Origin of the sequence: Chryseobacterium gambrini (assembly GCF_900156825.1) — a bacterium.
Lineage (GTDB): Bacteria > Bacteroidota > Bacteroidia > Flavobacteriales > Weeksellaceae > Chryseobacterium > Chryseobacterium gambrini.
This window is the reverse complement of the sequence record NZ_FTOV01000008.1, coordinates 115,343-173,013: the sequence shown is the minus strand read 5'-3', so window position 1 is coordinate 173,013 and position 57,671 is coordinate 115,343. Positions and strand designations below refer to the sequence as shown.

Sequence of the window (57,671 nt, the reverse complement as noted above, 5' to 3'; positions counted from 1 at the left end):
ATTCCGAAGCGGCTTCTATCCCGAAAACGCCCTGTCCCATTTCAATGGAATTCAGATATCTTTCAAGAATGATGTCTTTATTCCAGACTTTTTCGATGATAAAAGTATACACTGCTTCCAGTCCTTTTCTGATCCAGCTTCTGCCCTGCCAAAGAAAAATATTTTTTGCAGTCTGCTGGGAAATTGTGCTTCCTCCTCTTAGTTTCTTGCCTTTTTCATTGTTTTTCATGGCTTTTTCGATGGCTGTATAATCGAAACCGTCATGATCGAAAAATTTCTGATCTTCAGAAGCAATTACAGCTTTTTTTACGTTACTTCCCATTTCATCATAGGAAATATAATCTCTCTGCAACCTTCCGTATTCGAAGAGTCCGCCAATCTGGGTAAGCGTGATGGGAGGATTGAAAAACCTGCCCCACACAATAAAAACTACGTTCAGAATAAGAAGAATAAATATAATCTGTTTAATTTTTTTCCACATAATTTTTAAAAAAGAAAGTCAAAAATAAGGAAATACTCCGAGTTATTGCAATTCTTTCATGTAAGTAAGCTGATAACCGGGTAAAAGTTCCGGATGAAAAATTTTAATATAATCTTTTAATACCAAATCTGCACGCACCACGCCGCTTTCAAAAAAATCATTTGCCTGTCCTTTTTCCTTTCCTGTAATCACATAGATTTTTCCTTTGTTGAATACCTCCAGTTTGCTGTAAAAAGGATTCATGCCCAACATTTCTTTTTTGGAGATATGATTTCCTGCATTAATCCAGTATTGTACTTTGCCTGATTTTGCAAATACTTCTTCAAAGCTCATGGTTACGGCTTTCTGATCTGTATTGTCTTTAAGAATATATTCTGCATTGGCATCGGAAATAAAATTTGCGGCAGAAGTTTTTCCTCCCGGAAGATACCAAACATCTCCATACATTTCGTTCGCCAAAACGGTTGGCTTTTCTTTTGCGGTAAGCGCCAGTTTTTTCAGATCACTGTAATTTTTTTTCACCTCATCAAATTTTGCATCTGCTTCTTTTTCTTTTCCGAAAAGTTTTCCGAAAAGCTTTATATAAGCTGTTTTTTCCAAAGGTTTCTGCTCCAGATATTCATCCAGAAAAATGACCTGAATTCCGTTGTTTTTCAGCAATTGGTAGGTATTGTCAAAACTTGCGATATGATTGGTAAAAATAGCGTCGGGTTTTAGTGAAATAATTTTTTCCACGTCATATTTCTGCTCGCTTCCCAAATTCTGAATTTTTCCCTGCTTAATTAAATTCTGAATTTTTTCTGAATAAATATATTCCGGATTTGAAACGCCGATAATGAGATTTTCTGCATTAAGACCGGAAATATATCCCGCCATACTTGCATTCAGCAGGATAATTCTTTTAAAAGGAAGCTGATTTTTCTTGAAATCATAGGTGAAATTTCCCGATTTGATGTGTATTCCTCCATTCTCTTCCTTGTACTGCACCAAATTTGAAACTGAAACAGCTTCCGAAGGTGAATTTTTTATCTCTCTTTTACAAGAGGTTAGCGCGAAAAACGCGATTAATAGTAAAATTCTTGATTTCATCTTTCAAAGAAAAGAAAAAAGTGCTATATTTGCAAACCTTTAAACGATAAGGAAACAAGGGCCTCGTGGCGCAACTGAATAGCGCATCTGATTACGGCTCAGAAGGTTACAGGTTTGAATCCTGTCGAGGTCACAAGACGGGGGTTTAAATTTTTCGAATTTAAATCCCCTTTTTTTTGCTTTGATAACTCCCTCCTAATCAGGAAGATATGATCAACAAAAGAGTTGATTTTGCTAGTTTGAAAATCGCTTCCATCAAAAATTATCTTTTCAGGGTATATCAAACTTACAATTGCGCGCTTGTCTATAGGGCTAGCATTTATATATCTCTCTGAAATATTTCCAACTATTTTTAGTGCTTTGCCAATTTTATCTTCTACGCCTTCTTTTCGTTCTGACTTTACCAACAGGCTAAGTTTATATTCAAGGTCATCCAGTTCTCCTTTATATCTATTTTTAATATCCCTAAAATCCTCTTCATCAATTTTGTCCGACAGGTACATATCCCGCGCCTTACTAATTCTATCATTTAATTCACTAATTCTGCTCTTAAGAGTACTACGTTCACCATCAAAATTCTCAGAAGTAGACTTTGTATTTTTTACGATGATCTTCTTTAAGATTTCTAAGACTCCGGTCGGAAAATCATATTTGGAAAGCTCTTCTTTAAAAAGTTTGTTAACTTTATCAGAATGGTGTCTAAATCCACAGGCTGTGGTACAATGATAATAGTAATAATGTTTTGTATGCCCCTTTGAACTACTCGCCGTCAGATTCTTGCCACAATTTGGACAAAGCAGAAGACCACGCAGAGGATATCTTTCTTCATTGATTATCCTTCCTCCTGGCAATCTGAGATCCTTTGTACCTTTCTTTTTCAGGACATGCTGAACTTTTAAAAACAACTCCTCCGAAATTAATGCCTCATGTTTACCCGGCACAATGTCCTCCTCTTCATTTTTATAAGCACGCACATATATTTTACCACAATAAGTAACATTCCTCAATGCAACCATAAAAGCATTACTAGAAATATTTTTACCCTCTCTCTTATTCATTTCCACTCTCACCTTTGCAGTTGGAAGATGGCCTTTTGCCACTTGTTCAAAAGCCCAGATTATATTCGAAGCTTCTGGTTGTTTTACGGCAACATACTTTCTACCATCCTCAGTACACTTGTTTACATAACCGTAAGGGGCTATTCCCATCAGCCGCCCCTCTTTAATTGCACGTCGCATTCCATTGGTCACATTTAGTGCTCTCCTATCATTCTCAACTTCAGGAGTTGACAGGTAAATAGCTAAGAGCACTTTATTTTCGGGTATACTTAGATCCAATGGCTGTTCAATAGCCTGAGGTAATATATTATTTTTTTTAAGGTGTCCGATCATTTGGTAGGCTTCGGAGGTATTCCTGCTAAATCTGTCCCATTTAGTAAACAAAATTAAGCGCTCCTCGCGATATCCGCGGCTTCTTTTGAAACTTTGTAGATAACTTTTCCACTCGGGGCGATCAAAACTTTTGGCAGAATGGTCTTCGAAAATTACTCTGTCGATCGTAATAGCTAGCCTATCACAATGAAGACGCAAACGCTCTTCCTGGTCCCTCTGCGAGTACCCCTTATCGGCCTGTTCGTCTGTAGATACTCGGATATATAAATCTGCGATCATAATTCAGTTATTTAATTTGGTAATGAAATTAGCAGTGCCAACAAGAGAATTAGCAACCATCTGATCCTTAAAAATTTACTAGAAAATCTAATTACACAAAATTACAAAAAACTTTTAATCGGGAGAGAATATTTCCTTGATGGTGATCCTTGCCAATAGATGCAAAAACTCCATAATTTTAATTGCTTCCTCTTCATCCACATCTATACCTGCCTCTTTTAGCATTATCATTGACTGTTCAATGGGCAACTCATCCAATTTCATAAGGTGCTCAAGTCCAATATCTTTCAAATTTGAACCATTCCCACTATAACTGCTTCCATTTCTTCTTTTTTTTGTAGCCATTCTCCATAATTATTTTCGGAATCGAAAAATTACCAACATTGCATGGCCAACATCTAAATCAGTGTAAAACTTACCTTAAATAACCTACACTTTCCTAATAAGCTCTGTATAATGCGAAAGCATCGAGTTGTATTAATTATCACCAAGAATTGCTAAATTTATATAGGCGAATAGTAATGTTATATAAAATGGGTAATTTGTTCGAGAACAGTAAGTTTGAAATCGAGATCAATGGCTTAAAAGTTGTTGTAATTGAACACACTTTAAAGGATCAGCAAATTTTTCGACTCGTTTTTGACGATAATAGAGCTCCCTTGGTAATAACTTCAGCCAAAACGTGGGCTGGTGAAGTCTGGACAAGTATTCCACAAGGAAGACAGAAAGAGGCGGAGCTATTCGGTAAAGAAATTAGTGAACATTTAAAAACTTAATCATATGTGTTATTACAATGGACAACGGGTATCTAGAGATGAATTCATTCGCTTAATGGATCTCGAAAAAGCAGTAATGAATTATGATTTTTTAGATCAAGAAATTCACGAAGGATTTAACTACGGAAATATTGCTGTTTTACGCCCAACGGAAGATAGATGCAATTTCGATATCGTCCAAATGGAATGGGGCTTTATCCCCTCTTATACAAAAAACAGAGAAGAGGTTAAGAAAATGCGTTTTGGCTATAAAGATGGGAACGGAAAATGGCACCAGGCTTACACAACATTAAATGCAAAAGGTGAAGAGCTGCTTATGAAGGATGAAAATACAGGTCGTGAAAAAATGTTTCGGAAAGCGGCGCTGGAAAGACGATGTTTAATACTGTCAAGTGAATTTTATGAGTGGAGACATATTTTCCGTCTAAACAAGAGAACTAATCAACCGCTCAAAACAGCGGATAAATATCCTTATCACATCGGTCTCAAAAATAAGAATTATTTTTTTATTGCTGCAATCTGGCAAAATTGGACTGATAAGGACACAGGAGAAACGGTGGATACCGTGGCTCTGGTAACAACAGAAGCAAATCCTCTAATGAGACAAATTCATAACTCTAAAAATCGTATGCCTACCATGTTGCCAGATGAGCTTGCATGGGAATGGATGATGCAAGATCTTAGTGAGGAACGAATCACGGAACTTGCAACTTATCAAATCAGCGCTTCCGAAATGGATGCTTATACGATCGAAAAAGATTTTAAGACCACCGGTACTCCAACCAAAGCCTTTGTGTATTCGGAAGTCCCTGAACTTACATATGAGGTTTAATGAAAGAATTCATACTTATTGCTAAAGGATCAATTTCCAAAACTATGAAATCGAGGATATACTCAATTCTTTTTAATATGGTGTTGCGCTGAGTATAATTAAATCGCTTATATGCCTACTTAATCCAAGAAGGAGCCGGACCATGTGGAAACTTCCATTCTATTCCGGTTTCTTTCGTTAAAGAAGCTAGTTTGGCCTGAAATGTATCATACATGTAGCCATCTAGCCATTCAAACAGTGGAGCCCATTTTTTTGGAGCGCCCAACCATACTCCTACTTCAAGCTTGGGATCTATGATAAAGCTTGAGTCTACGTAATGAATTTCTATATCTCTTTCAAAACTTGAAAGTTCTCCATGATGAGCATACTTAGCATGTCTAAAGTCAATAATTTCGTTATGGATATTAAGAAGATCTAACGGTATAATTTTCTCTTCAAGCTTAGTAGTTCCCGTTCCTTTACCAAAAATTCTTCCATACGATATAATTATGCTCGTTGCGAATGCGTCCATCTGCATGATATCTTTAAACATGTCATCAGACTTACGAAAGTTGGATAAACATGAATACCAAAATCTGATATTGGAAACAGCATACATGTTTAATAGCATTTTACGCATTTGCTCAATCTGTTTACTATATTTTTGTTGAATTTGGTTAATTTCTTGTTGCGACTTTTCCATTAGAATAGGTTACTTTTTAAACTGGTTATCATTTAATTGAGCATATAAAAAGAGACTTACTTTGACGAACTTAATAAACTGAATTACTGCTGTCCGACACATTTTATTATTTAAAGGAGCATCATAGTATTTGTACTTTTTGCGAGAGCCTCCTCTAATAATTTATTTAAAAACTGATCGACAACAAACTACTGTTCATTCAAATAAATTCAACGTTTATTTGTATACCTCGCGTCCCAGAATTTCTGAACTTCAAATTCGTTGCCGCTATATTTTACCATATATTTTCTGACCTTCTGATAATTTGGAACTGCTGCTAATGTTTTGTTTGAGTAGTTAGTATGTTGAAGAAACTCGGCAAACCAAATCATTTCTAATCCTTCCTTGGCCAGCCTATCCATCATCTTCTCTTTATCAATAACCAATAATTCCTGGTAGTTTCCTCTATTATCTTTTATCTCCTGTTGCGTACCAACTACTTTTCCCTCACGATCCCTAAACATGCCGTCGGCCAAATCAACAATACCAACTAACTTTCGTACTGCTTTAGCGGGAATTATTGACGATTGCTCGCCATCACTTGAATCATCTGTTGTTACTTTAGTAATAGTTTTAAGAACAACTTCCTGAGCTCCCTCCACATTTATAAAATAATCCTCACTTTCCATTTCTCCTATCCATTCCATCCACACAAGGTCCGTTGGATTACTGTATGTATGAGTTTCAGGATGTGCTACAAGACTGTCCAAATTTTCAACGAAATAAAGTTCGTCTTTGCAATCGCTTAATCCATCCATGCTGCCTTTTTTAACAAAAGTCGCACGCACAATCAACAGTCCCATATATAATTCCTGCGAGTCATGAACTTTTGTTTTATTATACAAAGCAAGCATCGGCTTTTCCCCTTTTAGAGAAAAGTCGTTTTCACTAAAATCTATCCAATCACAAAAATTTAACTCTGGCTCAGAATCAATAGATTCTTTAATAAAATCATTTATTTGCTCATCATCTGTCCTCTCTTTTACAAGAGGACTTTTAATAATCCACCTTGGAGGATTTCTCTGTGTTCCAGCTCTTGACCGAAAGTATTTTGATTCAGCCGGATTTGGAATGGGTGACAATAACGAATAATCACTGATCACAACATTTTCCGCTAAGTCTGCCGGAGATAGGTTATCGGAAAGGTAGCCCTGTAAATAATGGACAGCAAGCCAGGTATATTTTTCTTCATAAGTGTAAATCTTGCTCTTACTTCCATGTGTATCATCAGTAAATGAATTTCCTTCGTTCCTATTAAAACCTAGATTTTTAATATAAGCAATTGCAGCTGCCATACCCCAGACATGAGGATACAACTCTACATTTTCATTTTCTAAACTAAACCGATGCAAGAATTCAACAGCCTCATCGGTGTCTTCGTGGTCCAAGAATTTATTGTAAGCCTTCTTAATCACATACCAAGCCAGATCACTTACAATGGGATAAATCTGTTCACTGCCATCTTCCAGTGCATCGTTGTCCAGTGGGATCAAAACATCATTTGCAAGGTGTCTTGGCCTAGAAGTTTCAACTTCCCAGCTGTTGAGCAGACCTAAGCCATATGCCCTTTCTACAATTGCGCGCATACCTTGTCTCACAATTACATTTCTGTGCTCAACAACATGATTAAATACATTGTTGAGTGACCATCTGGCTAATCGTTCTATTGAAATGGGGTCTTTTAACTTCCCTGCTAGTGCTAACATAATGGATGACAAGTCCTCCTGAATCTGTGGATCATTTTCAGGAAACAGTTTGTCAAGTAATTTTTCAAATTCCTCAGGTTGTTTCAATGCCCACACAGTCAAAGAAGCACGTAATCGGCTGCGTAAATCCTGGTCTATATTTGAAAGCGCCCAACCAAAGACCAATGGTGTTTCATCATAAAAGGAATATGGAGAAAGGTCTAAATATTCGCCGGCAAAACCAATAAGTGCGTCCTTTACTGAATATGAGCGACCATCTTTTACTTTTAATATAAATTCTTCATGGTGATCTAATCCAGACCATTTTTTATCTCGTTCAAAGGTGGTACCCCGTTCTTTTAAAACATTATGAAGAAAGAGTGCACCGAATGGATTCTCATTAAAACGACTCGCAGGCAGAATTAAATTAGCAAGGACATTAAACTGATTTTCTCCAGGACTTAATAGCATTTCTTCGACCTCTGCCTTATATTTTTCCACCTGTTCGCCCTTAGCATTGACAAGTGCTGTTAAACGTAAGGAACTAATTTTTCCCTGTTCCACCCCATCAGTCAAAAATCCATCATCACCAATAAGTTTATTCTGTGAAATAAAAAGACGGTCGACCGTGGACTGTAAAATTAATTGGGCAGAAACTGTTTCTTCAGCCCCCAATTCCTGACCTATATTTTTAAATTCGGTTGGAATATTAGCTATTGTGCCATTTGAGATCTCGGTGGCAAGTCTTCCTGCAATAATCATTTCAATTACAGAATTACTAAGCATCCGGTAGACGGATCTTTTCTTTTTCATCCCAATTCCCTGATCGAATACCTCCGAACGGATTAACATTCCATTATTAACCAGAAAATCAATTAGAACCTCAAAGGAAGACAAATATTCACCCACATTAGGTTTCAAAACATTACTCAATTCAGTATGATCCAGCTCACTTTTTGTACAAAAGGCATCTGAGACTGCCTCAAGAGCATCCCTGACGGGAGTACGGCCCTGACTGAATTGTTGTTCACTAATTGATTTAAATGTCTCCTCTATGCGGTCGATTTTTTTTTCAAGGAGATCCATTGTTGCAGTAAGGATATCTTCCTCCTTTTCAATAGTCTGACCTTGATACTCTTCACAAAAGAGCCTCAAAGCAAATAATGAATCAATCCCACGTACTTTTGTGAATGAGTCAATCCGGATATTAAAATGCTCTTCACTAAAATATTCTTCGGCAACACTCCATACTGGTACGTCACCCTCTCTAGGCAGAAAAACAGTTGCAAAACCTTTTCCTTTTGGAATTTTCGTTTTCTGATAAAAGTAACTTCTAGCAGAAAAAACAAACTTAAGCCTTGGATAAGTACGCATAAAAACCTCTGCCTCTCGCATACGGGCATACCATATACCCTCCTTTCCGAAATCTTCTTCAAGTCCGTCAATACAGATCAAGATCTTTGTGTGTTCAAAGTCTGGGTCTGATGTATTTGTTGCCCGCTTATGTTCAGATTGTATTGCGAGTGCCTGAAATGCAGAAAATATCTGATCCTTCGTCCATCCCGGCAGGGAAAGAGATGAACTTAACAGACTTGTCCAGTCATTGGACTTTGCTCCTTTGGCTTGGATAATAATTGCTGGAAAACCTTTCTTAATATGAATGTCAACAGCATTTGTCAATCCGTGGGTTTTCCCAGTTCCCGGATCACCTAGGATAAGACGCATTGTTGCCGAGAAGACAGATTCTATGTCTTGCTCCTTAAAATCGGTATATTTCACAATTACGTCTATCAAATCAGAAACAACTCCATTTTGTCCGTTTAAAGGAACGATACGTTTTAGTTTGGTCAATATTCTATCTACATCATAATTCTTTTGACCTTCAACTTTATATAGATCATTCCCCACGCCAAGGGCATCAATCATTGCATTTAAATGCTCGATTTCCTTTTCAAGATGTAAAATAAAATTTGTTAATAGGTCTGGCTCTATTGATACACTTGCTTTATTTTTTATAAATGCTTGTATTCTTTTTATGATCTGGTTAAGTAAGTCCTTAAATTCAGCGAGATCAGCTGTAAAACCATTTCGAAATTCCTGTGAAAAAGATAATTCCTGGATACTCTTATGGATTAAACCCTGCGCATGTAGTTCTGGTATATAGCGCTCTTCCAGCCATCCTACCCTGCTTAATTCAAAAAGTTCTTTTAGATATTCTAGTGAAACGACTTCCTTTTCAAACCAGAACTTATACATTCCCTCGTTTCCAGATTGCGCAATCTCAAAATCCAGATCATGGTCAAACCACCATGTAATCTTTAATGTAGGATGCTCTTCTAGCATTTCCTGAGTAAATGCATCAACTAATTTATCCTCATGTTCTTTTGCAGGTTGCTTAGCTTCACCTTTTTTACCTCTTACAAATTTTAATGAAGAAAGATCCCGAGGGATACATATAATATATTCGGCTATTTCAGGACGAAGTGCCAAGGCTGTATTAATAGACTCTTCAATTTGCTTAAACTGAGTTTTAGTAAGTGTCGCTCTAAACCACTTCGCCTGTACTGCCAAAATACTTCCCCCTTTCAAAATTCCATAAGCCTCAATTCCTCCATCCCCTGCCGCACCATTTACAGCTCTAAATTTAACAAGTTCATCTCCATAAGTACGTTTTAGATAGCTTTCAAATAGTTGATTACAGAGCATTTCGAAGGCCACATCATAATTGTTGCCATACACCAGAAAGTTATTCCAATTCATTTTTTAGTTAATAGTTTCGATTTCGATCTTTGGACTTGGGTAGCACTAAGATGAACATAATTAATAGTTTTCTTTAAATATATAAAAAATCAAGAAATTTACTTGCCATTGTTCCCCCAATTTACAATCCTAAATGTTCCTGATAAATCAGCATTAATCATATCCATTATTTTTTTAATTAACAATCGTTAAGACGTAATTACTTTATTTTAAGTTTATTAAAGCTTTGGTTGCAATTTTCTATAATCCTTTATTTTTAAGCTTTGTATAAGTATTTACTGAATTCAATAAAGTATAAAATACCCATTCCAACTGTTCAGCATGTACAAGATCCTTAGTTGTTTCTTTGTTATGTCTGATATCAAAATTATTGACAATCTGAAAGAAATCGGATACATCTCGCGCAACAAGAAAGGTTGTTAGCTCCTTTCTTAGGGGCTCTAAAACATAACTTAGTGTTTCACAAGCAGAACGCATCTTATCCATTGACTGTGGTTCATCAAAAAACAATTTCCTTGCATGATTAATTTTCTGATCAGTATCAATATCACCAGTCGTAATTTCCTGATTGATTAGACCAAACATTGGCATTTTGGGAAGTTCTTTTTTAGCTAACTCTTTACCGATATTGGTAACCTTTACTCCTTGATAGAGATATCTTCTTTGAGATAAATTGTTAATTTTTCTCACAGTGATACTGTGATCTTGAGCCAGCTGATCAATGATCCTATGAAATTCTATCGGATCGGCATACGCAATCGCGAAGTCCCTACTTGAATAAAATTCAAATTCTACGTTCTCTCTTCCTCCATTCAGATACAGATATTTTAAAAAATGACTACATTTTTCTTCAAACTCTATAGGTGGATTTAATAATTTATAACCCGCTCTAATAAAATCGCTGGTTATTAGAACAGGTTGCTCTCCTTTCAATGATCTTTCCTTACAGATCCCAGCAAAAAGATAATTTTCATAATCGCCATGTAAAAGTTCTTCGTATGCAGGCAAAGTAATTTTCACATGTCCAACAACACCAGTTTTATATTCCACAAAAGGTCCGGTTGCTTGGTACAATTCCCCTTCTTGCAAGTCATATCCTGTGAGTGCACAACGGTTATAAGTCATAGTCATTTATTTATTTTATTTTTTAATATTCAATGTCACTTTTCCCAATTAACCTCAAAATTACTGAGCGTTAATTACTGCAAAGTAAAACAGCTGCTGCGCAATCTTTTTGCGTAATCTAAAATAAATCTTTATTATTTAGTTGGACATCAATTCATATTCCCATAAAAGTTATTATCCACATTATAGGTATGGTTAATTTTGTCTTTATTACACCTTCCGATAAATGTTCCGGCGGGCGATTTATACAATAGAACATGACCGCTACATCCTGTTCTTATGCATTCCGCTGATCTTTCGTTGATGGTAAAGTTCCAGACCGAGTTCCTACAGATAGTGATATGTGAATCTTCATTCAATAATAACTCATTGCCAACACGAAGCTTATCAGTAAGTAGTAAATACAAGATTTTGTGCGCATATTTGTATTTTTTCAGACTATTTTTATTATAATACATGTACGTAAACATCAAGCCTATTAGCGCTGTAAAGGAGAGACTCCGTTCCCATTCAGACGAAAAATAATAGAAACAGGCACCCAATAGAGAACAACTGACTGCCAATAAGATATAGAAATGTAATGAATCTAATAACGACCTTGAGAGAGTAAAAGGTCCTACAAATTTGCTGATCTTAAAGTAGACCGTATTACCTCTAAGATAAGGTAAAGGCTGACCAAGGATATATTCAATGTGCTCGGTAGGCATGTCCGTCATTTCTACTGCAATTTCTGAATGTCTTACTATACCTATCTCCATTCCGGCATTATCTCTTTTTAATTCATCAAGGACTAAACTATCCTTCGGTCTAATACCACGGTTGGTGATAAAGGTAAACATACTCACCGGATGCTCGTAAGACATACAGTTGGCAAAGTCCTCCCGTATTTTCTTGTGAACATCCTCTCTGGACGACATGGCAAAATATTCACCGGTACTTAAACAGTAGCCGTCCCTACCACCATCTCCTTCCCTTCCGTTGGGTGTAATCGGTATAAAATCCTTACCATGTTTGATGATCAGATATCTTTCACATGCGTCCTGAAAATTAAATCCTTCCTGCCCCGCAAGAAGATTACGAATGAAATCTTTTTCCATAATAATTCGATTTATTTATAAATGTTAAACTTGGTCTGTATCAATATCAGGTAAGCATTAGATACTTTTAAAACCCTCGCATCTATTGAAAGAAAAATTATACAATGACTCCCTTTCAGAACTTACAAAAATTCTTTAATAATTTACACAATTTTTCATTACATAGATAAAAACAAATTACATTTTCACTGTTAAACCTTTTCCAGGATATCAGCTTTCCTACTTTTCCTTTTGCCTTAACAGGAAAGCGTGGCCGTGCTATTCTCTATATCTTTTGCTGAGTAAAAGGAGGAAGCTACTATCACTCTCACAAAAGTTATGAAACGCCAAAATTAATATCGCAAAAAAGAAGCTGTATCATAAATAAAATCGAAGTTGACTGTACGATTTACATTTGGCCATCTGCTTAAGATTACTCTTTGAAAAAGAAAAAAGGCAATTTTCGATGTGAAAATTGCCCTTTTTAATAAACTAAATCATTTGCTCAAAACTCAATTTGGCAAAGGTTTGCCAAAATCGACTTGTGATACAGCCTATTAGACATATTATTAAAAGGTGCCAATATTAAGCTAGAAAAGATATGGAATTTGAAAGACTCTTTGTTAAATTCAATATTTCATAGTAACATCATAGCTCGAAATCAGTCCACAATATTGGGAGATTCTTCTTTATATCGAATCAAAATCTCATTATCTTTCAGGTTTATGTCAATGTTCCCATTCTTTTCAGTAATATATGAAACAGATTTTAAAATATTTGATCGCGAATTCTTGAGGTATCCATAAAAATTGTACTCGTATTTAGTATATCTTATCTGATAAATAGTCTTCATCAAGTTTATGATATCTTCACTTCCTTTAGTTTCAAGTATCAGGCGGATTGTCTCCTCATGCGCACTGAAATTTATACTTTTCTCCTCAATATTTTTTGACGATTCAAAATTCACGAAGAAGTCTTCCAACAATTTAAAGCTTTTTTCAATGTCCTGAACCTTCAATAAGTGCGATTCTTTCATTATCGCCAAGCTTTTTTCAACTTTGTCGAGGTTACTAATTTCAGCACTTTCTAAAATAGCTTTCATGATATAGTTGGGGTCAGAATTTAAACCGCTGATCATCATCAGTATTCTACTCCAGTTTTTTTCTGTAAACAATTCTTTATTTAAATTCTGTACACCTTCAACTAAGTAGCTTGAACAGAGATAATCCTGAATGGCCCGGAACTGAAATTTCCATCGATTATTGCTTTTGTGAATAATTCCCGTTGCGAACTCAATGTAATCCAGATAAAGATCTAAATCATCTATTGCTGGAAAATCATTTATCTTCTCATAAATCTGCTCAGTGCTTAGTGCATCTCTCTCGATTTGTGAATACTGGAGTGCTAACTTTCCAAGAAAATTTGTGATTTCAATAGCACTTACTTTTTTATCTTTTAGCTTTCGCTCAATATTTCGGTTTGAGTCCCAGTTATCTACAAGAGCTGACACCAGTTCCTTTATAAGCTGTCCTGAATTTATCGGTATAATCGACTTATGTGTAAATAGAAAATGTGCAATTGTTAATAGCAATGGATTCTTTAATACATCATTCACCCCTGGCGCACTATTGAGGACAGAAATAAACTCTTTCCACTTACCTCCTCTAGATAATTTCCGATACGTCAGATCTTTGATCTGATTTTCATTAAAAGGCTGGACATACCATTTCTTGAATTCTTTCAGTTGTTCCATCTTTCTGTCCGGTCTGGAAGTGATAATCAGCGACGTGAGAGGGTTCTTGTGCCTAAACTCATTTATGGTGGTTTCAAAACTGCTGAACTTGTCAAAATCAATTTCGTCGGCACCGTCTAACAATAAACACAGGTTACCGCCGAACTTCACAGTTTTATGATCCAAAAACTTTATATTGTACAGTGTATTGTTTATGCATGTGTCAATATATGTATTAAAATCACTTTTATAATTATTGAAGTCACGGAGCTGAATATAAATCGGAAATTTATTTAGGTTTTTATCATGATCGAAATTTTCTGATATATAATCCAACGCTATCTTTCTTAACATGGTAGTCTTTCCGGAACCTGGTGCACCAAAAATCAGATTACTGTTTTCAAAGCAATGAAAGTGATAATACATTTCATTCTCAGAATCTTTCGAGTAAATTCGTGGAGTTACAAAATCTGAAAGAATATCAATTTCCTGTTCTTTAAAAATCCCTTCAGATTTTAATACCTGTAATGATAAAACCTTCCTTAGTTCCTCAATATAAGAATCATCTACTTCGATTTCCTGCGCATCGTTTGGCAATCCTTTTTCATTGACTAGACAGAAGAAGAATTTTTCCTGTTCATTTTTTGGAGCAAATACGACCGTCTTAAATCTCCCTCTGTGCAGATTTACAATCGCCTCTTCCCTGTAACACTTTTCCTCAATTACCTTTGCATAATTATCAACATGATAAAATGATAAATCATCTTCCTCCAAGGTAAATTGCTGAAAAAACTCATCATTCACTTTTGTGATCGGCAAAAAATACATTTCCTTCATCAGTTTAAATTTAAATAAGATTCATAAGGCTTGATGAACTGCTCATATTCATACTTAAAACCTAAGCCAATCATACTTTGCACAAAATTTTCATACACCAAGGTTCTCTGCGCCAGAGGACTTTTACTTAATATTTGTCTTCGAACGTATTCTATTCTGGACGCATTATCCATCGTTGAGAAAAGCGGGCAAAAATTTGCACGAAGCTCTACAAGTGCCTGGTCGGTTGGAGTATATCCTCTAGCTGCAAATTTCACAAACCTTACCAAGATTTGAGCCGAACTATAATGTGCAGCGTGAATATTGAGGTCCCTAACTATACTGAGTTTTTTAGCTCTGGCATCACCGATACCACTACCGGAAGGATCAATTAACAGTTTATTTATGGGTTCATAATATATCGCATTGCACGCAAAGTCCCGTATCTTAAAATCATCTGCCAATTCCGAACCGAATAGAGAGGTACCATACCCAGCATTACTCAATGAAAAATTTTTAACATCAATAAAAGGATCGCCGGAAGCTGGAGTACCACCTATACGAATGTAGCCATGTTGCCTTGCATAGGAGAATTTATCGTTGAACATTGATCTGATAAGTGGTAATGCCCACTTAAGCGGCATTGTGGTAACCAGGTCAATATCATTCGATTTTTCGCCCTGTATAAAATCACGTACTGTCCCCCCAACTAAATAAGTTTCATATCCCCTATAATAAAATTCTTGTATGAGTTCCATATAGTTCGGTCCCGGTGGTATACGCTCTTCAAGTTTTTTGGTAATCATATCAGCTAAATCTGTATGTGCTGCTTCAACAATTCCTGATTCAGGCAGTCTTTCCCAGTTAGGTCCTATTCTGTTATTTGGATATTTCGCCCTAATGATTTCAAATGAATTGGTTGAGTCGGGAAAATCAAATTGGTTTATTATAACAGGCTTTTCATATATATCATAACCCAGTAATTTCCCTTCTATAATTTTGTTTTTGGAAAAATATACCACCTCCTCTCCGGGTTTTGGAAAAATAGAGGGTGGCAAACAGTTTGGATTGGCACTCATATGTTGCAATTAAAATTTTCTTTTATGGCTATTTGTGTAATTATTGAAAATTCAATAATTAATCTGCTCTAATTTATAAATTATTATTGTATAAAATACAGATATAAACTAAAACTTTATAATCCACAATCTGATTTACGACGATATCTCACACTTTACAAAAAACGCTCTAAGTGGGGAGCTCGGAGCGTTTTGCTTTATTATTAACCTATTTTATGAAAAGTTTGCTCGAACGAGCAAATAATTATTGATATCTAATTTAGACACTTTTCACTAAAATATCAAATTTAGTAATTAACATTACTGCAACAGTAGGAGTCTTCTCCTCTATTTGCAACATTATTCCGACTGTATGATCACATAATTTACAAGTTTGAATTCATCTTTTATGTCTGTGCGGATACGGCATATCGCCTCAGTGATCTCTTCTGTATTCAGGTCATCTTCAAAATCTATTATCAACATCAGGACAACTTCTCTCTTCGACTGATAAGTCGATAATATGTTTTTGTATTCACCACTGTAACGTCCTTTTCTGCGAGTTTCGCAATTTTTTTTCTCGTTTCGGGCGCGATACCTTCGACCATCAACATGCTTCTGGTTTCTCTTGCCAATGTAAAGGAAACAAAAACAAGCAGCAATCCTACGATTACTGATGCTAATCCATCCAACTCGGGAATCTTTAGTGAATGGCTCAGCCACATTATTACAGTTACAATTATTAACCTGAAATCTTTAATATCACAGATTATTCCCTAACTTTCAAGAAGAATAATTTTAAATAACGATGATCAGGATCTATATAGATTGGAATGTAATGAGCCAGATGAAAAACGGGCACCACAGTGATTTTTTTTCAATTATTTCAGATAACGAGAAATTTTTAAAGCCTTATTCATCTTCGCATCTTGGCGACATTTCTGCGAGTAGCCAAGATCAATCAAATATGGAGAATATCGAGTCTGATCTGGATTTTATCTCCAACCTTACCCAAAATTATTGTTTATTCCATATAGAGGGCAGAACCGTATTTCGAAATAATTCTCCTCGGGATTTATACATACAGGATAGCAATCTAAGTCAACTACTAGATGTGCTTCGTATCGAACCACTTTCAGACAATATTGATGAGGAAAGTAGAAATCTACAGGAACTATTGAATGAGCAAATTACGTTATTTAAAAACACTCCTATCGATAAAGTTTTTCAAAAATCCTTCGAAAACCCTGAAACAGCTCACCTAATGCGCAGCTTTCTCCCTGAACTTGAGGACAATTATACACAGGTTGGACTTTTAACAGCAATCTTTGGAATGATAGAAAGAATGAACAAAAATACAGCTTATAAAGATTTACGTGAAAATCTTCAAAGTGGGGCAGATATAAAAAGAGACCAAATATTTCACAGCGCTTCCCCCTATGAACTCATTGATAAAGCTTATAAAAAAAAAGGAATCTTAGCTAAACCAAAAAATCCTACCCATGAGTTTGCCTCACCCTGGTTCACAGAAATAAGTAATGAATACATAGCACTGGACATGCACGGGTATCAGGAAGACAAAATTTCTATAAACAGAGGCAGGAAACAAACTTTCAGAAATACTATGGAAGATGCTTTTCATACAGCTTATGCCTCTTCGTGTGATTTTTATATTACTCAGGATCAAAGAAACTGTAAAAAGGCAAATGCCGTCTATAAAAAACTTGATATTAACACTATCGCGATGTCGGCCGATGACTTTCTGATCCTTTACAAAAAATGTCTTCAGTTCAAAACAGTAGATTTCCTTAATCAATTGTTGCATTTACTAAAAAATTTAGCGCCATCCAACACTTCCGACCTTAAGAGTAGCCGTTATGACAGCACTTTCTTTTTCTTTGACTACTTTAATGTAATACGCATAATTACCGATAAAAGTACTAAAAGTCCATTCCTCCTCCTGACTAGACATCTACCCAATAACTCCCTACCTATTTTCGGCAAGGAAGCACATGTTCTTGTCAGTAAATTACAGCTGCTTTTGGGTAGCGACGTCGATAATTTGGGAAAATTCTCTAATCCAGAATTGGGGCAGATTGGAAAAGACTGTTGGCCCGGCAGACATTGGCAGTATGCTGATGTTAACATAAAACTACGCGCTATGGAAGGACATCTGCAATTGTATTTGTACCCACCGAATAATAAAAATTGGATTCGAAAGCTATTGCACGCGGTGAAACCCTTTTTTAACTTTAGGAAATAAACGTCTGGGCAAATAGCACCAGCTATCAATAAATTATAAAAAAAATTGTATTACAAATTCCTTTGATTAGCTAAAACTAATCAAAAACCAACATCAACTGAAAAATACCAAAGTAGAATGAAAACATCAATTGTCGGAAAGTACAATTTACTAGAAGGGAATAAATTATATCAAGCAAGAGCGAGAGTAGCTCTACCCTACCTAGTTAAACAAGCTGAGGCACGTCAGACAATTTATTATTCCGACCTTGCTAAAATTCTTGAAATGCCAAATCCACGAAATCTTAATTATGTATTGGGTGTGATTGGAAATGCAATGAAAGAACTGAGCTTAAGTATTGACATCAAAATTCCACCCATCCAATGTATCGCGATCGGCAAAAGAACTAACCTTCCAGGCGATGGAATTTCTTGGTTTATCGATATTGCTGATTACAGCACCCGTAGCCCAAGCCAGCAGAAAGAGTTTTTGGATGCTATGCTCGCAGAAATATATTTATTTCCATACTGGGGGGAAGTTTTGAATGTTCTGGGTTTGGATCCGGTACAAATAGACCTTCAAGAAGATTTAGATAAAGCAGGGAAAATACGATCAGGAGGTGAAAGCGAAAGCCATAGAAAATTTAAGGAGTTTGTTTCAAAAAACCCTTTAGTACTAGGTCTTAAGGATTCCCTACCAGATGGAATACTCGAACACGTACTACCTTCCGCTGATGTTATTGACATTCTATTTATTGATCAATCCCTTAAAATCGGCGTTGAAGTGAAATCTCATATTTCTCCTCCTGAAGATATTTTGCGGGGAATCTTCCAGTGTGTAAAATACAAACATTTAATTGAAGCAAAGCAAATTATTGACAACGAACTTCCCAACAGTCGCGTTATTTTGGCGCTGGAAGGAAGACTTCCCGAGAAATATGTAATAACCAAAAACCTTTTAGGCATAGAGGTGATTGAGAACATATTGATGTCATAGGAAAAGTTTATAGAAGAATAAAACAACTTCGATTAATTTATATTATTTCCATTTCATTCTTACAATCCATTAACAAAGAATTATATGAAAATCTTACTTAAAATGCTGCGGTTGTGCCTCAGTAGGAATGTATCCAAAAGATAGAGTTCCTGATCTGAAACAATACTATTTCTTTTATAACTTTCAATTTTCATTGATTTTATGCTATTGGAGATACCCCGATATGGAAACCTTCTAAGCTCAGTCATCCGGTCCAATACATATCCGGCATATTTCTTTTTTATAAAAACCGTATCCTTTTTATTATCAATTCCCTTAATATCTATCCCAACAAAATCAACGCGTGGGTTATTTTCATACCACTGCCCCAAAAACCCTTCCTCAATAAATTTAGGAATGTATCTTTCAAATCTTTTTTCCCGTTGAAATCTCGCACGGTCAAAAATGTATTCCTCAACGTTCACTTCCACCTCATCTAGTTCAAGGTATTTGGCAAGACATAAGCGATGCTGCCCACCCGTAGTGAAAAAGTGATCGCCATACTGCTCAACTGTCTTTTCCTCCTCATTAAAGTGGATATGGTTAATAATCTGGTCTAAATCGATCAAATCGTCAATGACCCAATCTAATCGTTTCAGGTCGCGTAATAAATCGTCCCAGTGATATGTCCAATCCTTTGGCTTAAAAGCTGGACAATTGTACGAGTACGCATATTCAATACCACATATCTTTGCTGGATTGATCTTCTTTTTTACAGTCCTCTTACGATAAAAAAACTCCTTATGGAGAATTTCATCCGGGCGATAAACAATATCGCTATGCCAATGCTGATTAGGATAATTTGGATTATGTAATTTTATCCAGTCTATCCGTTGTTGATGCGAGTACCTGCTGGCCATTTCTTTATATTTTTTTGCATTTTCCCAATCGATACCATTTCAGTCTTACCTCTCACTTGCAATTGTATCCGGGTCTACAAGCTCATGAATGGAAGGCACTTTCGAGTACCCGTTCCCTCCATAACGAACATGGTCATTATTTTCATTTTTATAAGTGGTCAGTATATTTTTAAGCTCAATAGCTCCTTTTATGTCGAAAATTTCCTTTACATTATCAAAATGCTTTTTAGATGTCATTTTTGCGAAAAAATTGATAGGCTGTGATTCACCATAAATATAAGTATAAGGAAACCACGTTTCGTAATCAACTATTTTCAGGTAGCTAACGAAATAACATACCATATCAGCTAATATAATGTCGGTCTTTTTAAAATCTTCGCACAAATTCATAATAATATACTCTCCAAAACCTGTAATCTTCTTGTGTGTCCTAGAAAAATATTGTTCCAGATATTCATGGTAACCTCCAATAAAAGTAAATTTAGAACCTTCTGTCTTCCTGGCATATTTTTCTTTTTTGTAATATTTAGTATGCAGCAGATCTGCAACGAGTTTGTAGTTTTTATTTTTTAAAGTTGCAGCTATTGCATACAGGAAAAGTTCATGAAAAATTATTTTAAAAATGTCAAATCTAGCAGGGCTCCAGCTGCCTTCATGTTCCCTCGGACTATCATAAAGCGGAGCAGTTTCAAAAAATTCGATTAATAATTCATCGCTATTATCCAGTTCATTACTTGCCAAAATTTCAATAAATTGTACAAAATCTTCTTTCAATGGTTTATATGATTTCAACGTATCATATAATTTCTCGCCATAACCGATTATATCTGTTGGCGTATTGACAAGCTCAAAATCCCAAAGTTTATCCTGAAAGATCTCAATAAAATTTTTCAATTCCCTATATGGAACCTTTCCATTCTTATTAATCTGGTTAATTATCGTCTTTAACTTATTGTGGGTTACAGCAAGATTTACAGCAGAATCGGTGATATATGATGGCACCCTTGTTCCTAATTTAGGTTTAGGAAGTGATGGGGCTTCAAGAATATTTCTTAATAATTCCTCATAACTATTTTCAAAATCCTCTTCCCTGGAAAAATCGATATATTTTCTGCTTTGTAAATACACAGGAAGAAACGCATGTCCATCCTCATCCCTCTCCCGTACAAGTGGAATAAATTTGACCTGGTCTTCCTTCGAATAGATATTGGGCGTAATAATCTGCGTTTCGGTTCCAACACCCCCTGCTCGATCATTAGATTTTTCTGTATACGTTTTATCAGAAACTATAAGTACTCTAAAAATATCTTTTGCCTTAACCATAGTTTCCATGAAACTATGAATGTCATGACCATCTTGAAGTGACCATCTATCCAGCACAACGTCAACGCTGTCGTTCATTAGTCTTGTTGCAAGATCAACTATCCATTGTTGATGCTCACTATTACCCCATGCATAGGAAATAAATACTTTTTTACTCATGTAAATTGTGCTATTCTAGGTTTAAAATTAGCTTAAATAAAGCTATAAATTCTCCAGCTTTCTATTACACAAAAGTAAGTAAATCTTTGTGTTTAAAAGCAACTAGCAACAGATCCGCGCGAATAATATGAAAAACAAATCAAGGAAAAGTTAAAGACCGCGAAATTTTACAGCAGTGCATTTCCTAGTCTGTATGAAAAAATCTATTCAGTCCACTTAACGGTATTCCCGAAATGCCTTATGCAAGGCTTTATTATGGCGTGTGCTTCATGGCACCGCGCTTTCCGTTACAAGTCCTCGTTCCTGCGGGTTTTCCACTTCAATCACTCACGCAAAAGATATCGTTTCAAAATCTATAATACAAAACATCAATTTCATTGTCAGCCCACAAAAGCAAAAGCACATTTACGCCAAGCTCGTTCCTTCGTTGTAAAAGAGCTTTCTGCATCCCAGATATAGAAAATTGAAAGCCGCTCTCCTAAGCTAGTACGGTTTAAACGCAGCTTCCAATTACCTATGAATAATACTGCTTTACCACGACTAAAATTTCAGGAAAAATAAGATTTGTTTAATCAGTTTTTATCAAAAGAACAGTCGAAAAAGGGAAGTAAAAATACGTCGGCCAGCCACCGACACCACCCTGCAAGAGAAATAACGAATGAACGGTCTACGCCCCAGAGGGTCCCCCCCATTAAATCATCATTTCTCTTGACTCTGCACCATTTGACCGGCGTATACATTGACTTTCTTTTTTTTCCTGTTTTTTCTTTTGAAAAAAATGATTCGGGGCCGAGCCTCAGCAGGACAGGAAAAGGGGGAAGCGTAACAGGATTGTATAACTTAAAAACAGACGATTATGAACATCATCGGAAGGCTGACAAAAAATGCAGAAGTCAGCAAAACACCAAACGGAAAAGAAGTTGTCAACTTCTCCATCGCAGTGAACGACAGCTACAAGAACAAAGCGGGACAGCGAATCGAGCAGACCGAATTTGTGGACTGCTCCTATTGGCTTACTCCTAAAGCCGTGACATTCCTTGTCAAAGGGCTATTGGTTGAACTATCGGGCAGAATCAGCGCAAGGGCGTGGCTGTCAAGTGACGGAACAGCAAAAGCAGGGCTCAATTTCCATACCTCTGCTATCAAGCCTTTAGGAAAACCCGCCAAGCAGGAAAACGGACAAAGTACAGAAGCCAGTGCAGGAAAACAGAATGCAAACACCACAGTACAGGAAGGCTCGGATGATGACGATTTACCTTTCTAATCGTCCGATTCAATTTAACAGATTCATCAATAAACAGAACACCTTAAAATCAGAAATCATGGCACATAATCTAAATTACAACAACAGAACAGGCAGATATTCATTTTTCTCGGTAAAGGAAAAGGCTTGGCACGGACTAGGACAGATTGTTCAGGACTACCCGACAAGTGCCGAAGCAATCCGGCACGCAGGTCTGGACTACGAAGTAGAGAAAAGCCCATTATTTACAAAAGGTTCGGGCATCGTTCAGATTGCAGACGGTATCGTTATTCAGGACACGGAAATTGAGGTTCCCAATTATTTCGCAAACATCCGAACGGACAATAATACCGTACTTGGTGTAGTGGGCAAAGACTACCATATCGTACAGAATAAAGATGCCTTTACCTTTTTTGATTCCATCGTGGGCGGTGAAAGTGGCATCCTCTACGAAACCGCAGGTGCATTGGGACAGGGAGAACGCATTTTTATCACTGCAAAACTCCCCAACTACATCCGTATCGGCAATTCCGATGATGTGATTGAGAAATATATCTTCCTGACGACCTCCCATGATGGTAGCGGAAGCATCACGGCAGCCTTCACCCCTATCCGAATCGTCTGTCAGAACACCCTTAATGCTTCACTCCGCAATATGAGCAACGTGGTTCGCATCAAGCACACCGCAGGAGCAAAACAGCGCCTGAACGATGCCCACAAAGTAATGGGATTGGCGAACAGCCTGACCATGCAGATGGACGGCATTTTCAACAGTTGGGCAAAGGTGAAAGTAAAGGACAGCGAAATCCGCAAGTTGATTCAGCTCGCTCTATGCCCAAACAAGGAAACATTTGACCTGCTGAAAAAAGGGGCGGATGATGAATTGTCAACGATGTTCAAAAACACGGTGGATGATGCATTCGCATACGCCATGATTAACGATACCCAATTGATGGAAACTACAAAAGGGACATTGTTCGGGGCTTACAATGCTGTGACGGGTTACTTTCAGAATGTCCGAAACTACAAAAACCCCGAAGCAAAACTACAGAGCATCGTTTTGGGCGGTACTGCACAGCTTAAAACCCAAAAGGCATTTGAACTATGCACCTCGTTTGAGAAAATCGGTGCAGATGTGCTTGAACTGAATTAACAAAACTTTTAAAGGTGGCAGTCCTGTAAAAGTCTGCCACCTAAAATTAATCCTAAAAGATTCAAAATGAAAACACTAAATCAAATGGATAACCTAGATAGAGGCTATCTACTTGCCAACCTTTTTCCCGATGAACTTAAAAATATGATAGACTTCATCAAGAAAGAAGCAGATTTCTGCCAAGATAACAAGGAGCAGATTTTAAAGGATTGGACAGCAGAGCATATTACTGCCGAACTATGGTACAATTTAATAGCCTTTTTTGAGCGTAGATACAAAAAGAATGGTACAAGACTGTACAGAAATAAAAAAACATTCAGGGACCAACTTTTCGACGGTTACGATGCGCTGTTCAGCATCAATGCCCTCATCAAATTTACAGCAGAGCCACAGTGTTCTAAAAAGCTAAAATATGCGATTTACATGCTGTTTGGAGACAATTTACTTGTAATGATCGACCTAAAATCTGAGCCATGAAACCAACATCAAAAATAACGGAGTTTATGTTTCTAAAGGTCTACAGTGAGATAGGACGCAACAATTTCGAAATTGCTATCGTCAACCTCACCAAAGACTGGATTGACAGAACAAAAGAAACAATGGAACTTGTGGAAATGCTTGGAATTAACCCTGTTATGGGGTATATCGCAAAAAAAGAACATACTGTTCGGTTTCTCGTTCATCAGTCTACGCATATGCCTTTTTATGAACAGTGGTTCGGTGAAAACGAACTCACATTTGTGGAAGCAGATACGCAGGAAATAGAATGGTTATGCAATGAAAAAGGATTTGTAAAAAGCGATGTATTACTCATCCATTCTAACGGAATGGCACGTTATCAAGCATTCGAAGACATCCGTCTCAGGACATCTGAGTTCGACCTGAAATTGATTCAGGAAATATTAACCCATCAAAATTAATGATTATGACACGTTCAAATCTTCATATCACATTAAGCAACGGCGAAGAAATTATATGTGTTGCCGACAGCACAAGTGCCCCCGAACAGGGTTATATCGTAGAGGAAATTCTTACACCCTTACTCGCATTAAGCAACAGTAAAAGAGAACTTTCTTTAATCAAAAAGCACTGCACAATGGACGAGAGACGGGCAAATGCGTCTTACCGCTATTACATCAACCTCAAAACCAAAACAGTTACCCTGTTCGAGGAAATTTATAACTACCGTACAGACCGATTTAAAAAAGGCAAGGATTTAACAGAACGCTATACAAGCTACTTAGAAACCTTAAATAATGGAAACCATGAAAAAGGAAAATGAAACAGCGTTTCAGGCGCTCACCATTATCGCTGATATGGTAATGAAATTCGGACAGCTCTATGTCCTCAATATATCATCCGAAGATTGGGAGCATCTACAGTCCGTCAGGAACGGGCTTGAAAAGGTCATTCACGATAATGGCTACCGAATGAACTATGATAAAAATATGAAGCAGAACATTATTAAAAGATAACAATGGATACTTTGGCAAAATACAAGTTCGCAGATTGGTTATACAACAGGTTTGTCGAAAACTATAAAAATCAAAATGTCGTGGAAGCGTTCATTTTCTTGGACATCCTTTCACGCTATCAGCTATTTGCACAGGAAATACGCAAACTTTCTGACCAACGAAGACATATCAAAGAACTGCACAGAACCGTCACTAAAGCACTGAAAGAAGGAACAGCGCACAGACTTCACCTTGCAGGCGAAGAAGGAACAGCAGAATTTAATAAGGTAATGGCAGAATATGAAGCACAATTAAGGGAAATCGGCCTTTCCGAATCATACATCACCGACCGTGTAAGCGACAAAAAAATGAATTATTATGGAAGCAACTAATTTTTTCAGACAGATTGCGAAAATGGAAATGAACAGCAAATTGATGCTAACTATTACCAAAGCAACAGAAAATATAATTATCGTTTCGATATTGATCGAAAATGACAGTTGTGGGGACAAGGCTAAAAACCTGATTCCTCCCTTTAACCTAAAAGGTACGCCCGAAGAACTTGACGAGGGATTTTTTGCCCACATCAAAAAACCTGTTCAGACAGCTTCTGGTCTGCTGTCCAATATGGAACATTTTATGAAGCAGGTAGAACTTGCTCAGGCAAATTCTGCGATGGAAAAGCAAAACTCCACTAAGGAACAAAAGGAAAAAGACAACAGAAACAAGAAATATAACGAAGCTATGCTAAAAGCGGATGCCTTTGAAAAGGAAGGAAAATACAAAGATGCTTGGACTGCACTCCCAAAAGTCGGGGATTATCCTGAACATTCCGAAGTTATCAAAAAGAAACAGGAAATCTATGAAAGACAGTTTGCCCCTAGCCTATTTTCAGATACTGGAAAAGAAACAGTCGAAATAACTCACGAGAATAACCCTTAAATCAATAGTATGTTAGTAGCAACAGCACTTCCAAGAGTATTCGTACTCAAAGAGAAAGAACAGGAAATCAGGCTTGACGACCCTGAGCCAAAATGGAGCGTACAGGCAGTCCTGAATTTTTATTCAAATAACTATCCTGCACTCACCACAGCGAAAATTTCACGTCCAACGATTGCGGATGATACGATTCTCTATCGTTTTGAGACCGTCATCGGAACGAAAGGTTAACTAAAAAGTCAAACACATGAATTATGCAAACACAATATCCCGAAACGGTAAAGCTACCAAGAAAAGAAAACCAAGCGCAACTGCACAGACAGTTGGAGCAGTTCGAACGATGGATCAGAAAACCAAAGGATGCAGGGGAAATCCAAAAGGACAAACAGAAGTCTGTACCACCTGCGATGTTGCCAATGCCTTTTTAGGAATGCGCTTTCCTCCAAGATTGCAGGAAACCGAAACTATACAGGACTGTGATAGATTAAAAATGGACAAGGATTTTAAAAAATCCCTGTCTCTAATCGCTAAAAAATTTAATCTTTCTTTACAGGACTGTGGAAATATCCCTTTTCCATATAACATCGCTGAATCAATGGCAGACCTTAAAAGACAGCTTAAAAAAGTGGAGACGGATTGGCAAGAAGTCCGATTGATACATCATAATAATAGCACTTACTTTGCAAAGGAAGACAGATACGATACAGGAATGACATTATACTATATCCCTGTAATTCCACTTTATAACATACTGCACAATTCGGAAACAGAACAGGCTAGTCAGCTTTTACTTTCTGTATATGCCTACATTTATCAGATTCTTGGTGTACCCTACTATAGAACTGATGATTGCTATTTGTACTCTATGTATGAAATGCTTGAAAATTGGATGTATGATGACGGTGCGGAGGAAGAGTTTATAGCCGACTTTAATAATGCTAAACGCATCGGTGATTTTATCAAAAAAATAATCAGTGACCCGATAAACCTGCACAATTACACAAACCGCTTAAAAATATTTGTCGCAAAAACAGATTTTGATAAAAAATGCCTGACTGTTGCGAAGTCATTTTATAAGATTTTGAGCGCATATCCTAAAGTTCAAATCGATAGAAAATTCTATCCCTTGCGTTTCAGGGAAAGAATAGATATTGATGAGCGTGCGGTTTCATTGGATAACTATGTTTCTTTTTGCGCTTCGATTAACGGTAGTTTATTTGAATCGCTCTGCCAGTCCGTTAACGACGATTTACAGGAATACGGCGAAATAGACGAGCCTACACGCTTTATCCCCTACGATAACAGAAGAATAAAAGAAAACAATTTTGGTTTTGAAAGCAAGGTTTTTAATGCCATTGATAGCCTTATTCAAGTATGGCAGGAACATCAACTCTAAAATTTAGAAATCATGGAAGATATTACAAACAGTTTTGGAACTTATTTTTACCCCTCAAGCGCATTGGTCTTTTATCAGAGCAACGGTGGCTTAAATGATACTTATGTCGAACACTTTGATATGGACAGTGATGGAGCGCCCGTTAATCCCCACCCCCTCACAATAGGTGAAGCAAAAAGGTTGGCGACAGCGCTAAATATTGATGAAGACAGTCTCAATCAGTTAAAATCAGATGGCATTTTACCCAATAACCTACTGTCATTCGACGCAAAATCAGCAACCATAATCTGGTATAGCAAAGCCCAAAAAAGAGAGCTTTTATTTTCTGAGGGACTTGGAATAAAGTCAGGAACGGCACAAACCCCCTCTTTGGTCTGGATGGCAGACCGAGAATCACTCCATGTCTATGCATTAGCCATCAATAGAAAACCAACAGCAAACACCGCCCTGCATTATGCTCCTTTTTTCAATGTATATGAAAGTGGTGAAGTCTGTATGGGAACGGTGGACATAAAAGCAACCGAAACAGGTTCTATAAAAGAGTTGATGACCTTGTGGGAAAACTATTTTTTTAATAGCTATTTCTCCCACATGATGGCTGACCATAATCCTGTTGACGGAAACTGTGTACTGCTATGGGAAAGCCTAATCGGAACTGATACCATGTTCCCAACTGATAGACTTATCAAAAGCAATCAAAAACTTAAAAATATATTACGATGAGAATGCCAAAAACCAATGTCCATTTTTTGGACAATTACCTGCTAAGTCCAACAAACCCCATCCGTGTCAACGTAATCGGTGCAGGTGGAACAGGTTCAAAATTTATGACTGCGCTGATGGAAATCAACCACAGTTTATTGGAACTTAACCACCCAGGATTGGAGGTATATCTTTGGGATGACGATATGATAACCTCCGCAAACGTAGGTCGCCAAAGATTTGCAGAATCAGAAAAGGGACTTTTCAAATCTCAGGCAATTATCAATAGGCTGAACCGTTGGTCGGGTACAAACTGGAAAGCCATAACAGAAAAATTCCAAAGGGATGAAAAAGGAGAAATACCGCTCCATGCAGGTTCATCAATTTATGTTTCCTGTGTCGATACCGTTGCTTCAAGATTTACGATTGCAGAAATATTACAGGAACTAAACAGCAAATACGCAAACCACAGGGATAAAGGAAGGTATTGGTTAGACCTTGGGAACACCAAATACACAGGTCAGGCAATACTGTCAACCATCGGAAAAATAGAGCAGCCCACATCAAAGAAGTTTAAAACCTTTGATTCGCTTCCCTCCATTATTGCGGAATACGGTGATGCAATGCTCAGTTCTGAAAAAGAGGATAACACACCAAGTTGCTCTCTGGCTGAAGCTCTTTTAAAACAAGACCTTTTTATCAATAGTACCATTGCGCAAATGGGAGCTTCCCTCCTTTGGAATATGTTTAAAACGGGAATGACAGAAAATAGAGGTTTCTTTTTAAATCTAAAGAATTTCAGAACACAACCTATTTGCGTTGGCAGTTGAAAAACTGCCGGCGCCAAAATTCGGCTCCTCCTATGGTCGGAACCGAATTTTGGCAGAAAAGCGGTGCAAGCAGTTTTAAAAATAGCACCCACTGAGCCATTCCATTTTAAAAACCGCTTGCGGCTCGTTCATTATTTTGGTTTGTTTTCTTCTAACAACTAAATTCTGTTTATCAATTTATATTTTTTTGCTAATTCTGTTAACATACACCACCCAAAATTTACCATGATTTTAAAAGAAAATCTATTTATAAAAAGGATTATTTAAAAAGTTTATAAACAAAAAAAGCACCGACGGGTGCTTTTTAAAGTTCATTTAATGCTATAATTTATATTTATCCAGCCTTCCCAAAAAAAAACTCTTATGTTTATTTTAGACATTAATTTTATAATAAAATCGATTTTCTGTTAATGTCAGAAATATCAATTTCATTTTCTTCTAACAATGTTTCTAAAGCATCAGAACCTTTTTGCTTAAATAATTCAAACTCAGGTTCTGATATCGGTATAGCAAGAAGAAAATGGACTTCTTCATTTTGTACCATAAAATCTTCAAGTTTATCCTCCCACAAATACGGTGTAGTAAAATAAATATGTTTCATTTCAGAAGCTGGGTAATACTTTTCAACGAGTTTTTCAAAAACCACCCCTTCAGAAACCTTCCATTGATCTTTAATGCAAAAAAAAGCACTTGTGCTCAAAATATTCCCCACTTTATCTTGCGCCGAATATCCTGAAATCATTAATTCGTACTTTTTATCCCCTACAGAATAGTCAGACAATCCAATTGTAGCATAAAAAATAACATTTTTATCTAAAGGATCGGGACACTCCATAATGAAAATGGCATGTTCACCTGTATCATCTCCATATTTAATGACTTTTGGTTCTGTACCTATTATTGGGGAAAGCTTTTTATATAATTCCTTTTGTCTTTCTGTTGGTTTCATTTAATTACTGAAGATTTCTGCTATACACCTGTTTGAATAAATGATTTAACATTTCAATAATTGCAAAATACATAAATACTCGAAAAATTATTTTGTTTTTAGATCATTCATTATTTTTTCAGGTATAATATCTTTAGCACTCCTACCCGCATTGTTTACAATACTAAAATCAGCATTATGGTCATACATTTTTTTTAAATTGTTAAAGTTTTTACCTCCTTTCCAATGCATTACACAAACCCATGATGGTGTATTCCCATTAATATCTTTTGCATCCACATCAGCGGAATGGTTCAGCAGCAATGCCACACTATCATCATGTGCCTCCTGAATAGCAAAATGTAATGCCGTATATCCATTATTATCCTTTGCTTTGATTTCTGCGCCCTTTTCAATTAACCATTGTAGTAATTCAATATTGTTGTAAAATGCCGCATTTAAAAGACTTGTTCTCCCAAATTCATCCTTAATTTCAAGTCCATTATTTTCTAAAAAGGACTTGACATCATTATTTTTGTTTTGTTCAATAAAGATATATATATTGTTAATATTGATGTTCATAATTTTGCTTTATTCAAAATAAACAAAAGTTTAATACATACACCGCCTGAATCATCTTTTTATTCGATCTTGCCTAATGCTTGTGCAACTATGGATATATGTTCTCTTAATTTAACTTTTTGTAAATTTTCTACTTTTTCCGGTCCCCCGAGCCCTAGAAGAGGCACGTAACCATAACATTCATCTGGTTCAACTTTTCCAAGTCTTTCTTTCGCTGGTTCGTAATTATCTAATAATAATTCTTCAGAGAAATATTCCCAATCAGTCATTATCGAATTGAACAAAACATTAACTTTTCTTCCAATCACCTTTGAAACGCCATGACGGATGTCAATATAAATCACACTTCCACCCTCATACGAATATAATCCCCCAAAAGCATCCCTAGCAAAACAAATTGATGGTTCGTGGACAGGAACATAAATTTCTTTTAAAATAGGATCAAATTGCACCGGATCAACTACCCAAAAAAAACTATCCATATAACTTCCTGCACCGTTCGAAATAAAACTGAAAAGCTCATCCGGTAAAAAGCTTTTTACTTGTTCAAGGTGATCATTTGGCAACTCAACTTTATGCTCAATATTTCCGTATTCTTCAATAAATTTTTCAAACATGATATCTTTTTTACTATAACAAATATAATCATTTAAAGCCTATTACGGGTATAGTTCGACGTTTAAATATGTACTTTTTCGCTCCGCCTCGCTCATTTTCTCAGCAGCATCTCTGACATTTTTATCAAGGTCATCTATCCTTGTTTTCCACTGACTACCCAAGCTTGAATTTACTCTTTTATCACCCATCCCAGTTACTTTATCTCCGAATCCGCCAGCAATTTGATCTGGATCGTGTAGAGCTGCTTTATCACTCATCCATTCTTCAGCTTCCAATTTTGCTTTTTTAGGAGACATCCCACTTTCAATATTGTTTTCAATTCTTTCCTGCAATGCTTCTTGTCTGAACCTTTTCTGAGCAGCACTACCTTCTGCTGATCTTCCATTTTTCAGATATTCATCTCTGTTCTTTAAAAAATCATCAACACTTAGTTTATTTAAGCCCTCTTGTTGACCTTTTAATTGTCGGATGAACTCGTCTAAATCATGTTCAATATTTTTTAAGAATGGATTAGTTAACTTAAATTTAGGTAGCAAGCTTCTAGTGACTACAGCAGCAATTTCATCACTTTCTTTTTTAGCCAACTGCTCCAAGGTTTCCTTTATTCCTTTTTTTGCACCAGCTTCCAATGCTTCTTTACCCGCTTTTTCAGCTCCAGCCTCGGCAACTTCCTTTACAGTCTTTTCAACGACGACTTCTGCACCTTCTTTTAAAGCTGTCTTACCTGCGGTAGCTGCCACTGAGCCACCCGCAGTATACACAGCTGCAACAGCATCTGGTATAAATTCTCCAACTGTAGTACCGATCTTCCGAGGATTTTTAGCGATCCATTCGCCCGTTTCCTGAGCCCCCTTGACAATATCATCTCCAAGCTTGTCCCAATTCTCTTCCTTGGAAGCCCAATCCCATGTAGAATTTGCTGCTTTTTCTAGATTCCCCGGTGTCGTACTCCATTTATATGCTTCATTAAGTCCTTTAGTGGTCGCCTCATACCCCTCTTTCACCATTCCTCCTAAAGCTTCGGCAGTACCTACCGGGTCTTGCCCAACCTGATAGATAACTTCCCCAAGCCCGACTACTCCATTCACCGCCCCTTCAACTAATCCCGTTCCAAGATCATCAAACCAATCCTTAGCCCCTGCAATAGGTTTCATCCAGTCAGGAATCATCTTATCCCTTTCAGCTCGATTTTCTTTTGTTTTTTGTTCAAGCCAGTCAAATCCTTCTTTGATGTAATCGCTGGGCATCTTTCCTTCTCCTATACCATAAGCAACGGCGGAAGCCCTATCAAAAAATATACTGATCTTACCTCCAAAAATACAATTGCAGGTAGAATCTTCTAGAAGCATCCTGTTTCCATTAATTTTTACACCATCCTTCGGATTATCCCATTGCAAGGTAGTAGGTAAACAGGTTACCCCCGTAGCCCATTTTGCAGGACAGGTACAGAGTCCCATTGGTTTAAGGTGAAAGAAAGGTAACTTATCTGCTTCGGTTGCCATTGGCACCGCATATATAGTCGTATTTTTGTTAAAGCTAACCCGTAATGTCGATGGGCTCGTTCCTTTATCGCAGGCGAGAAAAGCACCCTCGGGCACATACTTTTTTGCCATGATCCACTTATTTATAATTAACGTTCTTAACGCAGGTGCAGATTTCTACCAATTTGGTCTTTCTAAAAATCCGCTCCAATTCACTTAGGTTTTCTTTCGACTCCAAGACCGTGAAATCAGGAATCTTTAATATTTCCGATACCAGACAACCTGATAAACGTTTAATCTTTACGTCATCGGCATAGATATCTAGACAGTTTAGTTCTGCTAGTTTATCGGCATCCTTACTGCTCAGTAGTATAAAGTATCGGTCATTTTGAAAGACAAGATCCTCTATCTTAAAAATCATATTGCTTTTAAAATATTTCTTTCTTCACGATAAAGCGTACCAGGAATTTCCGCTATACTCATGCACATACTCTGTTCAGACCAAGGCCATTCATCCAAACGGTATCTTTCGATGTAACCTAACTGTAGCTGTGTAGGGACACGTGGCCTATTTTTCAGAATCCTGATCATGGCTGTAACTTTCTCCTGTTCAAACTTTTCATCGTCAATTGTCCCCTGAACTTCGATTTGGATTTTACCATCTTCTAATTCTGTAAGTGTCTCCACAGTATTAATAGGAACCATTTTTGCCGCCAAAAAATTGGGAAGTTCACGATATCCAGTTGTCTCTTCGTCTTTTTTTAACTGATTTGCATGAATACCAGGAAATAGAAGCAGATAAGGCTGTGCAAATCGCAAAGCATCCGATAAGTTGTCTGCGTTTTCCAAAAGTTCATTAATACCTGTGATAAAAATATCTTTGTGCGGATCTTTCTTATGTTCTTTTATAAGCTCCGGTTTAATTTTTTCCCACTTCATACGTATATCTTCCATATTTAAGATTGTACCTAATTGCCCTTTTTCATTTAGGGTAAAAATCAGTTCATTCCTTATCTCATGAATATCCCCCACCCAACTGTACAAGCCAGTAGCATTACTCTGTTTATATCGGATTATATTTATTTTAAAAGTGGGAACTCCTTCGCTGACGGACAATAACTTTACCTCGAGACCAATTTCCAAATGATTTTCATTGCGCAAACCCTGAAATTGATAACGCTCTTCCCTGAGGAAAGCATACTTTCTTGTTTTCCCAATATCCTGAATATCGAACTCCATAATTATCCTTTATTAATTTCTACATCTGCCCCCGTAATATTGGTCGGCCCACTAGAATTGATCTTGGAAGATTTGCTGTCAACAGCTAAGTCAGCATCGGTCTTGATATCCATGTTGCCATTACTATGAATAGTAAATGTTCCAGCAGTCGCATCGAAACTGATGTTTCCATTGGTAACTGTTCCGGTAATCCCCTTTTTGTCGATGACAATTTTATTTCCGCCAACCTGAAAGGTTATACTTGTCTTGCCGTCAAGCGTAATATTACCTGCTGCGTCCATATTGAAGAGAGATTGTGGCGGGGCATTTTTTTTACCGCCGACATTAATGGAACTATTGCTGCCAGCATTTACGCTGTGGGCTGTTTTGGCATTTGTTGTGGCATTTCCCGCTCCGTCGAAATGCATGTTTGCTCCACCCTGATCCTGTAGGTTCATGGAACCTGCACCATTATGAAATTTCAATTCTGCTCCGCTCCTACCACTGAAACTCATTACATTATTCCCTTCACCCCCACCAGCGCCAACTTTTCCATGAAACATGCCTCCCATAACAAAGGGCCGATCGGGATGCAGGTGCACAAAATTTACAATAACCTGATCCCCCACTTCTGGTACAGACATAAATCCACGATTTTTGCTGACCTTATCGCTACTACCCGCATCGGGAGACATTACACGGATAAATTCAGTAGAATCCTTTCCACGTTGCCAGTCCAGTTGCACCTGTACGCGCCCTTGATTGAGTGGATCTGTATTTGACATTACTTTCGCAAACTGCGGTTCCGCATTTGGAACTACAAACTCCGGCCTTGGGATGAATCCTGTATCGGATGCAATCGCTTGAAATGAACCATCATAATACCCTCGAGCGTCAACTTCGTGCGTCACTTCAATAAGCATCAGTTTTGTAAAGTATGAGGTTTCGCTACTATCGGCTTTTCTCATCTCGATATCCGCTATACAGCCAGGATGAAGAAACGGAACTGTCGTATTTCCTGAGGTGACAAAAACTTCTGACGCTTTACTCCCGGCAGTACCTTTCTGCGATGCATCAATATCCATAAAGGTTACTGCTTTTATAGGGGCAACACGTAAAGATGGTGTTTGAAAAGTCCGTTCAGAAATCTCATATGCTCTTTTGGCAATATCTGATTTATGGTCAATTTTACTTTTTCCACCAGCGAACTTTTCATCTTTACTACTGTTATAACCATAGAATGTTGGATTTACATGCTGCGCCTTCATTTTGATTTTCACATCAGTCAGATTGCTGCCATAAGTAAGTACAACGGGTTTCTCCTGCGGCGGTAACTGTCCAAAATGAAGGACTTCACCATCATAGAAAAATTGTTCACCATAAGCTTCTGCCATTCTAGCCAGATAGTTATAATGTGTCTCCTCATACTGACAACTATAAGGTACATTTCCATAGCGGGAATCAACCCTGAAATCAAATTTGTCTGCACCTAAGCCTTCTTTGATGACTTCACTTGCTATACTATTTAGGCTGATAGGTTTTGATCCGCCGAAACTCTGAATATGCGGTGCTGCATCCAATAATATTGTGGGGCTATAGCCTGTCATGACAAGATTGCCCAGACTTCCTTTTTCCTGACTAAAACCTACTTCTGTAATAACTCCTACAAAATTTCTCTCAGGGCTATTATCGACATCTTTATATTTAAAGACAATTGTTATTCTTTTTCCCAGAAAATTTTGCGCCTCTTCCAGATTGTGATTTTCCGCCGCTCCTAAGGTATCATGAGCAAGTGTAAGCTCAAATTCATGGTGCTTCACAGCGCTTTGGGTAAGTTTAAAGTGCTTGAAATATTTGATTTCTTTTCCATCGACAAAAATATCGAGCTTAACTACCCTATTGATCCCTGCAATTGCATTTTCAGGAATCCCTGCTGCATTAAATATTTTGGAAGTAGGCTGGTTTGACCAAACTTTTTCCTTGAGAGTGGTGGGGTCATTTGGTAATAACGGCTGATTCAGAAACTGCCGCCCCGTGTCGGTTATATTTTTTGCTTGTTTAAGATACCCTTTTTGTGGACCCGGAATATTAGTAACGTCATCTAAATTGACGTCACTTAACGAATCCAAAACGTTTTTCTTGGATGAATCTATTCCCTTACTGGAAAGATTATCTTCTTGTTGAAACATGATAACATAATTTTTTTCGGTTGTGTTATTTAAAAAGGTTTATCACCGAACGGTGAATTCAATTACCAGGACTACAAATTAATAAGCAGGTAGTACTTTCACAACGCTATCGTAGTAGAGATCTGATAATGGTACCAAAAGAAATTCCGTGGGTCGAAATTACTCTTTAAGTATTAAGATACGCGAACTATTGTTTGGTTGTATTCATTCTTTTTCATAAGCATTTTAATGATTTTGGTTTTGCAATATAATACCTTACAACTTCACGACAAAATGAATTCGACATTATTTTAAAAATTGTCGTAATTCTACTAATCAGAGTTTTACAGTGCTTTCTTATTACCCTTTTCTATTTTTTCAACTTTGTAAACATAAACTTTAAAAATATCGCCTTGTTCATTCGTGCCACTGAATTCCAGCAGTTCCACAGGACCTCGCACGTGTTCTTTTACAACTCGGTCTGTCCATTTTACATTAATTAATTCACCAATCATAAGTTAAATATACGAAATGAGCTTATAGCAAAAATTAGAAAATCCCGATTGATCCAGCAAACAAATATTTTTTTTAACTGAAATGCAAAACAATATTTATCCTGCATATTAGTATTCAAAAATTTATTATATTGTAGCTAGAAACTAACAAGCCATTTATAATGCAAAATAGCCTATTAAACAGGATCAATTACGTCCATGTTGGAAAACATGGTACATTCTATCCTAACAATAATCCCCTGTACAATTCAACTCCAGAGGAGGTTGATTCATTGTTCAAGTTCTTAAAGGAAAATAATAAATCTAAGTTACTGTTATACTTTCACGGTGGATTGGTTCCCGCGGACGAAGGATTGAAAACCGCTGAAAGAATTGTAAGATATAGCAGCTCCGGTTCTGATTCCCATGCATTCTGCTTTGTCTGGGAGACAGGCTGGATGAAGACAATTACAGATAATCTAACGACCATTTCTAATTCTGATTTTTTCAGGAAAATTTTAATAAAAGTTTTAAAGGTCACAGGTCCAAAATTAGGAATTGAACCTGATGATCTTTTCGACGGTGCAAAAGGTTTTGCTCAATTTTCAGAAGAAGAAATTGAAGCCGAACTCAGAAAAGAAGCACCTTTTGAAAGCTATCAGATTAATGCGGGCGCAAAATCAGCAACAATTTTAGATGCTGAATCTGCAATGGATGAAAGTGGGATCCTGATCTTAGAGAGTGAATTACAAGCAGAGCTCGAACTTGAAATAGAAAGCGACCCAGAACTACAGGAACTTATTTCTACTGAAAAAAGTCAGGCTGAAGAAGATATCTTAGATCCTAAGTACAAGCACAATTTAGAAGAAAATGCCAAAGGGTTAATCACCACAATGGAAGTGATCATAGGAGCAACCAAAGTTGCAATCCGTGTTATAAAGCGTTATATAAAAAAAAGAAATCATGATTTTTATCCAACAGTTGCCGAAGAGACCATGCGTGAATTGTATGTTTCGGAACTTGGGAATTGGCTTTGGGGAAATATGAAAAAGAAAGCCACAGATATGTGGAAGCACAGCGACTTTGAAGGAGATTACACTCAGTGGCCTGTAGGATTATATTTCATAAAAAAGCTTGCTGAGTATCAAGAAGAAACAGGCAAAAAATTAACAATCGATTTAGTGGGACATTCTGCTGGTTCTATCGTCATCTGTGAATTGATAAAAATGATATCGGCCAAAGGCTATGACATAAAATTTCGTAATGTTATTTTCATGGCTCCAGCATGTCGTACAGATCTTTTTAAAGATACCATCCTTAAAAACCCTTCGATCTTTAGTTCATTCAGATGTTTCACTATGTCCGACGAATATGAGAAAAAGGATAGACTGTTTTACTTTGTGTACCCAAGGTCCCTCCTATATCTAATTTCAGGGATACTGGAAGATGAGAGCGATGCATTGATTTTAGGGCTCCAAAGACATACGACAGGGAATCACCCATATAATGATGATAATGCCATCCAAATATCAGATTTTCTAAAAAAAGAAGGTCATACTGTTTATGCAGTGACGGATAAAAGCGCGTTAGACGGATTCCGATCTGGAGCACGAAAACATGGAGCCTTTGACGATGATGAAGAAACGACATTGGATAGTATTATCCATATAATAAAGCAATAACAAAATGCCTGCAAATATAGACGATTATGCAGTAATAGTTGGTGTTAACCACTATGCTGAATTAGCAACGTTAAAAGGGCCGGATAAGGACGCCAAAAGATTTCATAATTGGGTTGTTGACGAAAAGGGAGGGTATGTTCCACCTGATAACTGCTATCTTGTACTTTCAGAAAAAGATTCTCTATTACCAATACAGTATACCATTGATCAATGTTTCGGTAAAATCAACAGCAGAACCAAGAGGCGAAAAGGCAGAAGGTTATATTTCTACTTTTCCGGACATGGTCTTGGATTATCCTGGAATGACACAGCGCTTGTTCTGCCTCAATGGGATACCTTTTTTAGAAACCACGCCCTTTCATCAGGTGATTACCGTACCACCTTGATCGAATCAGGAATTTTCAGTGAAATATTCTTTTTCTTTGATTGTTGCAGAAATCGGAAAGTAGCCGTGAATGGTGCGCCACCATCGTTTGGCAATGTTATGCCTGCTGCAACGGCAGGAGCATGCAGATCATATGTCTATTCAGCTTCCGAATTTACTAATCAAGCTTATGAAGCGCTTATACAGTCAGAAAGTGGAAGTTTACAAGAAGATGGAATCAGGGGAATATTTACGGAATCGCTTTTACGTGGCTTAAGGGGAGCAGCTGAAAAAGATGGCAAAATAACTTCCCTTTCGTTAGCAAATCACCTCGAAAGAGATCTGCCAAAGATCGCTGCGCAAACTAAAAAAGTTCAGGTCCCAAATATCCAGGGTGATCATGCTGACACGACAATAATAGATGGACTGACTGTAAATATTACCAATGTGCAGATTACTTTTACTGTCAGTGGTAAAAAGGCCATACTGGAAGATTCAGACCTTAATGTTTTAAAAGAAGGTATCTCAGATGTAAATGAACCTTGGATAATACCTTTGTCTAAAGGACTTTATACTATTTACTATGAAAATGAACAATCTGATGCAAAACCAATAAGGATTGATGGGACAATAAAAACATTAAGTTATGGTATTTAGAACACAAGAAATGAATGAACAACAAGAGTTTAATTTTAACTTTTCTGTTGTAGGCCCGCTAAGCGAATTTGTTTTGCTTAAACTGTTCAGTGGTAAAGGAGAAATGTTAGTTAGCCGACATGAGGAGATAGCAAAAAATCTACCCCGCGGGCTTTATCAGCTACAGATCTTTTCCAATGAAAAATTTGAACAGAAATTCATCAGATTGGAAGAAGATCTTCAATTAACATGGGAAAATAAAGGCTCTTTTTCGTCTATTCCGGCAGATTTCTTGCGAAGTACCAAAAATTATTACCAAAATGCTGTTAATCAGTGGAGCCAAAGATCCACTATGGATAACATGGAAATTAGCGATAATGATGCATCGTTGTTTTTATTTTTTAGATACCCCGATGAAATTATAAAAGGAAAGCAGGAAAATGTAGCCCAGTCTATGGGATGGCGCTTTTCAATATTGAACAGTGATAGAAAGGTAATTTATCGCCTGTATAATGAAACAAACGTTAAAGAAGATACACGTGACGGTTGGTTGGCATTCCACGCAAAAATGGAACCCGGTATCTACTATCTTGTATATAAAGGCAATTCTAAATCAAGAGAAATTCCATTGTATGTATTTCCAGAATGGCAAACCCAATTCTACCTCACTTTCAAACGTACACCTATTTTTTCGACAGCAAGGGTTCAACTTGTTCGACAGAACAGCCATCATAGATTGCAAGAACAGGAAACAATTCAGTTAGACGCAATTTTAAGAAATCTGGAAAATGGGATCTATTATGTTCCGCAGTCTCTGATTAATAATACTGCACATTCAAAATGGCGAAATCCCATTTTAGCAATTGCGGTTTGCTATGCCTATTTACTTAGCAATGAAGAAACAAATGACCATCTTTTTCGTATAATGCTGCGGAATATTGAAGAAAGGATATTACCCTTGGAAAATGCTTCTGATCTACAAGCACTACGATTACTGGCCGCAAATCATTTCGGAGATCCTATACCTCACATGGAATTACAGGAACCTTGCATGTTTAATGTAGGAATGAGAGCATTTATTGAGCACTCCATTAAACACCCTGACAAGATTACTATAAATGAGATGTGTGAAGAAATTATTTCAAATCTACATAGTGACAGTGCCTGGACATCATATAGACCTCTTGAAAAGTCTTATAAAGATGTAGTATGGGACTATTCGGAACAGATTAGGATTTTAGAAACTTTTCAACTTGAAAATAACCCATATGAAAAAATAATAAAATCTTTGCCTAATTCTAAGAACCTTCGACTTGATGATTGGCTGAGCCTCAGTATTACTTCCCAATTAATGGCAAAGAAAGAAAGTCCGGTAACAGCAAAAAGCTTGGCATTTCAGTTTCAGGTAACACAGTCAATGGTTGAACATAGCATTGATAACATAAAAAATAAGTTGATTAATAACGAACAGCAAAATTTTCTACTGGACAGGAACGATCTAACAGACAATTTAAAGGACAACATTTACAAAATAATAATTGATGATTTAGATAATAATATATTGTAAATTATTCCTGCCTGATGTCAGGTAATCTCCTGAATTAGGACAGGCTGAATAAAAAACTCAAATTGGACTCACTAAATTACTGTCTCAATGGTGAGGTTCTGCTCCATATTAATATCGTGCAAGCGTCTCTTGATAAATTCGGCAGGACCTATTCCATTGATTTCTTTGAAAAGTTTCGAAAAATGATTTCTTGAGCCCATACCACATTCTTCCGCAAGCGTTTCGATCTTATATTTGCGGTATTCCGGGTCATTATAGAGTTTATCAGTTATATATTTGATCCTTAAATCTATGAGGTATTTTGTAAAATTCATGCCTTTGTATTCGTTCACGATCTGTGACAGATAGAAATGATTAGTATCAAATTTATCAGCCAATTTATGCTGTGTAATCCCATTCTCCCTAAATCCTCCCTTATCCTCAAAATCCTGTAATTTATGCAGTATTTCCTCTATAACTTTTTGGTCAATTTCAAGCTTATTGCCATCTTGCTTTTCTTCTATTTTAATAGCTATATTGGCGCTGTCTCTAGCTTTGATCTTTTGCTCCAGAATGTCATATTTCCTTCGGATTCTTTTTTCTCTTCTTTTATAAAACAACATGGTAGCAGCAAAAGTGACTGCGACTGTACCTAAACCCCATTGGGCCACTTTATCTTTTATGGATTTCTTTTCTAGTCGTTTTTTATCTTCTTTCAGTAAACGTGTATCATACTCCTTGCTTATCTTTCGGGACAGATAATTGAAATCTCTGAATAGGACACTATCTACTTTTAAAAGCTGATTGGTATAATATAATTGCTTCTCTACGCCATTATTTGCTTTGTAATGATCAATCAAAAGTTCATAGGTATCCCGAACTTCTGGTACAATGAAACCATGCTTCTGAAAAATGGAATCGACTTTTTCAAAGTTTTTTAAAGCATAAGGTTCATCACCCAATGCAAGATAGGATTTTCCCAAATATGAATAGTTTACAGCTAACCATGAAAAATCATTAATTTTTGAAAGTGCTACTGATGAAGCGATAAGTGAGGCGATAGCAGTTGAAAATTCTTTTTTCCGAAACTCTGAAATTCCTTTTTCTTTTATAAAATATCCAGATTCCTGCCTATGTTCACGGGTGGAACCGATTTCTGTAAGTCCAATGCTAACAATAGAATCGGCAAGTGAAAATTTCCCCATATTTCGATAACAAATAGCCATCTGATGAAGACTATTATAGTTACCTCGTCTAGAATCATATAGAATATTAGGATCTTGCTGTTTCTTTAGCTCTGACGCAAAATGGTTCCGTGTCTTTATAAAAATGGGCAATGCCTCATCGTAGTAGCCTATATAGCTTTTGACTACACCGATCAGATAATTTAGCCGGTTCTGATAATAGGGATCTATATCTTTTGGTGCATACTGAACTGCTATAAGAAACTCATTCAATGCCAATTGGTATTTTTTAAAATGGAAATAGTAGACAACACCCTTTTCAAGGTATGCAGAACTTACTAACGCCGGCTTACGAGATAATTTTGCGGCAATGATTGTACTGTCTGCAAATTTTAGCTTTTCATTACGATCGGCGGAAAATTCAACACCGTCTGCATATCCCTGATATAATTTATCATAATCCTTATCCTTTTTTGCTTCAGCAATGTACTGACGTATGAATGGAAGCGCCCTGAAATCATTCTCTGAGAACACTTCATAATTTCTCCTTATATAATAATACTTACTGTATTCCTCTTGCTGGGCACAGAGAAATTCACAGTGAAACAAACATAAAACAATTATGATATGAAAAGAGGAGAATTTCATAGGTCAAGTTTATATAAAATTAATAAAAATCGCCAAACCATGATTTATTAAAAACGAAAAACTGCAACATACCATAAAAATGTTTTAAAACATTGATTATCAACTTTATAACAATGCTCAATTTGAACAATTTGCGCATTCAAATTGTTCAACGGGCGCACTAAACAGTTTTTCCGTCTTCCAATGCCCTCTACCTTCGCTCTTGAATTCGAAATAACCGGCCGGGATAATTCTTAAAATTTTTAACAAAATGAAAACTATTATCTCAACAATATTAATCATCGCAGGAGCGGTCATTTTACACTCCTGTAGAGAATCCGAAATTGAGGAACCGCTAGAACTGGAAAAACTGAATATTGTCAACTCAAAAACAGAAATGTCAAAAAATAGCGATACAATTCAAGCAGGAATCGTTTCCAACGACTCCGACACTGATGAGACGATCAAAGACCCACCGATCAGACATGGTGGCCAATGGAAAACCTCGAAATAATACTCGATTTAAACTGTGCGCGAAATAGCCTTTCAACGTAAATCACAAAATAATCTTGCCATGCGAACGAAAAACTTGATAGCCGAAACAATTATATTCTTACTCCTACTCATGTGGGCATATACGTTTGTCAGTAAGGTTCGTAATTTTGACACTTTCAGAAGGCAGATCAATGGTGCATATATATTATCGTCTTTTGGATCATCCTTGCCTTACATTCTACAGCTACTACATTTATCACTTGTAGTATTGTTGATAAAGAAGTCTTGGCGGAAAATTGGACTTATTACTTCGCTATCTGTTCTGCTGTTATATACAGGATATTTAATCTACATCTTAAAGTTTGCACCAAGCATACCATCTTCATGTATCTCGCTTTATAGAGGGTTGAACTGGAATGATCAACTGTGGATTAATCTTGCGGTGCTGACGCTAAATATCATTGGTCTGATCATGTTTTCGTATAAAAGTCCGCCACACAGTAGTCATGTTCAGACCACGTACTAAATTTTAAAACTAATAACCAAAACAGGGAAAGCCGAAAACCTGAAACTCAGAGTAGGCAAAAAACTAAAGTTTAGCTTTTTGATTTATAAAAGCACCAAACATCATGAAATCAATTAGAATTACACTAGGAGTTGCAGCTATTGCACTAGGTACGTTTGCCGCTTTTTCTTTTGGCCCAAAAGATAAGGAAGTAACTAAAAATGAAACTAAAGCACCACTGTACTGGTTTGATGCTACAACAAACGCTTACATTGGTCATTCAGAGTCATCAGGATGTGATCTTTCAAATTCAAATCCTTGTGAGGTTGGTTATGCAGCTGTGGCCAACCCAAGCAATCCACAAAGACCAAGCGGTACACCGGATCGAATAGATACCGGAGAAAAACAGTAACTACTACAACGAAATCAAAAGGAAGGGTTTCCTTCCTTTTGATTTCTAACTTTATAGAATTTAACACACCATAGATATGATAACATTAAAGTCACTTACCTTATTTTTCGGACTGTTATGTTTTTTACATTTTGCTTTTTATACGCCAAGATATAATAAAAGTAATGCAATTAAAACCAATAAGGCAGCATTATATTGGTTCGATGCAACTACTCATGTGTTTTTAATATACGATGAGACCTCCCTATGTGATAACTCTAGTAATTATCCTTGCGCATTAGGATACTCAAAAGTATCTGACCCGTCAAATCCCCAAAAACCAAATACTATACCCGATGCAATAGAAACAGGAGGGATACCTTAAAGTTCCTATATTTTTACATTATTTTGATTCCTTATCCATATCCTTCAACACTATACAGTTAAAATTTCTAGTTTGTTCTTCAATGAATAACCCATATCTTTCAAGTGAAGAGTTGATTTCATGAAAATTTCTCCAATTTGTGCTTATACTTAAACTTACGAGTTGATCTGGTAAAATTCCAGTTTCATCTATTAACTCAAAATTTAAACTTGCTGAACCTCTCTGAGCTCTTAGAAAATATTCCCATTTAAAATTTTCTACTTTATGCATTCCTTTGCCGAAATCAGATTTAAATGCCCCACCTTTTGAAAATATTAAATTGTTATCTTTCTTTTGTTTTAAAACAAAACATTGTACTCGTCTCTTTTCCCAGCCGCTTTTAAGATTGAACATTATATCAAGCTCATTCTGCATGAATTTATATAGTCGATCATTATTGATTCCTATACCATTAATGACATCGTAAAAATAGTAACCTTGCTGTTCTTTCATACTCTTATTTGAATCGACTTGGTAAATCTTTGCATTTTTTGATTCATTTATAACTTTACTATCCGGAAAAACTTGGTCGTATAGTCCAAAAGCAAGCTTATACAGACCTGCTAGTGATGAACCATCACTGCTAATTCTTTTAATAGTACCATCGGCATACTTGCTTTGACCCGTACCGCCGCTTTTGGAATAAACTTTCTGTATTGGAGCGAGATAGGTATAAAAGGAAATTTCTTTATGATACGGATACCAGTTTACTAAAAGTGGGTCATCTATATCAAATTTCACATCTTTTTTTTCTTTAATATTCAGATTGTTACCTTTTAAATGGTTATTAATATTTGCTTCATTTGCATTACTTCCATTTGTGATGTATTTAACTTTTCCACTTTCGTCGATCCAAATATGAGTAGGTAGAGAAGCATAAAAAAATAATCCTGCTAGTTCCTTTGCATTTGTAACCGACGGTAATCTATTATTTTTTACATTATCAGAATGTATAGCTTGTTTGGTCACCTTCTCATCTGAATCTTTTGTAACCATAATGACCTGTATTTTACCATCAAACTTTCTTTGCAATTCCTCCATATGTGGTATCGCTGCTATACAGGAAGCGCAATTGACTCCCCATAGATCCAATATGACCAGCTTGCCTTTGAAGTCCGATATTTTTGCTGTTGGCTTTGAATAGTTTTTTATTTTGAATTCTATGTCAGGAACTTTGTCACCGATCTTAAGAAATGATACTGAGTCGGCAGTTGAAGCCATAGAGGTACTGCTTAATAATACTAGTATTATCAAGCTTATTGTTGCTAAATAGTTTTTCATGATTTATTAATTGTAACCTTCGTTTTGAGTTAAATTGGGGTTTTGTCTAATATCAGATAACGGAACTGGATATACAGCGTCAGTCTTTTGCCATTTATCTCCTTTTAAGTTCGTCAGGACAAGATCAACCTGACCTGTTCGTTTCAAATCAAGCCACCGATGTCCCCATTCGGCAAAAAATTCAATCCGGTTCTCATGATTTATGATTGTTATAAGATCTTCTTTTGAAATAGATTGGTTCTTATCCAGTTCAGAAAGCAAGGCCCTTTTCCGAATTACATTTAAATCAGAAATAGCATCTGAATTATTGCCTAAATTAGCACTGGCTTCGGCTCTTATAAGATACATTTCTGCTAATCTTAATACAATATTGAACTCCGGTTTAGCGGCTCCAACGACTACCGACCTAGTTTTATATTTGTAGGGATAAATATAGACCTTGCCTGCTACAGTATTTTGATTCAGCCATTTGCTTTTACGACCGTCTCCTGATTCAAGAGAATTTATTAAGGATTCAGTTAACGCAAAGTTCGGCCTTGCAGTTGCTGAAGATGGAATAAATCGATAAGCATCAGCAACACCAAAAATTTGGGTATTGGGTGGTACAAATTGTAAGATTGCTTCTTTACTTGATGAAAGAAATACATTTGACAAATCAGGTAATAAATAGTTTCCGCTTGATATGACCTTTGTCGCTTCAATCTTTGCAAGTTCATACTGTTTTGTATATAGATAAAATCTTGCTAGCAGTGCTGAAATACCCCATTTGTTTACTCTTAATGTTGTACTCTCATTTGTAGAACCTATATTATTTTGAGCAGCTCTAAGATCAGCGATTATTTGATTATATACTTCCTGTTCACTGCTACGGGCTAACGTACTTGTTACCCGATAATCTGAGGTTAATGACAATGGAACAGCACCATAAAAATTCACTAGATAAAAGTAGTTTAATGCACGTATAAAGAGTACCTCTGCTCTCGCTCTTTCTTTGTAAGAAGACGATAGTGGGGAACTCTCCAATTTTTCCAATATAATATTACAGGAATAAATAATATTATATGGATTTGTCCATGAAAGCGTTGTTGTTGAAGAAAGATCATTATTTAAGAAAGGATCAAAGCTTGCTGAAGCACTTGTATTATAAATTTCATCACTACTTAATCCAGGATAAAGTGTAACACTTCCATTTAAGAACCCCGATGTACCGCTAGTAATCTGCTGAACATATAAACCCAAGATAGCTGATTCTACTGTACTTGAATCAGAAAATACCTCATCAGTAGTTAACTGATCAATAGGATTATCGATTTCAATAAACTTTTCACAAGAAACAAAGGCTATAAAAGATACAACCGAAACGAACTTAAAAAAGTAAAATATTTTTTTCATGGCTGTAGATTAAAAAGTTAAATTCATTCCTATTGTAAACGTTCTTAGTGGTGGAGTTCTTAACCAATTCTGCGTTTCAGGGTCTCCCAATTCGTATCCTGTAAATGTCAACAAGTTTTCTCCCTGCATATAGATTCGGGCATTGGAAATTCCAATGTTCTGCAAAGATTTAGAAGTCAGATCATAATTAAGTACCACATTTTTCAGCCGTATATATGATGCATCTGAATAAGCTCCAGAAGAGTTCAAAAACAAATTCGAATAAGCGGTCTGAATGGATCCAAATGTAGTTTGGGAAGGTCGTTGAAGTTCTGCAATATCGCCTTCTTCTTCCCAATATTTTCCAAGGATTAGCGAAGGAACATTATTGAGTGTCCCAATATTACTATAGAGATAGCTCTTATAGTTTTTAGCGGTATGCTTCCTAAAAGAAAATAGCACATTGAGTGAAATTCTTTTGAAGGACAAAGTATTGGAAAATCCTCCGTAAAACTTAGGATCTAAACTTCCAAAAACCTCATAATCATTAATATCATATATCTTATCGCCATTTTTGTCCTCAACTTCGTATAATCCAGTTGTAGGATTAACGCCTAGATATTTATATCCATAACCTACATTCAAAGTTTGTCCTTCAACAAAAGTATAGTTATAAGAAGAGTTCGCCAGATTCGGAAAGGACAGCAATTTGTTTTTAGGAATAGTAAAGTTCAAGGCACTCTCCCACTTCCAATTATCATTTCGGACATTTATTGTATTAAGAGAGAATTCCCAGCCCTGATTTTCAATCAGCGCATCTAAATTTCTAATGATGGTACTAAATCCACTTATAGAAGGTAATTTATAGGATATGAGCTGGTTGCTGCTCCTGTTGTTATAATAATTCGTTGTCAGCATGATTCTTTCTTTCAAAAAAGAAAGATCAAGCCCAATTTCCCGCTTTATTGTTTTCTCCCACTTATAATCTGGATTGTACAGTTTATTTGGATATAAAGCACTATTTCTACTATATGTAATAGGGCTAGTAGCCCATGTATCCAGAAATTGGTAATTACTGATTTTATCATTACCTGTAGTGCCTATACTTGTCCTAAGCTTCCCAAAATCCAAAAATCCAAGGCTATTTTTGATTAGTTTTTCTTCTGAAAATATCCAGGTTAAACCCATAGCACCAAAATTCGAAAATCTATTCTCCGATGCAAAAATGCTGCTGCCATCCCGTCTTGCAGAAACAGTTGCCAGATATTTGCCCAATATATTATACTGTGCCCTACCAAAGAAAGCGTTATAACGATATGGAGAAGCTGATTTTTTCCCTGTGATACTTGTTGCTCCCTGTAAAGATTCCATTAAATTATCACTAGAATAACCAGTAGCATTAATGGTTTCAAAATTTTGATCTTTAGCTTGGAAAGTACCACCCAAAAGGACATTCAATTTACCCGGACCAACTGTTCTCGTAAATTCAGCCTGAGGCTCAACGATCCATCCTGATAATTTATTTGTAGCGAAATCCGTATAACGATAAGGAGTATAATTAGGATTTTGCGCAGATAAAGGATAAAGGGATGATTCATCAAATAAAACAGAATTATAGCCCATATTACTTCTCAAAGTCAAGTCACTTGTCACCTTATAGCTGATCTGCCCACTGGTATTAAGCGATTTTGTCTTAGAAGTATACCTTCTATTCAGATAAGATAGAGGATTCCAGAAACCTGAGGAAATTCCACCTTCATCCCAAGCCAAAGATCCATCATTATTATATAATTGAATGTTTGGCGGTAAAGACAAATTGGATGCCTGATCAACACTTATAATATTATTGTGATCAGCACTATAGTTTACCGAAACTAAGAGATTGAATTTCCGATCCTTAGAGCTATGATTTACATTCAGCATAGAAGATCCTCTCAGATAAGATAAATCTTTCGAAAAAACACTTTTTTCCTTCGCATAATTACCTGAAAACAAAAATTGCGTGTTTTCATTTCCTCCATTAATACTTAGCTGAATGTTACTTCTTGAAGCATTATTAGACAGAAAAAGCTTAGAAAAATCAGTATAGCGTGTGGTATCCCAAACTATAAGATCAAAAGCATTGTTTTCATCAGGAGTTACATTATCCAGCTCGAAAGCCTTCTTCCTCAATGTCAAATACTGCTGTGTATTAAGCATTTCTATTGGGTTGGGGACTTTACTAATACCAGCGTATGCATTTAAATTAAGGATAGTTTTTCCCTGTTTTCCCCTTTTGGTTGTTATCAAAATTACCCCATTAGCACCCCTGCTCCCATAAATGCTGGTGGCGTCTGCATCCTTTAAAATTTCAATGCTTTCAATGTCCTGCGGATTCAGTGCATTTAAAGGGCTTACACCTCCTGGCTGGGTTGCTGTTAAACTTGGATTACCAATTGCGGAAGGTATTGTACTTAAACTGGTATTATTTGCGGATTGTGGTATACCATCAATGATAAATAAAGGCTGGTCATCCGAAATAGACCGATCCAGCGCCGTTCTTCCCCGTAATTCAACCTTGAATACTCCACCAGCTACGCCTGTGCTTTGTGTTACTGTCAGACCGGGAGCTAATCCGTCAAGAGTAGATAAGACATTATTTACAGGTCGGCTTTCGATTTGGTTTGCTGAAATTTTACTGATAGAACCTGTTGTGTATCTTTTAGTTGTTTTGCCATACGCAATGACGATAGCTTCATCCAACGATGATAATGATTTTTGAAGCATTACATTAAGATTGACATTTGCATCAATTTCAATTGGAAGAAAACCTATGTAGGATAAAACCAGTTTTTCGTCTAAATATTCAGATGGTAATTCAAAATTTCCGTTAATATCAGAGTTCGTCACAAAGTTGCTGCCCTTAACATGAATAGTTGCCCCTGCTAATGGATTGCCCTTTTCATCGACAATCCTTCCTTTTATGGTTTCCTTTTTTTTTGAATTGGAAGTATTCGATGCTTTCCGCTCCTGCAAAATGATAATCCCATCTGCAATTTCAAATGCGATCGGTTGGTTGGCGAAAAGTGTTCGTAATGTCTCTTCTAACGAAGCATTCTTCAGGTTTACAGTAATAGGGCCGACTGTTTTTAGTAGATCCTCATTGTAAACAAAATCATACTTTGTCGCTTTCCGAATTTCGGAAATTGCTTTTGACAAGGGCGCTTTCTGCAAGGAAAGGCTAATCTGTTGAGCCTGTAAAGCTGTACCGCTGGCAAGCAGTATAAAGAGCGTTGCACTATTTATACCATTGCGCAGAAGTTTTCTCCTGTGGGAAAACAGATCCACCCACGGCGGAATGTTTTTCTTGTTGGAAAAATCACGTTTTTTCATAGATTTGTGTAGGGTTAAAATGTAATTTTCGTTGCTGGAAATTTATAATGTAGACCCGATCGCCGGAGTGCGCTAACACTCCGGCATATTTTCAGGCCAACATATGAAACTATAAATCGTTATTTTTTAATCTGAATCCTCCTTCCTTTCGATAGATTAATTTGTAAATCTGTAATTTTTTCAAGTGCATATAAAACACTAGAGAGTTTCTTTTCTCTTGAAATTGTTCCGTTAACCTTTATATTTGGAATATTGTTGTAATCAACGTCAACACCATACCATCGTTCAACTTGTCTCAGGACTTCCTGCAAAGTCGCCCCTTTAAACTGGAACTCATTTGAAGTCCATGCTATAAAAGGTTCGGTATCTACGGAATTTACCGCAAAACCATCATTGACCAGCTTAGCTTGCTGGCCGGGAACAAGTATAACAGTTGCCTTATCACGGCTACTTAACAATTCAACTCGTCCGCTGATTAACGTAGTTCTGACAGAAGGTTCATTGGAATAACTGTTGATGTTAAACTTAGTTCCAAGTACCTTCACCTGCTGTCCATTAGAAGCAACAATAAAAGGCTTTGTCTGGTCGTGCGCCACATCGAAAAAGCCTTCCCCCTGCAATTCAACATATCTGTCTTTATCAGTGAACTTTGTAGGATACCGTAAAGAAGACTCCGCATTTAGCCAGACTTTAGTACCATCGGGAAGTGTTATCTTATACTGTCCCTTACGTGGCGTTGTTAGTGTTGCAAACTGTACCTTATTTGGTGATATGCTCGTGCCATCCATATATGAAGTGCCCTGCTCATCTACTTTTATAGCTTTCTTATCCCCTGCGAGCGAAAGAACTCTACCATCTTCAAAAGTTAGCGTTGCTTTATCACTTCCCGGAAGAATATCTCCCGATAAGGTAGTTGTTGCTACTTCTGTCGATAAAATCTTGTCTGACTGATAAAATTTATAAAGCCATATGGAAATTGAAATCGTGAAAAGGACTGCTGCTGCTGTCATAAGCCTGAACCAGATGCTCATTGGTTCAGGTTTATTAAGAATTTTATTGAATTTTGCGAGCTCTTCATCGGTCGAGGAACCAGATTCTTTCAGTTCGATTAGATCAGCAGCCAATCGGTGTTGATCCAACAGCTGTTGGAAAATAACTCTATTGGATTCACGTTCTTCGATCCAGTCCTCCAGGAACTCCCTGTCCCAATACGGGAGCTTTTGTCCAGTAATATACTTATGGAGTAGTTCCGTGATCTCGAATCCATCGAACAATTCTTCCTCTTTCATGTTTCGTATTTATTATAGAAACGGGAAACATAGAGGGCTTGTCCAAAAGAAAATGAAAATATTTTAAATAAAATAACACTGGAATTTTTCAGCTACTTTTGCTGGTAATAAAAATGCTTACAATATCATCGGATAGTTATCCTAGATAGTCCATATATTCATCAAATGTAAAAATGGATAAATTCGCATTGTTCTCCCTACCTACTTTCAGCATGGCCTTATCAGAGGTTACAAAATACAATTTATCATTTTCGATCTTATGCTCTCCGACATTTAACATCAATTGGGTGTCCCACCAAAAATTAGCTCTATTATTTTCAAACATATTGATCTGGCTGTTTATTATATTTTCATAAACTGACTTGTACAATGCAATATACTCTGGAAAATTATTCACAAATTTAGTGCACAAAAATGTCCACTGAACCTCATCTGGCCTAACTTGTGTAGGATGTTCTAAAGCATAATAATTAAATACTGGCTCTATATACTCTCTTGCTAAAAATTGAGAGAACTCAGCGGATCGGATCTCATTTAAAAGTTTCCTCCGCTTCTCTTTATTATTAGGAAAAACAGCCCAATCTTCCATCTCAGGATCATATTCCTTTAGCTTTGTCAAAAATGATGTCGCGTATAAGTGCTCTGCATTTTTTACGAAACTCTTGGTTTTATTAAGGTTATCTTCCAAACGCTCAAAGATTTCATTGGTGGGAGACGTAGCCAAATCACGTACAATTTCAATAAATGCATTGCCTGTTTGCACTTTCTTTTCACTTGATAATCCAAACATATATTTGGCCACAAGCATTTCTGGTCTAGCTAACATTCTAGAAAACCCATTATCAAAACAATGAAGATACATTGCTTTAATCGCGTTTAAAGACTTTTGAAATAAACTGCTCCCACTTCGGCCCGCGACATGTGCCAAGAGTTCCTGTATGACAATTGGACTAATGGATGCTTCCAGGTTATTTTTCTTTTCCTTTGCTCGGATCTCAAGCATGTAATCATCTAAATCATCAAAACTTAAATCTTTAATTAAGTACCTATATGCATTGGTATCAAATACTACTCTTTCCATTTATTATTGTTTGAAATCATACTTCTCCACGAGAAGAAATTAGGAATTAAAACGTTAAAAATACAGATATTTAACCAAAGACATAAACTTATTTAGGTAGGAATAAAGGATGGTATAAAAGTTAAATGCATAAAAGCAAAAGTGCAATCCCCTTATTGGAAAGGGTCTTTTTCAATATGGAAATAGCCCGTGCCTTTTGGCTGTTTACCGTACTGATACTAATATGAAATTCTTCAGCGATCTCTTTTGGTGTCATTCCATCCATTAAACTTTGCATAATATTCCGACATTGTTCGGGAAGAAGCTCAATAGATTGACTCAATTCAAGAAGTACCTCTGTATGGATCATTTTGCTCAATATGTTCTCCTCATCGAGTTCCTCTAGCCCCTGCGAATATTTGTTCATCCGATTTAACCGTACCTTCTCTTTCTCAATAACATCAAAGCACTTGTTTTTTGTGGAGATATACAAAAATGCTCTAACACTGTCATAACTTTTAAAGGTTTCCCGTAATTCAAATGTTTTGAGCATAACGTCAAGAACAATCTCCTGTGCATTAGCCCGATCAAAATTGACAAGTAGTCTATGGGCAAAAAAGATCAATGCGGGATGGTAGATCCGGAAAAGTGTATCCATTGCTCTCCTATCACCGCTTTGGAACTTTATTAGCAGTGCCTTTTCTTCGATCTCTGTTCTGGATGTCATAATAAGGCTATTGTTAGAAGAGTAAAGTTAGAAAATATTTATTTCAAAAAAGAAATCTTAAGGTCTGCAAAAAGTAGATTTGTTTATTAAGCGGCATTAATGGTAGTAATAAATCCTGAATAACAGCAATGTTCAGCTCAGTATATATCAAAACAACTTGTTTTCCAGCACTAAAAAAAGCCGAATTATTTGCTTAAATCTAATTTTGATTGCCTCGATACTCAAGAATAGTTAAATTTGTTATTAAGGCAAATACTTCCGTATAATTGGATTGTGATTTCCCTGTAATAAAGCCATCCTATCACCCTAAGATTTGTAAAAGTATATGAATATAATAAAAGTACAGGACTTCAACAGAAAACTTACTGATGAACGACTTCACAATCATAACAGATACCAAAATGAACTGACAACCCTTTATCGGGAGATTATTTCCGGTATGGCTACGGACTACTTTGAGTATCGGAACCATATACCAGCTTTCTTACATAGTTTAGAACAAAATAGTGATCATTCTCTTCCGTATTCCATTGATCTTTTCCTTGAGCTTTATAACAAACTTCTGGGCTCAAAAAACTTTAATTTATTTGACCTCTCTATTATGGATCATAAACCGGATGATCATACAATCAAAATGATGGAGCCGATTTTAGAAGCTTCCTATAAAAAGAAAAAAGAACAGAGGTTATCAGAAAATAATTTTGATATTTCAACAATTTCCGATCAGAATAAAAAAAAGATGGCTACTTTGGTTATCCGGAAATTTCAGAATGATGCCAAGCAATTAAATTGGGATGAAGGTCTGGTTATCTCAAATATATCTCTGGCAGGATTCTTACGTCAAATACTGCTAGCACTCAACAATCCAGAATTATTTTATCATAGCGTTGGGCTTATTGTTGATAGGTTAAGCTCCTCCGAATATTATCAACCCGGACGTGATTTTGCAGAAGAGATCATACTGTCATCCTATAAAGACGGTATCCCTGAAGCGGGTTATTTTAATAGTTTCCGCATATATTCCAACATTGGTAGCATCCATGCTTCTTTAATTTATATTAATCTTGCTTTAACCTGCTTACTAGAAAAGAAACCGCCGTATTCAGATAGGTTAACAAGGGAAATTATCTGGCAAAGCTTTAAATTTTTTAGAAATGTTAAATTTTATGAATTTGCCATTGAATTGTATACTGAAATCCCTGCAGAAATCAATTTTTCGGCCTATGAAAGGAGATCTCTCGATCACGGATATTTCACCGTTTTACTAATGATGCATGATCAATCTCTTCCATCGAAATTACTCGATTATCTGCGTACAGAAAGAGAAAACATCTTGGCTGGAGGAATTAACGACGCTACGCCTTGGCTTCTAACCCTATACAATATCAAAAGAACTTACCCATCTGCGGACTTTAGTGCCAGTGGATTTGGTTTTTTTCTTTCCACATTTGAAATGATTGTTCCACCGGAGAACGTTAAAAAATACAAGGATATCATTCATGCGGATTCAGAGGATCTAAAAAAGCATTTAAAGGAATCTCTTGTTAAATTGAATGAAACAAGAAATACAGCAGACTTTGTTTACGATAACAAAACTGCCATCATGATTTCAGAACGACTTATTGACTATAGCACAAAAAAGCAGAATGCTGCAGCTTTCCTTTTGTCCATGGTACTAAAGTCTGATTACAGTATCCTGTTTCAAGAAAAAAAATCAGCCGAACTTGTCCCATTAATTCTACCGGAGATAAATGTTGATGAATTAGAAACACTCTATGATAATACGGAGGAATTTAAAAAGGAACTATCACTCAGTACCGGGATCGCAATGTGCTGGCTTGCCTCTGCGGAGGAGCAATTATCCGAGTTGCAGTTATTTAATGATGTATTTTCATTTCATCTTCTTAAGGACTGGAATCATAGTATATATAAACAATTACTTGATAGTGACTATTTTGTTGATCTTGAATTTAATGATACCGTAAAAGAGAGTCGAAGTATACGACAGGTCTATCCCGAAGAGTATGAAAATGAAGAAATTAGAATGATCAAACAGCTTAGTATTGGAAAGTTGTCAATTCATAATATGGCTCAGGGACTGTATATTGTAAATGATATGGAGCTGGCAAGATTTCCTCATAACTTATTTCTAAATGGCGTAGGGGACTTTATCGCTAAACATATTCCTGTTACTAATGTCCTTTCGACCGAATGGCTTTTAGAAAAAAAGGGAACTAAACCATTACATTTTGATTACAGGAAATCTATCTGGATACCTATTGAAAGTGGAGATATTCCGCTGAGCTACTTATATGGAAATATTGAAAATACGCTGCAAGAATTTTCTTTTGTTGTTCATCAGGAAATACAATTACAAACTCCTCTATCTGCGGAGATCAATATAGTATGCTCGCACGGTGCAAAAAACATTTCCGACACCCAAATGATCTCTCAGGGAGGTAACTTCACATATGACTTAAACACCATCATTGGAAAAGGGAAAATTTTGATCTTCTTTGTTTGCCATTCAGCCTCTATGAAAACAGAGTTTTTCAGGAACAACGTAACGTCTTTGATTAAGAGATTTATTGCTCAGGGCTATGATGCTGTCATCGCGCCATGCTGGGCACTAGATGTTACAGTTCCAAAATATTGGTTACCAGAATTTTTAAAGTCATTTGAAGAAGGTCAAACTGTATCAGAGGCGATGTTCAATGCAAACAAGAAAGTATATGAGCGATATCCTACACCAGCAGCTTGGGCATGTTTACACCTATATGGAAATCCGAATCTAAAAAGAGATATCAATTAACAAAATAATACAAAATCTGAATTAATTTACTCTTTTAACTTGCTATCAAAACCTATTCTTGGTAATCCAATTTCATGTTCCTGAGGATAAGGTGCCCGAAAAGTCATACTCACATCTTCTTTCATACGTTGCTGTGCTTCGTATTTCTTATCCTCATCGTGCGAATATCGTGGATCAGGAATAAATGGCATCTTTGCCATTTTAGTTATTGTAATCGTAGGAAAATGAAAGTCTACTTCTACTATTCCCAAAAGCAGATAGCACCCACCCCCTTGAAATGGATACTTTTCAAGAGAATCTGGAAAATGAGCCGTATCAAAGTAATTTCCATTGACATCGACCCAGGTTCCAAAATACATAGTCCCCCTCTTTGTAGGTACATGCTTACGCGAAATCAGATATGCAAGCATCTTCACCTGCTTTTTATGGTATTGTACAAGGTCATTGGCCATCACAGTTCCTCTGTACTTTGTCTGCAACAGATCAAAGGGTGTGCAAGACACCGGAAAAGATAGAATCTCAATCTCATCAAATGCATCTTCAAAGATGTTCCTTTTCAACTCTGGAAATTTAAATTCCTTCACAGGTTCTTCAAACAACGTTTCAAATCTACGTTCGGGTTTAAAGTCTCCAAGCAATACCCTTGCTTTTAAAAGCAATTCATTCTTCGGTACAGCAGTAAACCGAAATGCCCCAATAAAAATCAAAATCTGCAATGTTTCTATACCAATAGGTATTCGTTTGATAAAATCTTCAATGGATTTGTATTGTCCATTTCGTCTCCTTTCTTCGGGAATCAATTGTCCGAGTCTTGATTCAACTTTTTCAAGATGCATAAATCCCAAATAGATCTCATCGCCATAAATCGTAGCTTGGTGCTCACTCCTGTTTACACATGGATTCATAATCTTTCCACCAGACATCCTTGCTTCATGAACATACACCTCCGTCCGGTAAAAACCACCCATATTATTGATAACTGACACCATAAACTCCAACGGATAGTATACTTTCAGATATAAACTCTGATAACTTTCTACAGCGTAAGATGCAGAATGTGCCTTGCAAAATGAGTAGCCTGCAAATGATTCAATCTGTCGGTAAATCTCTGCACTCAGTTCTTGCGGGTGTCCCTGTTGTCTGCAAGATGCAAAAAAATCGTCTTTTACTTTTTGAAGTGCCGAAAGTGACCTACCTTTTCCGCTCATTGCCCTTCTGAGAATATCACCATCCGCTGCGGATACTCCCCCATAATGCAG

General features: G+C 36.6%; 51 protein-coding genes and 1 tRNA gene (2 of these 52 running past the window's edge). 24 read left to right on the top strand and 28 right to left on the bottom strand.

Annotated features, from left to right (window positions below; genetic code table 11):
- Both mtgA and BW951_RS15205 read right to left on the bottom strand, forming a co-directional pair.
- On the bottom strand, window positions 1–481 hold the 5' portion of the coding sequence (gene mtgA / locus BW951_RS15210) for a monofunctional biosynthetic peptidoglycan transglycosylase (RefSeq protein WP_076394405.1). The gene continues 164 nt to the left of window position 1, outside the view; the window shows 481 of its 645 coding nt (coding positions 1–481); the start codon lies at window positions 479–481; its stop codon lies off the left edge, out of view.
- Window positions 482–523: 42 nt separating this feature from the next.
- Window positions 524–1,570 (bottom strand): ABC transporter substrate-binding protein, encoded by a 1,047-nt coding sequence (locus BW951_RS15205; RefSeq protein WP_076394403.1) that lies wholly within the window; start codon window positions 1,568–1,570, stop codon window positions 524–526.
- 59 nt (window positions 1,571–1,629) lie between these two features.
- Between BW951_RS15205 and BW951_RS15200 the strand changes: the two genes are divergently transcribed.
- Window positions 1,630–1,703: transfer RNA gene (locus BW951_RS15200), tRNA-Arg, on the top strand.
- Here the strand turns inward: BW951_RS15200 and BW951_RS15195 are convergent.
- Window positions 1,669–3,240: a recombinase family protein gene (locus BW951_RS15195; protein WP_076394401.1), complete on the bottom strand. Its 1,572-nt coding sequence runs from the start codon at window positions 3,238–3,240 to the stop codon at window positions 1,669–1,671. The genes BW951_RS15200 and BW951_RS15195 overlap by 35 nt on opposite strands.
- A 114-nt stretch (window positions 3,241–3,354) precedes the next feature.
- Complete coding sequence (locus BW951_RS15190) at window positions 3,355–3,585, bottom strand: hypothetical protein (RefSeq protein WP_076394399.1); 231 nt, start codon at window positions 3,583–3,585, stop codon at window positions 3,355–3,357.
- 188 nt (window positions 3,586–3,773) lie between these two features.
- Here BW951_RS15190 and BW951_RS15185 point away from each other — a divergent pair, with 188 nt between their 5' ends.
- Both BW951_RS15185 and BW951_RS15180 read left to right on the top strand, forming a co-directional pair.
- Window positions 3,774–4,016 carry a hypothetical protein gene (locus BW951_RS15185; RefSeq protein ID WP_139326172.1) on the top strand — a complete coding sequence of 81 codons (243 nt, stop codon included), beginning with the start codon at window positions 3,774–3,776 and terminating at the stop codon, window positions 4,014–4,016.
- A 55-nt stretch (window positions 4,017–4,071) separates the two neighbouring features.
- The gene (locus BW951_RS15180; RefSeq protein WP_076394395.1) at window positions 4,072–4,848 is read left to right on the top strand and encodes an SOS response-associated peptidase; all 777 of its coding nucleotides are present in this window, start codon (window positions 4,072–4,074) and stop codon (window positions 4,846–4,848) included.
- A gap of 115 nt (window positions 4,849–4,963) precedes the next feature.
- Here BW951_RS15180 and BW951_RS15175 read toward each other — a convergent pair whose 3' ends face one another.
- The 7 genes from BW951_RS15175 to BW951_RS23055 form a co-directional block, all read right to left on the bottom strand.
- Window positions 4,964–5,530: a hypothetical protein gene (locus BW951_RS15175; protein ID WP_076394393.1), complete on the bottom strand. Its 567-nt coding sequence runs from the start codon at window positions 5,528–5,530 to the stop codon at window positions 4,964–4,966.
- A gap of 209 nt (window positions 5,531–5,739) precedes the next feature.
- Window positions 5,740–10,014 (bottom strand): hypothetical protein, encoded by a 4,275-nt coding sequence (locus BW951_RS15170; protein WP_076394391.1) that lies wholly within the window; start codon window positions 10,012–10,014, stop codon window positions 5,740–5,742.
- A 240-nt stretch (window positions 10,015–10,254) separates the two neighbouring features.
- Window positions 10,255–11,145, bottom strand: coding sequence for a hypothetical protein (locus BW951_RS15165; RefSeq protein ID WP_076394389.1), 891 nt, complete (start codon window positions 11,143–11,145; stop codon window positions 10,255–10,257).
- A 143-nt stretch (window positions 11,146–11,288) separates the two neighbouring features.
- On the bottom strand, window positions 11,289–12,236 hold the full coding sequence (locus tag BW951_RS15160; protein WP_076394387.1) for a hypothetical protein: 948 nt from the start codon (window positions 12,234–12,236) through the stop codon (window positions 11,289–11,291).
- Between the two features lie 640 nt (window positions 12,237–12,876).
- Window positions 12,877–14,721 (bottom strand): NACHT domain-containing protein, encoded by a 1,845-nt coding sequence (locus BW951_RS15155; protein WP_175608829.1) that lies wholly within the window; start codon window positions 14,719–14,721, stop codon window positions 12,877–12,879.
- 62 nt (window positions 14,722–14,783) lie between these two features.
- Complete coding sequence (locus BW951_RS15150; protein ID WP_076394383.1) at window positions 14,784–15,842, bottom strand: tRNA nucleotidyltransferase/poly(A) polymerase family protein; 1,059 nt, start codon at window positions 15,840–15,842, stop codon at window positions 14,784–14,786.
- Window positions 15,843–16,306: 464 nt separating this feature from the next.
- Window positions 16,307–16,546 carry a cation diffusion facilitator family transporter gene (locus BW951_RS23055; RefSeq protein ID WP_228427550.1) on the bottom strand — a complete coding sequence of 80 codons (240 nt, stop codon included), beginning with the start codon at window positions 16,544–16,546 and terminating at the stop codon, window positions 16,307–16,309.
- A 113-nt stretch (window positions 16,547–16,659) separates the two neighbouring features.
- Between BW951_RS23055 and BW951_RS15140 the strand changes: the two genes are divergently transcribed.
- Together BW951_RS15140 and BW951_RS15135 are read left to right on the top strand one after the other, a co-directional pair.
- Window positions 16,660–18,084, top strand: coding sequence for a hypothetical protein (locus BW951_RS15140; protein ID WP_139326171.1), 1,425 nt, complete (start codon window positions 16,660–16,662; stop codon window positions 18,082–18,084).
- A 117-nt stretch (window positions 18,085–18,201) separates the two neighbouring features.
- Window positions 18,202–19,059, top strand: a complete 858-nt coding sequence (locus BW951_RS15135) for a hypothetical protein (protein ID WP_076394379.1) — start codon at window positions 18,202–18,204, stop codon at window positions 19,057–19,059.
- A gap of 80 nt (window positions 19,060–19,139) precedes the next feature.
- Here BW951_RS15135 and BW951_RS15130 read toward each other — a convergent pair whose 3' ends face one another.
- Window positions 19,140–19,958, bottom strand: a complete 819-nt coding sequence (locus BW951_RS15130) for a hypothetical protein (RefSeq protein ID WP_076394377.1) — start codon at window positions 19,956–19,958, stop codon at window positions 19,140–19,142.
- Between the two features lie 45 nt (window positions 19,959–20,003).
- Complete coding sequence (locus BW951_RS15125) at window positions 20,004–21,440, bottom strand: toll/interleukin-1 receptor domain-containing protein (RefSeq protein WP_076394375.1); 1,437 nt, start codon at window positions 21,438–21,440, stop codon at window positions 20,004–20,006.
- A gap of 856 nt (window positions 21,441–22,296) precedes the next feature.
- Between BW951_RS15125 and BW951_RS15120 the strand changes: the two genes are divergently transcribed.
- From BW951_RS15120 to BW951_RS15065, 12 genes are all read left to right on the top strand, one after another.
- Window positions 22,297–22,704 (top strand): single-stranded DNA-binding protein, encoded by a 408-nt coding sequence (locus tag BW951_RS15120; protein WP_076394373.1) that lies wholly within the window; start codon window positions 22,297–22,299, stop codon window positions 22,702–22,704.
- A 58-nt stretch (window positions 22,705–22,762) separates the two neighbouring features.
- Complete coding sequence (locus tag BW951_RS15115) at window positions 22,763–23,836, top strand: DUF932 domain-containing protein (RefSeq protein ID WP_076394419.1); 1,074 nt, start codon at window positions 22,763–22,765, stop codon at window positions 23,834–23,836.
- Between the two features lie 84 nt (window positions 23,837–23,920).
- A complete protein-coding gene (locus BW951_RS15110; RefSeq protein WP_139326170.1) occupies window positions 23,921–24,313 on the top strand; it encodes a hypothetical protein in 393 nt (130 codons plus the stop codon).
- Window positions 24,310–24,756 (top strand): hypothetical protein, encoded by a 447-nt coding sequence (locus BW951_RS15105; RefSeq protein ID WP_076394369.1) that lies wholly within the window; start codon window positions 24,310–24,312, stop codon window positions 24,754–24,756. The genes BW951_RS15110 and BW951_RS15105 overlap by 4 nt, the downstream gene beginning before the upstream one ends.
- A 5-nt stretch (window positions 24,757–24,761) precedes the next feature.
- The gene (locus tag BW951_RS15100; protein WP_076394417.1) at window positions 24,762–25,118 is read left to right on the top strand and encodes a penicillin-binding protein; all 357 of its coding nucleotides are present in this window, start codon (window positions 24,762–24,764) and stop codon (window positions 25,116–25,118) included.
- Entirely contained in the window at window positions 25,102–25,311 is a 210-nt protein-coding gene (locus BW951_RS15095) for a hypothetical protein (RefSeq protein WP_076394367.1), read from the top strand. Before BW951_RS15100 ends, BW951_RS15095 begins: the two co-directional genes overlap by 17 nt.
- A gap of 2 nt (window positions 25,312–25,313) precedes the next feature.
- The gene (locus BW951_RS15090; RefSeq protein WP_076394365.1) at window positions 25,314–25,682 is read left to right on the top strand and encodes a hypothetical protein; all 369 of its coding nucleotides are present in this window, start codon (window positions 25,314–25,316) and stop codon (window positions 25,680–25,682) included.
- Window positions 25,669–26,232 carry a PRTRC system protein E gene (locus BW951_RS15085; RefSeq protein WP_076394363.1) on the top strand — a complete coding sequence of 188 codons (564 nt, stop codon included), beginning with the start codon at window positions 25,669–25,671 and terminating at the stop codon, window positions 26,230–26,232. The genes BW951_RS15090 and BW951_RS15085 overlap by 14 nt, the downstream gene beginning before the upstream one ends.
- A gap of 9 nt (window positions 26,233–26,241) precedes the next feature.
- A complete protein-coding gene (locus BW951_RS15080) occupies window positions 26,242–26,460 on the top strand; it encodes a PRTRC system protein C (protein WP_076394354.1) in 219 nt (72 codons plus the stop codon).
- 16 nt (window positions 26,461–26,476) lie between these two features.
- Entirely contained in the window at window positions 26,477–27,625 is a 1,149-nt protein-coding gene (locus tag BW951_RS15075) for a hypothetical protein (protein WP_076394352.1), read from the top strand.
- Between the two features lie 12 nt (window positions 27,626–27,637).
- Window positions 27,638–28,348: a PRTRC system protein B gene (locus BW951_RS15070; RefSeq protein ID WP_076394350.1), complete on the top strand. Its 711-nt coding sequence runs from the start codon at window positions 27,638–27,640 to the stop codon at window positions 28,346–28,348.
- Window positions 28,345–29,157: a PRTRC system ThiF family protein gene (locus BW951_RS15065; protein ID WP_076394348.1), complete on the top strand. Its 813-nt coding sequence runs from the start codon at window positions 28,345–28,347 to the stop codon at window positions 29,155–29,157. The genes BW951_RS15070 and BW951_RS15065 overlap by 4 nt, the downstream gene beginning before the upstream one ends.
- A 385-nt stretch (window positions 29,158–29,542) precedes the next feature.
- Here the strand turns inward: BW951_RS15065 and BW951_RS15060 are convergent, their stop codons facing one another.
- The 7 genes from BW951_RS15060 to BW951_RS22800 all read right to left on the bottom strand — a co-directional run bounded on the left by BW951_RS15060 (window position 29,543) and on the right by BW951_RS22800 (window position 36,667).
- Complete coding sequence (locus BW951_RS15060) at window positions 29,543–30,106, bottom strand: suppressor of fused domain protein (RefSeq protein ID WP_076394346.1); 564 nt, start codon at window positions 30,104–30,106, stop codon at window positions 29,543–29,545.
- A gap of 87 nt (window positions 30,107–30,193) precedes the next feature.
- The gene (locus tag BW951_RS15055) at window positions 30,194–30,667 is read right to left on the bottom strand and encodes an ankyrin repeat domain-containing protein (protein WP_076394344.1); all 474 of its coding nucleotides are present in this window, start codon (window positions 30,665–30,667) and stop codon (window positions 30,194–30,196) included.
- A gap of 59 nt (window positions 30,668–30,726) precedes the next feature.
- Window positions 30,727–31,284, bottom strand: coding sequence for a T6SS immunity protein Tdi1 domain-containing protein (locus BW951_RS15050; protein ID WP_076394342.1), 558 nt, complete (start codon window positions 31,282–31,284; stop codon window positions 30,727–30,729).
- A 42-nt stretch (window positions 31,285–31,326) separates the two neighbouring features.
- Window positions 31,327–32,898 (bottom strand): polymorphic toxin type 15 domain-containing protein, encoded by a 1,572-nt coding sequence (locus BW951_RS22395; RefSeq protein WP_084196453.1) that lies wholly within the window; start codon window positions 32,896–32,898, stop codon window positions 31,327–31,329.
- Window positions 32,899–33,183: 285 nt separating this feature from the next.
- Complete coding sequence (locus BW951_RS15030) at window positions 33,184–34,005, bottom strand: hypothetical protein (protein WP_076394340.1); 822 nt, start codon at window positions 34,003–34,005, stop codon at window positions 33,184–33,186.
- A 2-nt stretch (window positions 34,006–34,007) separates the two neighbouring features.
- Window positions 34,008–36,173 carry a type VI secretion system Vgr family protein gene (locus BW951_RS15025; protein WP_084196452.1) on the bottom strand — a complete coding sequence of 722 codons (2,166 nt, stop codon included), beginning with the start codon at window positions 36,171–36,173 and terminating at the stop codon, window positions 34,008–34,010.
- Window positions 36,174–36,496: 323 nt separating this feature from the next.
- Window positions 36,497–36,667: a hypothetical protein gene (locus tag BW951_RS22800; protein ID WP_175608828.1), complete on the bottom strand. Its 171-nt coding sequence runs from the start codon at window positions 36,665–36,667 to the stop codon at window positions 36,497–36,499.
- A gap of 161 nt (window positions 36,668–36,828) precedes the next feature.
- Between BW951_RS22800 and BW951_RS15020 the strand changes: the two genes are divergently transcribed.
- From BW951_RS15020 to BW951_RS15010, 3 genes are read left to right on the top strand one after another with little or no spacing between them, the layout of a single operon-like run.
- A complete protein-coding gene (locus BW951_RS15020) occupies window positions 36,829–38,328 on the top strand; it encodes an alpha/beta hydrolase (protein WP_076394338.1) in 1,500 nt (499 codons plus the stop codon).
- Between the two features lie 4 nt (window positions 38,329–38,332).
- Complete coding sequence (locus BW951_RS15015) at window positions 38,333–39,349, top strand: caspase family protein (RefSeq protein WP_076394336.1); 1,017 nt, start codon at window positions 38,333–38,335, stop codon at window positions 39,347–39,349.
- On the top strand, window positions 39,339–40,895 hold the full coding sequence (locus tag BW951_RS15010) for a hypothetical protein (RefSeq protein ID WP_076394334.1): 1,557 nt from the start codon (window positions 39,339–39,341) through the stop codon (window positions 40,893–40,895). Before BW951_RS15015 ends, BW951_RS15010 begins: the two co-directional genes overlap by 11 nt.
- 71 nt (window positions 40,896–40,966) lie before the next feature.
- Here BW951_RS15010 and BW951_RS15005 read toward each other — a convergent pair whose 3' ends face one another.
- A complete protein-coding gene (locus BW951_RS15005; protein WP_076394332.1) occupies window positions 40,967–42,706 on the bottom strand; it encodes a helix-turn-helix domain-containing protein in 1,740 nt (579 codons plus the stop codon).
- Between the two features lie 250 nt (window positions 42,707–42,956).
- On the opposite strand from BW951_RS15005, the gene BW951_RS15000 reads away from it, so the two are divergent.
- The 3 genes from BW951_RS15000 to BW951_RS14995 all read left to right on the top strand — a co-directional run bounded on the left by BW951_RS15000 (window position 42,957) and on the right by BW951_RS14995 (window position 44,097).
- Window positions 42,957–43,199: a hypothetical protein gene (locus BW951_RS15000; RefSeq protein WP_076394330.1), complete on the top strand. Its 243-nt coding sequence runs from the start codon at window positions 42,957–42,959 to the stop codon at window positions 43,197–43,199.
- 60 nt (window positions 43,200–43,259) lie between these two features.
- Window positions 43,260–43,706 carry a MauE/DoxX family redox-associated membrane protein gene (locus BW951_RS23260; RefSeq protein WP_420866236.1) on the top strand — a complete coding sequence of 149 codons (447 nt, stop codon included), beginning with the start codon at window positions 43,260–43,262 and terminating at the stop codon, window positions 43,704–43,706.
- 103 nt (window positions 43,707–43,809) lie between these two features.
- On the top strand, window positions 43,810–44,097 hold the full coding sequence (locus BW951_RS14995; RefSeq protein WP_076394328.1) for a hypothetical protein: 288 nt from the start codon (window positions 43,810–43,812) through the stop codon (window positions 44,095–44,097).
- A gap of 382 nt (window positions 44,098–44,479) precedes the next feature.
- Here the strand turns inward: BW951_RS14995 and BW951_RS14985 are convergent, their stop codons facing one another.
- From BW951_RS14985 to BW951_RS14960, 6 genes are all read right to left on the bottom strand, one after another.
- Window positions 44,480–45,781 (bottom strand): TlpA family protein disulfide reductase, encoded by a 1,302-nt coding sequence (locus BW951_RS14985; protein WP_076394324.1) that lies wholly within the window; start codon window positions 45,779–45,781, stop codon window positions 44,480–44,482.
- 6 nt (window positions 45,782–45,787) lie between these two features.
- The gene (locus tag BW951_RS14980; protein WP_076394316.1) at window positions 45,788–47,173 is read right to left on the bottom strand and encodes a RagB/SusD family nutrient uptake outer membrane protein; all 1,386 of its coding nucleotides are present in this window, start codon (window positions 47,171–47,173) and stop codon (window positions 45,788–45,790) included.
- 9 nt (window positions 47,174–47,182) lie between these two features.
- The gene (locus BW951_RS14975) at window positions 47,183–50,524 is read right to left on the bottom strand and encodes a SusC/RagA family TonB-linked outer membrane protein (RefSeq protein WP_076394307.1); all 3,342 of its coding nucleotides are present in this window, start codon (window positions 50,522–50,524) and stop codon (window positions 47,183–47,185) included.
- A 119-nt stretch (window positions 50,525–50,643) separates the two neighbouring features.
- Entirely contained in the window at window positions 50,644–51,813 is a 1,170-nt protein-coding gene (locus tag BW951_RS14970; protein WP_076394304.1) for a FecR family protein, read from the bottom strand.
- 136 nt (window positions 51,814–51,949) lie between these two features.
- The gene (locus tag BW951_RS14965) at window positions 51,950–52,894 is read right to left on the bottom strand and encodes a hypothetical protein (RefSeq protein WP_076394302.1); all 945 of its coding nucleotides are present in this window, start codon (window positions 52,892–52,894) and stop codon (window positions 51,950–51,952) included.
- Between the two features lie 121 nt (window positions 52,895–53,015).
- A complete protein-coding gene (locus BW951_RS14960; protein WP_076394301.1) occupies window positions 53,016–53,600 on the bottom strand; it encodes a sigma-70 family RNA polymerase sigma factor in 585 nt (194 codons plus the stop codon).
- A gap of 325 nt (window positions 53,601–53,925) precedes the next feature.
- On the opposite strand from BW951_RS14960, the gene BW951_RS14955 reads away from it, so the two are divergent.
- Window positions 53,926–56,412 (top strand): hypothetical protein, encoded by a 2,487-nt coding sequence (locus BW951_RS14955; protein WP_076394298.1) that lies wholly within the window; start codon window positions 53,926–53,928, stop codon window positions 56,410–56,412.
- A 26-nt stretch (window positions 56,413–56,438) separates the two neighbouring features.
- Here the strand turns inward: BW951_RS14955 and BW951_RS14950 are convergent, their stop codons facing one another.
- Window positions 56,439–57,671, bottom strand: partial view of a DNA polymerase III subunit alpha gene (locus BW951_RS14950; RefSeq protein ID WP_076394296.1) — the 3' portion only. 1,833 nt of this gene lie beyond the right edge of the window; 1,233 of the gene's 3,066 nt are visible here — the last part of the coding sequence; its start codon lies off the right edge, out of view; its stop codon occupies window positions 56,439–56,441.

What these genes read in the sequence shown, in the direction of transcription:
- BW951_RS15110 (WP_139326170.1), top strand. Translation starts at nt 23,921, where the DNA reads ATGGATAACCTAGATAGAGGCTATCTACTTGCCAACCTTTTTCCCGAT.
- BW951_RS15170 (WP_076394391.1), bottom strand. Translation starts at nt 10,014, where the DNA reads ATGAATTGGAATAACTTTCTGGTGTATGGCAACAATTATGATGTGGCC.
- BW951_RS15120 (WP_076394373.1), top strand. Translation starts at nt 22,297, where the DNA reads ATGAACATCATCGGAAGGCTGACAAAAAATGCAGAAGTCAGCAAAACA.
- BW951_RS15055 (WP_076394344.1), bottom strand. Translation starts at nt 30,667, where the DNA reads ATGAACATCAATATTAACAATATATATATCTTTATTGAACAAAACAAA.
- BW951_RS15070 (WP_076394350.1), top strand. Translation starts at nt 27,638, where the DNA reads ATGGAAGATATTACAAACAGTTTTGGAACTTATTTTTACCCCTCAAGC.
- BW951_RS14975 (WP_076394307.1), bottom strand. Translation starts at nt 50,524, where the DNA reads ATGAAAAAACGTGATTTTTCCAACAAGAAAAACATTCCGCCGTGGGTG.
- BW951_RS15135 (WP_076394379.1), top strand. Translation starts at nt 18,202, where the DNA reads ATGAAAACATCAATTGTCGGAAAGTACAATTTACTAGAAGGGAATAAA.
- BW951_RS15020 (WP_076394338.1), top strand. Translation starts at nt 36,829, where the DNA reads ATGCAAAATAGCCTATTAAACAGGATCAATTACGTCCATGTTGGAAAA.
- BW951_RS14970 (WP_076394304.1), bottom strand. Translation starts at nt 51,813, where the DNA reads ATGAAAGAGGAAGAATTGTTCGATGGATTCGAGATCACGGAACTACTC.
- BW951_RS22800 (WP_175608828.1), bottom strand. Translation starts at nt 36,667, where the DNA reads ATGATTGGTGAATTAATTAATGTAAAATGGACAGACCGAGTTGTAAAA.
- BW951_RS15115 (WP_076394419.1), top strand. Translation starts at nt 22,763, where the DNA reads ATGGCACATAATCTAAATTACAACAACAGAACAGGCAGATATTCATTT.
- BW951_RS15175 (WP_076394393.1), bottom strand. Translation starts at nt 5,530, where the DNA reads ATGGAAAAGTCGCAACAAGAAATTAACCAAATTCAACAAAAATATAGT.
- BW951_RS15010 (WP_076394334.1), top strand. Translation starts at nt 39,339, where the DNA reads ATGGTATTTAGAACACAAGAAATGAATGAACAACAAGAGTTTAATTTT.
- BW951_RS15190 (WP_076394399.1), bottom strand. Translation starts at nt 3,585, where the DNA reads ATGGCTACAAAAAAAAGAAGAAATGGAAGCAGTTATAGTGGGAATGGT.
- BW951_RS15085 (WP_076394363.1), top strand. Translation starts at nt 25,669, where the DNA reads ATGGAAGCAACTAATTTTTTCAGACAGATTGCGAAAATGGAAATGAAC.
- BW951_RS15150 (WP_076394383.1), bottom strand. Translation starts at nt 15,842, where the DNA reads ATGAGTGCCAATCCAAACTGTTTGCCACCCTCTATTTTTCCAAAACCC.
- BW951_RS15160 (WP_076394387.1), bottom strand. Translation starts at nt 12,236, where the DNA reads ATGGAAAAAGATTTCATTCGTAATCTTCTTGCGGGGCAGGAAGGATTT.
- BW951_RS23260 (WP_420866236.1), top strand. Translation starts at nt 43,260, where the DNA reads ATGCGAACGAAAAACTTGATAGCCGAAACAATTATATTCTTACTCCTA.
- BW951_RS14960 (WP_076394301.1), bottom strand. Translation starts at nt 53,600, where the DNA reads ATGACATCCAGAACAGAGATCGAAGAAAAGGCACTGCTAATAAAGTTC.
- BW951_RS15125 (WP_076394375.1), bottom strand. Translation starts at nt 21,440, where the DNA reads ATGAGTAAAAAAGTATTTATTTCCTATGCATGGGGTAATAGTGAGCAT.
- BW951_RS22395 (WP_084196453.1), bottom strand. Translation starts at nt 32,898, where the DNA reads ATGGCAAAAAAGTATGTGCCCGAGGGTGCTTTTCTCGCCTGCGATAAA.
- BW951_RS15180 (WP_076394395.1), top strand. Translation starts at nt 4,072, where the DNA reads ATGGATCTCGAAAAAGCAGTAATGAATTATGATTTTTTAGATCAAGAA.
- BW951_RS15105 (WP_076394369.1), top strand. Translation starts at nt 24,310, where the DNA reads ATGAAACCAACATCAAAAATAACGGAGTTTATGTTTCTAAAGGTCTAC.
- BW951_RS15130 (WP_076394377.1), bottom strand. Translation starts at nt 19,958, where the DNA reads ATGGCCAGCAGGTACTCGCATCAACAACGGATAGACTGGATAAAATTA.
- BW951_RS15185 (WP_139326172.1), top strand. Translation starts at nt 3,774, where the DNA reads ATGGGTAATTTGTTCGAGAACAGTAAGTTTGAAATCGAGATCAATGGC.
- BW951_RS15005 (WP_076394332.1), bottom strand. Translation starts at nt 42,706, where the DNA reads ATGAAATTCTCCTCTTTTCATATCATAATTGTTTTATGTTTGTTTCAC.
- BW951_RS14965 (WP_076394302.1), bottom strand. Translation starts at nt 52,894, where the DNA reads ATGGAAAGAGTAGTATTTGATACCAATGCATATAGGTACTTAATTAAA.
- BW951_RS15025 (WP_084196452.1), bottom strand. Translation starts at nt 36,173, where the DNA reads ATGTTTCAACAAGAAGATAATCTTTCCAGTAAGGGAATAGATTCATCC.
- BW951_RS15140 (WP_139326171.1), top strand. Translation starts at nt 16,660, where the DNA reads ATGAGCCAGATGAAAAACGGGCACCACAGTGATTTTTTTTCAATTATT.
- BW951_RS23055 (WP_228427550.1), bottom strand. Translation starts at nt 16,546, where the DNA reads ATGTGGCTGAGCCATTCACTAAAGATTCCCGAGTTGGATGGATTAGCA.
- BW951_RS15165 (WP_076394389.1), bottom strand. Translation starts at nt 11,145, where the DNA reads ATGACTATGACTTATAACCGTTGTGCACTCACAGGATATGACTTGCAA.
- BW951_RS14955 (WP_076394298.1), top strand. Translation starts at nt 53,926, where the DNA reads ATGAATATAATAAAAGTACAGGACTTCAACAGAAAACTTACTGATGAA.
- BW951_RS15100 (WP_076394417.1), top strand. Translation starts at nt 24,762, where the DNA reads ATGACACGTTCAAATCTTCATATCACATTAAGCAACGGCGAAGAAATT.
- BW951_RS15050 (WP_076394342.1), bottom strand. Translation starts at nt 31,284, where the DNA reads ATGTTTGAAAAATTTATTGAAGAATACGGAAATATTGAGCATAAAGTT.
- BW951_RS15195 (WP_076394401.1), bottom strand. Translation starts at nt 3,240, where the DNA reads ATGATCGCAGATTTATATATCCGAGTATCTACAGACGAACAGGCCGAT.
- BW951_RS15015 (WP_076394336.1), top strand. Translation starts at nt 38,333, where the DNA reads ATGCCTGCAAATATAGACGATTATGCAGTAATAGTTGGTGTTAACCAC.
- BW951_RS15075 (WP_076394352.1), top strand. Translation starts at nt 26,477, where the DNA reads ATGAATTATGCAAACACAATATCCCGAAACGGTAAAGCTACCAAGAAA.
- BW951_RS15060 (WP_076394346.1), bottom strand. Translation starts at nt 30,106, where the DNA reads ATGAAACCAACAGAAAGACAAAAGGAATTATATAAAAAGCTTTCCCCA.
- BW951_RS15090 (WP_076394365.1), top strand. Translation starts at nt 25,314, where the DNA reads ATGGATACTTTGGCAAAATACAAGTTCGCAGATTGGTTATACAACAGG.
- BW951_RS15000 (WP_076394330.1), top strand. Translation starts at nt 42,957, where the DNA reads ATGAAAACTATTATCTCAACAATATTAATCATCGCAGGAGCGGTCATT.
- BW951_RS14980 (WP_076394316.1), bottom strand. Translation starts at nt 47,173, where the DNA reads ATGAAAAAAATATTTTACTTTTTTAAGTTCGTTTCGGTTGTATCTTTT.
- BW951_RS14995 (WP_076394328.1), top strand. Translation starts at nt 43,810, where the DNA reads ATGAAATCAATTAGAATTACACTAGGAGTTGCAGCTATTGCACTAGGT.
- BW951_RS15030 (WP_076394340.1), bottom strand. Translation starts at nt 34,005, where the DNA reads ATGGAGTTCGATATTCAGGATATTGGGAAAACAAGAAAGTATGCTTTC.
- BW951_RS15205 (WP_076394403.1), bottom strand. Translation starts at nt 1,570, where the DNA reads ATGAAATCAAGAATTTTACTATTAATCGCGTTTTTCGCGCTAACCTCT.
- BW951_RS14985 (WP_076394324.1), bottom strand. Translation starts at nt 45,781, where the DNA reads ATGAAAAACTATTTAGCAACAATAAGCTTGATAATACTAGTATTATTA.
- BW951_RS15065 (WP_076394348.1), top strand. Translation starts at nt 28,345, where the DNA reads ATGAGAATGCCAAAAACCAATGTCCATTTTTTGGACAATTACCTGCTA.
- BW951_RS15080 (WP_076394354.1), top strand. Translation starts at nt 26,242, where the DNA reads ATGTTAGTAGCAACAGCACTTCCAAGAGTATTCGTACTCAAAGAGAAA.
- BW951_RS15095 (WP_076394367.1), top strand. Translation starts at nt 25,102, where the DNA reads ATGAAAAAGGAAAATGAAACAGCGTTTCAGGCGCTCACCATTATCGCT.